The sequence below is a fragment of the Oceanobacillus sp. J11TS1 genome (genome assembly GCF_018333215.1).
Classification (GTDB): domain Bacteria; phylum Bacillota; class Bacilli; order Bacillales; family Amphibacillaceae; genus Oceanobacillus.
In genome coordinates this window covers 173014-230684 of the sequence record NZ_BORO01000002.1, presented here as the reverse complement: position 1 = coordinate 230684, position 57671 = coordinate 173014, and the positions used below count along the sequence as shown (strand labels likewise).

The window sequence follows — 57671 nt, the reverse complement described above, 5'->3', positions numbered from 1 at the left end:
GCACTTGCTGATCATATTTTTATTATTGACCATGGTAAAGAAATCATTGCTGGAACACCGAAAAGCTTGAAAGAAAAAATTGATAAAAATACTGTTTTACTTAACTTTCAGAATCAAGATGCAGCTGGAAAGGCTGTAAATGCTCTTCAAGAAGTTTATAAGTTGAAACAAGATAAAACAGATATTGAAGTTCAGCTAGAAGACAGAAAAGAATTTTTCACTTTAATGAATCACATCAATTTCTTAAATGATAAAATCAACAGTTTTGAAATGAATGAACCAACGTTAAATGATGTTTTTCTACATTTCACTGGATGTGAATTAAGAAACTAGGAGGGATATATCATGTTTCAAGCTATCAAAGGAATGATGACAAAAGACTTAAAAATATCTTTTAGAAATCCTTCTATGCTTATTTTAAGTATTATTGTTCCTATTGTTTTTATCTTTCTCTATTCCCTTATTTCGCAATTGTCTACCACCAATCCAGTTGCGGTTGCACAACATTCAGATGATACTGCTAGCAAGGAACTTACAACAATAATGAAAAATATGGAAATTGAAGATGGACCTTATTACGAAATAAGAACTTATGACCCAGAAGAAGCTTTTCAAATGTACAAAAATGGAGAAGTTCCTGCTCTCGTTGAAATACCTGAGAATTTTGATCAGCAATTAGAACAAGGTGAAGACACAAAGGTGAAGTTATTTGTTAACAATATGAATTCGGATGGAACAAAAAACTTCCGACTTCGGCTTTCTCATGCATTATATCAATTTCAGGAAAACAGAGATAGTGCAAGTAATATTAGTATAACTGAAGAAGCTTCAACGTTTAAAAATGATATTTCAATGAAGTTTTATGTATCTATCGGTTTATTAATGTTTGCAGTGGTTTATTCTGGAATGGTTAATACAGGGACTTTAATAACAAGAGAATGGGAGGAGCGAACAAGTAAAGAGATTTCCTTGTCTCCAAACGGATTTGCTCCGTTATTAGTGGCAAAAGCTCTTACAGCTTTACTTCTTACAACAGTTACGACGATTTTCGTAATGATTTTAATGGCGTTTACCCTAAACTTTCCAATTGCCGATGTATCTTTGGCTATTATCGGCTGGCTCTTAATTCTATTTCTAATAGGGGCTTCTTTAGGAGCTTTTACCGCAGTAACAATTAAAAAATCTTTACCGGTTATCACTTTATCTGCTGTGCTTGGTATTTCACTTTACTTATTAAGTGGAAATGAATCTTCCATTCGTGGTTTTGCTCACGGTGGCCCTATCGAATTTATTTGGAGAATCGCTAGTTATCTGCCTATGTCTTATATTACAGATACCATGAGGGTTATTTTTGTGACTGGAAAAAATAATCTACTAACGCACACAGCTAATCCTTTGACAACTGCCACAAGCTTTTATATAAGTGTCATTACAATTCCCACAACAATTCTGATATTTAGTTGGGCTTCAATTGTTAAATTAAAAAACAATATGTTTACATCTGGAGGACAGTAAACGAAAAAAAAATATAGGAAGGAGAAATCAATGTGAAATGGAAAACAGGATATCATGCAGTTGCTGCTGTTAACAAAAGAAATATCAAATTATTGTTACGTCAAAAACAATTTCTTATCGCACCTTTCGTAATGCCTATTGTTGTGATGATTTTAACAGCGCTTATCATGGGTGCAGGTGGAGATGACTGGCCTGTTGGACTGGTAAATGAATCCAATAGTGAAGAGGCACAGGAATTTATATACCATTTAGAAACAGCTCATTCTAATATCACACCTTATTTTTCAATTATGGAGATGGATCACGAAGAAGCTAGTGATGCTGTTAAAGACGGAAGATTGCAGATGCTTATTCGTATCCCTGATAACTTTCATCAATCGCAGAACGTTTATACAGAAACTTTTAATATTAATACAGATATGATGAAAAATGTTCGTTTGCGTTTGGAACACACAGTTTTAAACCAACTCGTAAATAATAATGAACTCATTGCAGCACCTGAACTCATCACAGAGAAAAAAGAAGATGTTTGGCGAGAGTCCTTTATTGCAGGCAGCAGTGTCTTACTTGCACTAATGTTCACTGCTACTATCACAGCAGCAAATTTATTCGCATTTGATATAGAAAATCGAACCCAGAAAGAAATATCTCTTACTCCGTTGAATAATATCTTTGGAGGAATAGGAACCATTTTGACTTCCATTTTGATGGCGTTTGCCGCTTCCATTTCTACCATGATTGTAGGGATGCTTGTATTTCGATTGGAACCACAAAATCTATTGACGATTTATATTGGTATCATACCAGCTTTAATTGCTTGTTCTATCTTTGGCATCATTATTGCTCATTTATTAAAGAGGTATCGGGTTATCCAACCAATTATTATTGTGACATTCATGGCAACCTTCTTTGGTGCTGGAGGGTATAACAGCGTTGCCGGTTTACCACCGATTGCTAGAGCTTTTTCTGAAGTTTGGGGTTTCTCCTATATTTTTGAATGGTTCAATCCCATTCTTCACAATTTTAGCAACGGATTAAACATTAGCCAATACATTATTTTAATTACAGTTGCTTGCATTTTTATTGTATTACTTCCAATCGTCTACAAAAGAGAATTATTCGTAAAAAATAGTGCAGGACAATAATAAATCATAGTTAGTCAGTTACATGATTTAAGTCATTCGCAGAGGTTAATGCCTTCACAAAAATTACTGAGACTCAGTTGGTTTTATTCCATCTTATAAGCATGATAAATTATCATACATTTACCTGAACGAAATTATTTAATGCAAGCATTATAGCATCTGATTAATATCAAGTTTATAGATACTCCCAATGATGTGTTCACCAGTGTTTTTTACTGTAATTGATATCATAAAATCATTTTCAATAACTTTAGATCTAAATAACCAATTAGTTTAATTAATAGCTTTAAAAAGCGCCTCATTTCTAGTCCAAATACGATAAAATGCTTGCAGTTTGGCATTCTGGCCATGTTGGTTATTAACCTGTTGTTGATCCCTTTTATTGAAAATTTCATACATTGTATCTAACCTGCTGATATATACTAAAAGCAGGGATAAATCTGCTTAAAATCAATATTTATCCCTGCTTTATTTCACCTGATACTACTTAACCTATCATTCCAACAAACTTCACTCATGTCTTTCCTTCAGCTTTTTTGACAAGTGTAAAGAAAACGATAAAACCAATGAACGTCGTTGTAAATAAAATCAATCCCATCGGTACTGCGGATGCCTCATTAATGCCTGCGAGCGGTGAAAAAATAGAACCAAGTAGTAATGGAAGCATGCCTAAAACAGCACTCGCACTTCCTGCACGATGATCCTGTTTAGCCATTCCTAATGTAAAAGTGCTAGTCAAGATCATACCCATTGTGATCATATAAATAAAAATAAAGGTGACAATCAGTGCTAAAGGTCCTTCAATAATGGTCATGACAAGCAATAGCGTCGTAGCTGTGAGTGCAGTCACAACAGCAATTTGAAGCAGCGTTTTTTCTGCAATAATTCCACTGAAGCGTCCGATAATAAAACTCCCTGTAATAATTGCCAGTCCATTAATACCAAATAACACACTAAATACCTGCGGAGATACACCATAGATATCCTGATATATAAATGGAGTCCCGGACACATAGGCAAAGCTGCCGCCATGAATAAAACCGACGACTAAGGCATAGCCGATAAAGGAACGATCTTTCAGCAAGCTACCCATTGTTTTTATCGAGGCCCCAGCTGAACTTGGGATACGCTTATGTGGTGGTAAGGTCTCTTTAAGTTTCGTAGCTACAATGGTAACCATAAGCAGGCCGACGATACTTAAAAAGAAAAAAATACTCTTCCAGCTGGTTGACTCAAACGACAGAATAAACCCGCCAATCATCGGGGCAATCATAGGAGCGATAGCATTAATTACCATTAACAATGAAAAAAACTTCGTAAGCGCTTGTCCACTGAATACATCCCGTACAACTGCACGCGAGAGAACAACTCCTGCTGAGGCAGTTAACCCCTGTAAAAACCGCATTGCAATTAATATAACAATATTAGGAGCTAAAGCACACAAAATGGAGGCCAAGGCAAATAAGAAAGTAGCAATTAATAACGGCTTCCTTCTTCCGTGAGCATCACTGAGAGGACCGGCAAACAATTGCCCTATTGCAAGACCTAGTAAACAGGCTGTTAAACTAGCCTGTACAAGTGTGGCACTTGTGCCTAAATCATGAGCAATTTCAGGAAAGCTGGGCAAATACATGTCAATATTAAGCGGTCCCAAAAAAGCAAGCAGTCCGAGCAGCAATGCTAATCCCAACCGAGTTGCTCCTGTTGGGTTATGTTGTATTGTTCCTTCTCTTTCTAAATTCAAACATTATCACTCCTGACAGCATTATTGGATATAGTCAACAGAGAAAATTTTAAGTTTTCCCTGCATGCCTGTCAAATTTTTCATATACAGTTTATTAATCGGTTAAATTATCTGGACAGCGAAAACCAAACGTCATTCCTTCATCCAAAAGACAAACTCTCCGTATTCATGCTAAAACTCTGTTTAAACAGAGTTCCCTTCTATTAATCCCTTAACCAATATAACATACTTGTATAATCCTGGAGCTGTTGATGAAACACATTTATAGAAGAAAAATAACAATCTAAAAAACCAACGTTCTATGGGATGAACATTGGCTTTCATTAGCTAGCTGCTATTTGTTTTTTAAGAAAATGTTATTTAAATTGACTGTTTGTGCATCAACAGTCTTAAAAGTATACACTAGTTAGTTTAGAAATATAATAACATATCAGTTCGGTAAACCATTCTGTCCATGATAATTGTAAGGTAAATTGGCGATAATAACGCATATGATCTAGCTAACTTTTGAAGTGGTTCATTTAAGATAATATGCCCTTTCAATGAAGAGAATGTTACCAGTGTGATCACTAGGGAAATATAGTCCCCCTAAGCTCCTTACACAGTTTCAATTTAATCACTCCAATCCCCTATATGGTTCTATATTCACTGCCCGAATAGAGGGAAATACCGCACTAAACAGTCCGACAACAACGGGAATACCCACATTAATCAAAACTAACCATAGCCATTGGCCGAATGATAAGCTATCTCCATACAGGTACGATAAAATACCAATAGATAGAAAAATACCAACGATTCCAGAAATTAAACCGAGTATTGCTCCTTCTAGCAAGACCATCATATAAATTCTGGGATTTCCCCAGCCAAGTGCTTTAAAAAGGGCAATTTCCCTTGTTCTTTCAAGTACATTTTGCCAAATAAGTTCTGCAGTTGTCATAATAGCAATAATAAGTGAAAGAATAATAGCATAATAATGCATCGAGCCAATTTCTAATGCTACATATTCACCAAGCCAGCTCGTATACATAACGCCATTAAGCTGGAAAGAGACAAATAGAAAGAGAATTAACAATGCTGTCGGCAGACTGATTGCCAGCACAGATACGAGATTACGCGTCCACCTGCTGATTAAGTTATTTCGCGCAAGGCTTACCACGCCATTAGTCCGTCCAAAGCGTGCCCCTTTTGCGCTTACTTCACCCTGCTTCATTACTTGATGCGGGCTTATATTGTGGACTAAATAGCTTGGATAAAGTGCTCCTACAAAGTATATCAATAAAATGAAACAAATAATCAAACAGATACGCCAAATAGATAGAGATTCCGGGTTTTCCTGTCGAAGAATAAGTAGAACAATGAATGTGAGGAAACTTACAAATCCCCCAATCAGCATAGATTCAGTTAGCAGCAAATGACGGAGCTTGCTGTTTCTCCATCCTACCGCTTTTAAAACAGCAAATTCTTTTTTTCTCGATAAAAAAGCAATAAGATTTGTTGTAAAAACATACATAATTGCGACCGCCATCAAGCAGATAATAATCCCAGAATAGCCTAAGACCGCTTCATCATAAATGGCAATAGACTCACCAGTTTTAATCCATGGCTGTTCAACCCAGCCAAGACTATCTAAGTCATCGACCGATGGAATCTTAATTAATACAGGCTGCGGGGAAGATCCTAAGGTAATATCTGCTTCCAATCCAGTTTCACTTCTTATTTCCTGAGCAACAGCCTCAAGCTTTGACTGACTTTCCGGACCAGGGCTATTGACACCGGAAACTTTAATTCGTACTGCCGAAATTGCCTCTTCTCCCATTATTTTTCTTGCTGCTTCCATGGTTGTGAGCATCGTTGGTGATTGCATCAAATATCCAAAAGGATTTGACGTTGCAGTTACTTGTTTCGGCGGATTTACCGGGCTGTTGGAAGCATCCAACATATGTTTCGCAGTCGGTGTCCGGTAAGTTTCCATCGGCAGCTCTGTAACAGGATCACTGGATATAGATAGCTGCCGGGGGTCATAGTAATCTAAAAAATCAGGGGTTAATCTAGGTGCTCTGCTCAAGGACGGGTCATCATAAAAGGCTAATTCTCTGTATTTTGTGTAATAAGTATAATCAGATATATCTCCATTCTTTTCTCCAGGAATATTCACTGTTTGATTAGCAGGAGGAACGATTTCATAGGCAATGTTCCATCGTTCTGGAAACGGAGATGGAACCGCCTTATAAGTTAATGGGCTGGGTTTCTCATAAAGTATCAAGTCCCTGTACGCTCCAAGTGAAGATTGCTCCAGCAAATTTTCATGAAGCTCTTCGGACGTAGCTTTCACAGTTTCCACTGGCTCTGTCTCAAATGTATCCAGATAATCCTCTTTTCCGTTTTGCTCAAGCTCCGTTAAGAATTCTTTTATATCTTCTTCTGATTCCAAATCAGTTTCTAAATCTAACTTCTCAAGTATTGCCTCCTGATAATTATTAACGAAAGAAAAATTACTCATGATGACAGGCGCAGTTACTCTCTTATAATTAAAATCCAGTCCCAGTTCTTCTAACTCCTCATCTCCTTGACTGGTTTCATTGATTGAATGCACCTTGTCTGAATCAGAAAAATATCTGCTTCCATCCACAGCTTCATCCAATCCAACGAGCTGTGCTTCTTCAGCAGGGTCGATACCCGCAACTAAAAAAGTAAAAGATCCATGTAATTCAAGGTTCTCTTCTGTGCTTGCAAACAAACCATAACGTGAAATTATATCCATATCTTCATGGTTTAGTCCAATATCAAAGCCATAATAGGCAGTATAACCATCTGAATAGTCTCGAACTCCGTCATTTTCCACATAATTTGTTGTTATCTTATAAATACCGCTTTCCGGAAAATGAACCTCACCAAATATCTCTATTATTGATGAAAAACCAAGTATACTAATTGGTGCTGCAATCTCCACATCATCTATTTCTTTAATTTTATCTAGGTCATCAAATGATATGCCACCCTGAAGACCGCTTAAATAGTTAGGATCTATCAATCCATCTTTTTCCGTCTCACTTTTGGTGCCACTTGGACGAACGACAATATCATATGAAGCATTCCACTTCTTCTCTAATGAATTTACAATTGTTCCTTTACTTGACTCTGACAAACCAATTAGAATACTCAATCCACTACTAATTAATAAGGCACCAATAACTAACAGGGCAAATTTTCCTGTATCCCTCTTCCAGTGGCTGACAATCCACTTAATCATTTGTCTGAACCAGATTGTTATTTATTCTTGTATCAGCTATTATTTGCCCATCCTTCATTTCAATAATACGGTCAGCCTGCCTGCTTAGGGCTATGTCATGTGTAACGAGCAAGATACCACAAGCTGTTTGTTGTTTTATTTCCATTAATAACGCGATAATTTTTTCACTAGTTTCGGTATCTAAATTCCCTGTAGGCTCATCTGCTAATATCCAATCTGGTTCAGCAATCAGGGCTCTTGCAATTGCCACACGCTGTTGCTGACCCCCTGATAACTGGGAAGGTAAAGCATGAAGCTTGTCACTGAGACCAACTAATTCAAGTAGTTCTTTCGCTTTTGTATTTTTATTGTAGCTAGTCTTACGATGAAATAAAGGAGCCAATACATTCTCAATCGCTGTTAACGCCGGCAGCAAATGAAATTGTTGAAAGATAAATCCAATGTGTATATTTCGAAGTTCGGATAATTGATTAGCTCGAATCTCACTGATATTTTTTTCATCATAATAAACCGTCCCTTTTGTCGGCTTTTCAAGTGTACCAACGATACTTAATAGCGTGGATTTACCAGATCCCGATGAACCAACGATACTTGTGAGATTGTTTTTATGAAGCCGAATTGATATGTCATTTAACGCTACTGTCTTTACGTTTTGTTTTCCGTAGGTTTTCGTTATTCCGTTTAATTGAATCTGTTTATACAATAGACTCTCCCCACTTTCAATATAGATATTGGGTATTAAGCTATCTTAAGTAAGACACAAATCAAATTCCGATAAAAATTAGTTAAATATATCTATAAACACATAAGTTAAACCAGACAATCGAAAACCAAAACCAATGCTATTAACCGATAAAAGGACTGAATATACCCATTATTATAACATTAATAATTTAATCTTCTGCATATTTCAATAATAAAAGTTTAGAACTTTTATATTGCTGTTAATTGAAACAAGAAACACGCACCGATTAGGGGACACGATTACTCGGCTTATTATAACCGTTGCTATATTTATACTTTACTTTTTAAATTTTTAAAACTTCAAGTGTATAAACAAAAAGCCTAATTCCTTCACCTCTTAAAGAAATTAGACCTTTCATATTCAAAACAATTCTTATTCTTTTTCTCTTGCTTTCTCTGTATCTCTAATATTTTTCTGTACTGTTACTGCTGAAAATAAACTGAGTACAAATGCCATTCCATAAAATCCTTTTTCACTTAAAATGATACTTCCTGCATTGTATAAACCAATTCCAATTAAGGAAATAGATATAATAAGCGCAACCCAGCTAATCCCATAATAAATATTAGTTACGGGAACTCCCTCATCTCTATCTCTTACAACTTTTTGCAACGATACCGCGGAATAAAGCCCGAATATTAATACAGCAAAATAATATCCTTTTTCGTTCAGTTCCATTGAAGCGTTGAACAGACCGATAAGATAAGCCGAGACACCAATTAATAAAGCAGCCCATGAAGCACCTTTAAAAGCTGCAGTAGGCTCACCCTCTTTTCTCTCGATTTTTATTTTGAGTTCATTATCTTCTTCTCTTTCTTGTACCAAATTGGGTTCATTCATTTGCTATCCCTCCTCAACTAAAAATAAAATTACAATAATCTTGTAAAGCTTTTACTGTATTCATTATACGTAATTTTCTTTGAAAGAGAAGAAAATTTTAGAAAGATAGTCACATCGACTTATAGAAAAATGTGAGATTGGTAGAACGTTTCTGTAAGAGGATGTCCATTTGCACTTTTCATACTGTCTTATTTAAAAGATGAGGCTTGGCTTTATTTTCATTTAAAAAAATAATAAAGAGGCCGAGACAAAAGTGTTTTTTATCCAGCAAATTCCAAACACCATTTGTGCGAATTCCCGCTTCGGACGATACACTTTCTTTGTATCCCAACCTCTTTATCCTTTATATTTTAACTCTTCCGTATGATAAGAGATACTAGCTAGCGCATATAATGCCGCTGTTTCCGTACGCAAAATACGCTTTCCGAGCCTTATTGCCTCGAAACCATATTCTTTCAGATGATTTGCTTCTTCCACAGAAATACCGCCCTCAGGACCTATAACAAGAAGAATACGCTCCTTATCAGATAAGTTTTCCAGCACCGAAGCAAAAGAAGAAGCATTTTTTTCCGATCCTTTAGCCTCTTCTTCATATGCAAAAAGCTTTACTGTATAAGATTCGCTTTCTTCAAGTAATGCTTTTAACGGCATAACGTCAGATAGCTCTGGAATCCGGTTACGATGGCTTTGCTCACTGGCTTCTTTGATAATTTTTCGAAATCGTTTTGCTTTTTTATAAAACTTCTGCTCATCCCACTTTGCAACGGATCGTTCTGCAGCAAATGGAATAAATTTTGCCGCACCCAGCTCTGTTCCTTTTTGAAGAATCCATTCAAACTTATCCCCTTTAGGGATTCCTTGTGCAATACTAACCTCTACCGGCAGTTCGACAGATTCATCTAACCAGCTTTTAATGGATACTTGCACTTCTGTTTCATTCATCGCTTCAATTTTACAAAGCGCAGAGTTCCCAGCATCGGTATTGCAAATAATCTCATCACCTGGCTTATTCCGCATTACTCTGCTAATATGGTGAACATCTTCCCCAACGATTCGGATTGATTGACCTTCTACCTGTTCTTTTGAAATAAAATAGCGCTGCATGCTTACATCACCTGCTTCTATTCCGGTTTTTGCGCAACAATGGAAATCCAATCTTCCATTTCGCTAATGGAGATAATATCAAACCCAGCTTCTACTAACCGTTCACGGACTAACTGCTTCTTATTCTGGATAATTCCTGAAGTGATAAAATAACCGCCTGGTCGTAAATTGCTATAAGCATCTTGTACAAAACGAACAATAATTTCAGCGAGTATATTAGAAACAATAACGTCAGCATGCCCTTCTACACCATCGAGTAAATTATTCTGTTTAACAGTTACCTTATCATGAAGGTCGTTTAATTTCACATTCGTTGTTGTACTTTTAACAGCTACGTCGTCCAAATCAAATGCTTGTACCGATTCTGCTCCTAATTTCACAGAAGCAATGCTTAGTACACCTGACCCGCAGCCCACATCAATAACTTTATCACCTGGTTGCACGTAAGTTTCTAAGCCCTGTACACTTAATACTGTCGTAGGGTGAGTACCTGTTCCAAAAGCCATCCCCGGATCAAGCTCGATAATTAACTCGTCCGTTGATACCGGCTGATAATCTTCCCAAGTTGGTGTAATTGTAATTCGGTTGGATATTTTGACTGGCTTATAATACTTCTTCCAAGCACTGGCCCACTCTTCTTCATGAACTTCACTAAGGGTAACCTGATTTTTCCCCAAATCAATATCATAAAGAAGTAATTGGTTTATCGCCTGCTTAATTTCGTTTACAGTTTCCCCTAAAAAGCTGTTCATTGGCAGATACGCCTTTACTCGAACACCTTCCTCAGGATAATTTGCCGGGTCTAATTCAATTATTTCTCCAAAACCTTCTCCTTCAAAACGCTCTAAATCTAATGGATCTTCAATAACTAATCCGCTCGCGCCTGTTTCATGCAAAATATTTGAAATAGGTTCTACTGCTTCATTTGTTGTAAGAATGGTAATCTCTGACCATTTCATATTGAACACCGCCATCCTTTTGATTATCTATGTAAAAAGAGATACCCCCAGCCTGATTATCTGAGATTAGATTCAACATTACAAGCTGGAGGGTTACTCTGATTATTCTCCTTTAAACGCCTTACGAAAACGCTGGAAAATGTTATCCTCTTGTTCATCTGTAGATTCATTTCCACCTAGTTCATTAAATTCACGTAACAGATTTTTTTGTTTGTCTGTTAAATTGGTTGGTGTCATCACTTTTATTTTAATATGCTGATCTCCATAACCTCTTCCGTGAACATTTGGAACACCTTTTCCTTTTAAGCGGAAAGTCTTCCCGGTTTGTGTACCCGCAGGAATTCTTAATTTAACCTTCCCGTGAACTGTAGGAACTTCAATTTCATCTCCTAAGGCAGCTTGCGCAAAGGTAAGTGGCAATTCACAGAAAATATGGTCACCTTCACGAACAAAGAAATCATGCTTGCGAACACGAACAACGACAAATAAATCACCTGCTGGGCCGCCATTTTTTCCAGGCTCTCCCTTACCAGAGACACGAATTTGTTGTCCTTCATCGATTCCAGCAGGAATTTTGATGTGAATTTTTTTCTTTTTATGGACTGTTCCTGCACCGCCACACGTATTACATTTTTCCGGAATATTTTTCCCGGTTCCGTTACAGTAATGACAAACGCGACGGTTTACCACACGGCCAAATGGTGTATTTTGTTCTTGATTTAATTGACCTGATCCATGACAATGCGAACATGTTTCTACTTTTGTTCCAGGCTTCGCACCTGAACCATTACATGTATCACATTTTTCTTCTTTTGGAACTTCAATATCTGTTTCTTTTCCAAAAATTGCTTCCTCAAAGTCAAGTATCAGCGTGTATTGTAAATCGTCCCCTTGTTGTGGCGCATTTGGATCACGAGTTCGACCGCCACCGCCAAAAAACATATCGAAAATATCACTGAATCCGCCAAAGTCTTGAGCGCCACCGCCGCCAAAGCCTCCAAAGCCCTGACTTTGGGCGCCTGCATGGCCAAATTGATCATATTGTGCGCGTTTTTGGTCGTCACTTAATACTTCATAGGCTTCTTTTACTTCTTTAAATTTATCCGCTGCATCTTCCGCTTTATTCACATCTGGATGGTATTTACGGGCCAGCTTCCGGTAACTCTTCTTTATTTCATCTTTCGAGGCGCCCTTCTCAACACCTAAAACATCATAATAATCACGTTTTGCCAAATTACTCACTCCCGACACTCTGATTGCATAAGTTTAATCATATCATCATTCATTTGTCTGTGGCAACAATGAATATCAGCTTCGAACCAAAAGGGTTGTAAGCCTATATTACTCTTACACAATAAATATTCTGTAAAAAAGTCAAAGCCAAGAGAATCCTGACTTTGACTTTTATTCAGTAACTATTTATTTTTATTTATTTTCTTTATCGTCATCATCGACTTCTGTATAATCAGCATCAACAACGTCATCGCCTTGTTGTCCACCAGCGTTTTCTCCGCCTTGATTTGCTTGAGCTTCTTGTTGTACTTGCTCATAAAGCTTTGCTGAAAGCTGTTGAACTTTTTCTTCCAAAGCATCTTTTTTCGCTTTGATTTGTTCTTGGTCATTAGACTCTAAAGCTTCTTTTAATTCATCTCTCGCAGCTTCTGCTTGTTTTTTATCTTCTTCAGAAACTTTATCGCCTAAATCTTTTAATGTTTTATCTGTAGTAAATACAAGCTGATCTGCCTGGTTGCGAAGTTCTACTTCTTCACGGCGTGCTTTATCCGCTTCAGCGTTTTCTTCTGCTTCTTTTACCATGCGATCTACTTCTTCATCAGATAAACCAGAAGAAGATTTGATTGTAATCGATTGTTCTTTATTTGTTCCTAAATCTTTTGCTCTAACATTAACAATACCGTTCGCATCGATATCAAAGGATACTTCGATTTGAGGCATTCCACGTGGTGCTGGCGGAATATCAGTTAATTGGAAACGGCCAAGCGTTTTGTTATCTGCTGCCATCTCACGTTCCCCTTGTAGCACGTGAATATCTACCGCTGTTTGGTTATCCGCTGCTGTAGAGAACACTTGTGATGCACTTGTTGGGATTGTTGTATTACGTTCAATTAATTTAGTAAATACAGCACCCATTGTTTCAATACCTAATGAAAGTGGTGTTACGTCTAGTAATAATACGTCTTTAACGTCACCTTGTAAAACACCGCCTTGAATAGCTGCACCAAGTGCTACTACTTCATCTGGGTTAACTCCTTTAGAAGGTTCTTGACCTAATTCTTTTTTAATCGCTTCTTGTACAGCTGGAATACGTGTAGAACCACCAACTAAGATAACTTTATTAATATCGCTCTTAGATAATCCAGCATCAGAAAGTGCACGGCGAGTTGGTTTCATCGTACGTTCTACTAAGTCAGATGATAACTCATCAAATTTCGCACGAGATAGAGTCATTTCTAAGTGCAATGGTCCAGCTTCACCAGCTGTAATAAATGGTAATGAAATTTGTGTCTGTGCTACACCAGATAAATCTTTCTTCGCTTTTTCTGCTGCATCTTTCAAACGTTGTACAGCCATTTTATCTTTTGAAAGATCAATGCCGTTTTCTTTTTTGAATTCTTCTACCATATGCTTAATGATTACTTCATCAAAGTCGTCTCCGCCAAGACGGTTATCCCCAGCTGTTGCAACTACTTCAAATGTACCATCTCCGATATCTAGGATAGAAACGTCAAATGTACCACCGCCAAGGTCATATACAAGAATGGTTTGATCTTGATCATCTTTATCAATACCATAAGCAAGTGCAGCTGCTGTTGGCTCGTTAATAATACGTTCTACTTCAAGTCCAGCAATTTTACCAGCATCTTTCGTAGCTTGACGTTCCGCATCATTAAAGTAAGCTGGAACAGTAATTACTGCTTTCTCTACTTTTTCACCAATATAATCTTCAGCGTAAGATTTAATGTGTTGTAGAATGATTGCTGAAATTTCTTGTGGTGTGTATTCTTTGTCATCAATTGTTACTTTATAGTCTGTACCAATATGACGTTTAATCGATTGAATTGTATCTGGGTTTGTAATTGCTTGACGTTTTGCAACTTCCCCAACTTGTCTTTCCCCATTTTTAAAAGAAACGACAGAAGGAGTAGTACGGTTACCTTCCGGGTTAGGGATAACGACTGCTTCGCCGCCCTCCATAACAGATACACATGAGTTTGTTGTTCCTAAGTCTATTCCAATAATTTTACTCATTTCTTCATTTCCTCCTTAAATACTTCCATAACATTTCAAGATTATTTGTTGACTTTTACCATTGCAGGTCGAATTACTCGATCCTTTAAGAGATAGCCTTTTTGCAGCTCTTCAACAACTTTGTTTGATTCCATGGTATCATCTTCAATCTGCATTACTGCATGATGTACATTGGGGTCAAAGTCTGCCCCTTCTGTTTCAATAACAGAAACACCTTGTGAAGTGAATACATCTTGTAATTGACGATATACCATGTTAATCCCCTCAAGGATACTTTTGCTTTCTTCGGATACTTCTACTTGCAAGGCACGTTCAAAATTATCCATAACCGGAAGCAGCTCTTGAACCATATCTTGTGCTTTGTATTTGCGGTCTGCTTCACGCTCTTTTAATGTACGTCTTTTGTAGTTATCAAACTCTGCCTGCAAACGAAGCATACGATTTGTGAGCTCTTCTTTTTCATTTTTCAATTCTTCTACTTGAGCTTCTAATTCGTTACTCTCATCCTCAGAATCCGTATCTGTATCAGAATCTGTATGAACATCGTCTTGAACGTCTTCCATTGTCTCTTCTACAATTTCTTGTTCTTCTTGTTGTACTTCATCTTTTTTTTCATTCTCTGACATCTACTCGGGCACCTCTTTTCTAAATTCCAATTAAAAACTATACCATAGAAGATATAGATAAGAAACTAATATCAATTCGTTTCCTTATGATTTGTCACGATACCATTTATCCATCGCACCAGTCATTTCTTTCGAGATGCTTTGCATTAAGGATAGGACTTTTTTGTACTCCATTCTGGTGGGACCAATTAATGCAATGGTTCCCAGTTGACCACCGCCGATATGATAAGAAGCAGTAATCAAACTTAAATCTTTAATCTCATCCACTTCATTTTCGTGTCCAATGGATACTTTAATACCTTGATTCGTGTTTTTCAAGAGATCCACAATTTCATCTTCCCGTTCCATCAAGGAATAAAATGAGCGGATTCGATCTACATCGTTAAACTCAGGCTGCATCAATATATTTGCTTTCCCGCCAAAATAAAGTTTCACTGCATGCTCGTGTGTAAAAAGCGCTCGAATCCAATTAAGTGAAGAATCTAGTCCATTCATATATTTCACCATCAAGGACGTTACTTCATTTTGGATTACCTCAGGCAGTTTAAAAAGCGGTACGCCGTGAAGCCGGTCATTTAAAATATTTACAAGCTTTTCTAAATCAGATGATGAAATTCCTTTTGGCAATGTAAAAGAACGATGCTCTACATGTCCAGTGTTTGTTACTAAAATGGCTACTGCTGATTGATTGGATAATGCTAAAACTTGAATCTGCTTTACTGTCGCTTCAAACATTTCTGGTCCGAGAATGATTGACGTATAATTTGTTAATTGTGAAAGAGCTTCTGCCGCCGTTTGCACAATCTGTTCAAATTCAAATATCCCGTTATTTGTTAAACTTTCTATAATTCCTAGTCCATGGTGATTTCTTTCCGGACCAATCAAATGATCAACATAATAACGGTACCCTTTTTCTGAAGGTACACGACCAGAAGAGGTATGCGTTTTTTCTAAAAAACCTAATTCTTCCAAGTCCGCCATTTCATTCCGAATGGTTGCGGCACTGTAAGGCAAATTATCTTTTTTCGATAGCGCCCTAGACCCAATCGGCTTAGCAGAATCTATAAAATCATCAATAATGACCTGCAATATGATAAGCTGCCTATCTGTTAACATGATGATCACCTCTGTTAGCACTCTCTTGTTTTGAGTGCTAAATCTATTATAAAATTATCAAATTCATTTTCTTTTGTCAAACGGTTTGACTTTTTGATTTGATCATTTTAGGTTTGCGTAGACAAGGGAACTGCACATCCATATGCTAGTAAGAACGAGCAAATTCCAGTTTTTCCGGGAAGTTCTCCATTAATAAAAACTGCTCGAACACCCGGTCTCCAAGAAGCATTCCTCTATTCGTTAGAGCGTAGTTTCCGTTATTATACGTTAATAACTTATCCTGTATTAATTGATTCAATTCATTTTTATATAGTTTACCTAAAGATAGACCATACCGTCTCCTAAAGACTTCTTCATGAATACCTTCTGCCTTTCGAAGCTGTAAAAACATTTCTTCCTCAATTCTATCCTGCAAGGTTATTTTTTCAAGATATTCGACTGCTGATCCAGTGCGGGTGATTTCTTTCATATATGTCCCTAATGGTTTGTAATTTGCTGTACGCTTTCCAGGTAAATAACCGTGTGCTCCAGCTCCAAATCCAAAGTAGTACTCATTATTCCAGTAAGTTAAATTGTGCTTACTCTCATATCCAGGCTTCGCAAAATTACTTATTTCATATTGCAGAACACCTTGTTTTCTCATATTTTCTTGAAGCAGCTGGTACATCTCTACCTCATCGTCCTCTGGCGGCTGATGCAGGACACCTTTTCTTCGTTTATGATAGAACACAGTCTTTGGTTCAATTTGCAGCGCATACGTGGAGTAATGCGGAAGTTGAAACTGTAACGCCGCTTTTAACGTTTTTTCAAAATGAGCCACCGTTTGATTAGGAAGAGCGTAAATTAAATCTAGACTAATATTGGTGAATTTTGCCTCTGTCAGAATATCAACTGTTGAGTATACATCTTTCACCCGATGCATGCGGCCAATTTTTTCAAGCATTTCGTCATCCATTACCTGAACACCGAAAGAAACCCGATTTACTCCATAATACTTCAGGAGCTCCGCTTTTTCTTTGTCAATATCTCCCGGATTAATTTCAATAGTAAACTCCTCACAAGCTGTTAAATCAAACTTTTCATTCAAAAACTGAAAAAGCTTCTGAAGCTGGCTCATGGACAAAGCTGTCGGTGTGCCTCCGCCCATATAAATCGTCCGGAAGGCATTTCTTTTTCCGGGAATAGCTGTATCAATTTCCTTTATTAAAGCATCTATAAACGCATCTGCCTTTGTTTCCATGTAATAATATTTTACAAAATTACAGTAATGGCAGATTTGCTTGCAAAAAGGAATATGGATATATACGGATTGAACTTGCATATTTAGACTTCCTTCCTTTATTTAAAAACGAAAACAGATAAGATAGCTCTTTTTTGTTTCCCCACGGTCTTGACCCTGTATGTTATTTATTGTTATTGCAATTATTTTATAATACGTTAAGCTCACTCACCATGAAAATAGAATGAGGCTGGGACAAAAGCGTTTTTTATCCAGCAATTTCCGAACATAATCAGCGCGACTACCCGCTTCAGAAATATACTCCGCTTTCCGTGGGCTTGTCTTCAGCCTCCTTTAAAGAAGACTTGCTGACTGGCAAGCCGACAGGCGCAGACAGAAGCATAGTCGCGCTTATGCCTGTGGTAGAAAAAGAAGTTCGCTTTTTCTGCGGGGTCTTCACACTGGGACTGGGACTGCGGTTACTCGTCCCATCGAAGAGCTTTTGCGATTACTCGCCCCACCGAAGACCATTGCGCTTTCCCACAGGAGTCTACGTATATTTCCTACGCTCTATTTGCATATTGTTCGACTTCTAGAGGATATACTTTTCTTTTGTCCCAACCTGCTAACAGAAAATCCCGCTCCCGGTTTTCATACACGGCAGCGGGATTTATTGTTAGCAGGCTATTAAAATGAACGCTATGAGATAAAAATGCAAAAAAATTCTTCCTGCAGTCGTTACTGCTTTTATCCCATCATATCAACTTTTAATCCTCATCCATCTTCAAGACAGCCATAAACGCTTCTTGCGGAACTTCTACGGAACCAACCATTTTCATGCGTTTTTTACCTTCTTTTTGTTTTTCAAGCAGCTTTCGCTTTCGAGTAATGTCTCCACCATAAAGTTTTGCAGTAACATCTTTACGAACTGCCTTAATATTTGAACGCGCCACAATTTTGTTGCCAACTGCTGCTTGAACTGGGACTTCAAATTGTTGTCTTGGAATTAATTTTTTAAGCTTCTCAACAATTTGCTTTCCACGTTCATAAGCAAAGTCACGGTGAACAACAAACGACAGCGCATCGATTGTATCGCCGTTCAATAATATATCCATTTTCACCAGATTTGAAGGCTGGTAACCAATTAATTCATAATCAAAGGACGCGTACCCTTTTGTCTGTGATTTTAACTGGTCAAAGAAATCATAGACAATTTCGGATAGCGGAATATGATAAATTACATTGACGCGAATATCATCTAAATATTGCATATCTACAAAATTACCACGTTTCTTTTGGGCAATTTCCATTACTGCTCCCACGTAATCATTCGGAACCATAATCGTAGCTTCTACATAAGGTTCACGGACCTCATCGATAACTTGCGGGTCTGGCATTTCTGAAGGGTTATCAACTGAAATGACTTCCCCATTTGTCTGTTCTACTTCAAAAATAACACTTGGAGCTGTTGTAATTAAGCTGATCCCAAATTCTCTTTCAATACGTTCTTGAATAATTTCCATATGAAGCAATCCTAAGAACCCGCAACGGAACCCGAAACCAAGCGCTTGGGAAGTCTCCGCTTCATATTGTAACGAAGAATCGTTTAGCTCGAGACGCTCTAATGCTTCTCTTAAATCATTATAGTCATTCGAATCTACTGGATAAAGTCCGCAGAATACCATTGGGTTTAAGCGACGATAACCAGGTAATGCTTCATCAGCCGGATTATTAGCTAACGTAATGGTATCGCCCACACGTGAATCTGCAACATTTTTAATCGAAGCTGTTAAATAACCAACATCACCAACGGTTAATTCTTTTTTGGCAAGCTGCTTCGGCGTAAATACGCCAACTTCATTTACTTCAAATTCTTTCCCCGTAGCCATCATTTTTATTTTATCGCCTACTTTAACAGAGCCTTCCTTCACACAAATATAAGCAATAACCCCACGATAAGAATCGTACAGCGAATCAAATATCAATGCTTTTAATGGCGCTTCTGCTTTCCCTGAAGGCTCTGGAACAACTTCTGCGACGCGTTCAAGAATTTCTTCAATACCTATGTTTGCTTTCGCAGAAGCTAAGATTGCGTCGTCTCCATCAATTCCTAGTACATCTTCTAATTCTTTTTTTACTTTTTCTGTATCTGCACTAGGTAAATCTATTTTATTAATTACAGGGATAATTTCTAAATCATTTTCCATTGCTAAATAAACATTCGCCAATGTCTGGGCTTCAATTCCCTGTGCTGCATCGACAACCAGAATAGCTCCTTCACAAGCAGCTAAACTTCTTGATACCTCATAGGTGAAATCGACATGGCCAGGTGTATCAATCAAATGGAAAATAAATTCTTCTCCAGCTTTATTGGTATACTTTAACTGTACCGCATTTAATTTAATCGTTATGCCGCGTTCACGTTCCAGGTCCATTCCGTCCAACAGCTGGTCTTTCATTTCACGTTTTGTTACTGTTTCTGTATTTTCAAGAATTCGATCTGCTAAAGTTGACTTTCCATGGTCAATATGAGCAATGATCGAAAAATTTCTGACGTTTCTTTTTTTATTCGTCATTTCACGCACACTCCTAAGTTTTCCTATCCAACCTAAATTTCTTACCATATCAAAAAGGCGTCAATTACTAGCATTGATTATAGCAATTGACGCCCTGAGATTCAATGATTAACTTATAAGTCATGATGCGATCGATTAGAAAAACAGCTGCCCAATCCCATACATTATCGAGACGATTACTTCAAATAACTGCTTAACGACCCCCTCCATTGTAGCAGCCATACGATTGGTTAAGGAGTAATTTCCTTCTTCAAGGACATCTGTTTCCGCAATAACTACCTGCTCTTCTTGTTCACTTTTTTCTTCCTCTTCCGCTTCCATTACCTCCACTGCAGGAACCTCTGAGGTAGCAGCCTGTTCAGAAATCCCGTTCTTCTGCATTCCGAATACAAGTCCAGACAGAAAGAAGATAACGAGCAATAATAGGATAATAATATTCCGCATCGAATCTCTCCCTAATTAGATTGTACTGCTTCGGCATCCCAATAATAGGAACTGAATACTTCTGCTAAGGCATCCGCGGAGCGATAGAGTTCTTCCATCGTATTGTCTACTCCGCCAAACTCAATAAGTAATGCACTATCTGCTAAATCCTGATTATAAACCCCATTATTTCCGCCGGATCCATCTTTTTGAAATACTCCTCGACTCATTCCTGGGTAAGCTTCTTCAATCAATCCATGTAATTCCGTTGCTACCTTCAGATTCTGTTCATAGTTTGGATGCCCCGTACCAATAACAAATAAAATTTGTGCATAATCTTCCCCTTCAATTGTTTTTGTTGTCTTATCTCTCCGCAATGCATCTCGATGAAGATCAAACATATACTGGATTTCCTTATTTCCCGCTACTGCCTCGGCTACAACATCACGGGAGACTTCATAGGATTGATGATATTCCATTTCCCGTTCATTAAGCAGCTGCCCAAAATCCGTATTATCTACCTGCGTTCCAATGCCTTTTCTTTCAAGCGCCTCCGATAAACGGTCGCTGACCTTTGTGATATTAATTTCTCCGTGCATCGCAGCATTAGGATCCGATTCATTTGGCAAGTGAGGTAAAAAGGACTCCCGATTGTGTGTATTATAAATAAAAACCACATTCCTATCTCCCGTTGTTTTTTCATTCTCGATTTCTTCCGTTTCCTCTGTTTCTTCCTCTTCTGTTAGTACCGCTTCCCTTTCCCTTAGAACTTCTTCTAGAGGTGGATTAGACTCAATTGGAAAGTGGGTGAAATCATTATCACTTGCCATTAATAATTTATTATCAAATATCGCAAATCCCGGAATTTCATTACCAAGAAGACTTCTGGGGTCTGTCGGTTTCACATTGGATGTTAGCTGTAGTAATACACTTGATAGTTTCGGCATTTCTATTCCTTCTTCCGGGAAACTTTGCCGATAAGCCCTGTTTTCCATTGTGATCAGATGATAAAAAATTGTACTATCCATTTCTTTTGTCCAATTTCTAAGGACATCGGATGAAATTCGATAGGCGGGCTGTACAGCCGTTAATAAACTGATTACTAAAAAGACACTAATAAAAAATAAAATGTAAAGTCCGCTTCGTCGAGAAAAGGTTTGTACAATTTTACTCCAGCTATTTTTTTTCATAAAAATACACGATGCCACCTTTCTCTAACAACTCTATAGTTCAATCTATGAGTAAGCTAGAGAAAGTAGAACCGTGTAAACGGAAAAAATAGAATCACTAGTTTAAAGCTCACAACCTCTGCTAGAGGCTACCGCTACCTGGAATAACTTGAAAAATTATCAATCGTTACTGTCTCATGTAAAGCTGCATTCAATCCATTCGCTATAACCTCAGCCATATCCACCATAAATCCATCAACCTCTTTTGGCGTAACCATTAAATTATGACCAATCGGTGTTAATACTTCCGCGATTAACTGCCTTTTCTCTTCTTCAGATAAGCCGCCTATAATACCAAATAAAGATTCACGCTGTGCTTTATCTGGCATGTCTTCATCTGTTAACTCTCTACTCCCAAAGTTCATGCCTGCAGGGGTTAAAGACTTAGATGGAGCATCTCTTTCATTCCACTCTCTTCCAAAATGTTTTAATAAGTAATCTATCGTATCACTGGTTATCGTCACTGCATCCACCACAGTTGGAACACCAATTGCTATAACAGGAATCCCTAATGTTTGTTTACTTATTTCTTTTCGCTTATTGCCGACTCCTGAACCAGGGTGGATACCCGTATCTGATATCTGGATGGTTTCATTGACTCTGCTAATCGACCTAGATGCTAATGCATCGATGGCAATAACGATGTCTGGCTGATATTTCTCCACAATACCAAAGATAATATCGCTGGTTTCGATACCAGTTACCCCCATTACTCCTGGTGCAATAGCTGCTACTTCCCGATATCCATCTGCCACCGATTCAGGCTGCAGCCGAAATAAATGACTGGTTACAAGTATTTTCTCTACTGCCATTGGTCCTAAGGCATCCGGAGTTACATTCCAATTTCCTAATCCAACAACAAGGCAAGATGATTTATCTGGCAGCCCTTGTTTTTTGATTAAATGCTCCAATTCTTTTGCTAAAATTTTTGAAGCTTGGTGTTGTTTATTTGTATCCTGTTTTTTTACGCCATCTGCATAAATGGTGACATAATTTCCAGGCTTCTTACCGATTTGCTCAGCACCAGTTTCATCAATCGTTACATAAGATATTTTTACATCTTTTATATTACTTTCTTTAAAAGTAACACCAGCAATTTCCTTATTTTCTTTACTGTCTTTACTCTCTGTATACATGTCTCTTGCTTCGACTGCTAAGTCGGTTCGCACTTGGAAATTTTTCTCATTATTGTTCATAACCTCATCCACCTCTTCACATACGGACTTGTTTCATTATCCCCTGTATTTTTACATTCTTAGCATGCACTTGTTAAATTATTTCATACCATTTTGTTGAATAAGTAACAATTCTATTGAAAAGATGTGGTAGCTTTGGTAAAATACATCTTGTCGTACTGAGAAAATAGACACTGATTAAAGCATATTAAAAGCGCGCGTTCAAAAAGACTGCTTTTTGAACAACCTTTAAAACATGTTTTTTGAAATCATATACTTTTTAGGAGGTGAATAGAATGGCAAATATTAAATCTGCAGTCAAACGTGTAGAAGTTAACGAAAAGAAACGAGTTGCGAACAGCTCTCAACTTTCCGCAATGCGTACAGAAATTAAACGAGTTGAACAGCTTGTTGAAGCTAATGAAATGGATACTGCAAAAGCAGCATTCCAAACTGCAAGCAAACATATTGATAAAGCGGCACAACGAGGAATTATCCATCAAAATGCTGCTAACCGTCAAAAATCACGTTTAGCTAAAAAAATCAACGCATAATTAAAAAAGGTGAAGTAAATACGGAGTTTACCGTAATACTTCACCTTTTCTTTTTTCCAACACCAATGCATTTTTCCATCACTCTTTCATTGATGGGCGCATATTTCTCCCACGCGCTGCTTGTTTCCTCGAACAGCTCCTAAACCATGATCTATACTAAATCCATTAACAATAATTCAAATGCCAGTCCTTTTTCCATAAGCCCCCGTTTCATCTTAGCGTCAGTCTCAGCAAGCTTGCAAATAATAGAAGATAAACGTTCTTCCGATAATCTCGCTTCCCTTGCCATCGCTACTTTAATAACATAAGGATGGGCACCAATACTTTTTTGGATTTGAAATTGAGAATATCCTTTCTTTTTTAATTGTTTCACCCTTAAAATCATACGGAATTGGTACGCGAGTAAGCCAATCATAGCGATAGGGTCCTCATTCATTTTCTCCAAATCCCGATAAATTCCAATCGCTTCTTGAATACTTCCTTTCATCACTGCATCAACAAGGGCTATGGAAGTGGTTGTTGGTGTATGTGATACTAGCTGACCTGCAATTTCTTTTGTAACAACGCCATTTTCCCCTACAAAGAGAGCAAGCTTCTCTATTTCACTCTGCAGGAGCTGAATATTATTAGACACTTCCGCTTCCAATATTTCCATGGCCTCTCGATCAATATGTATTTCATATGACTTCATCAGGCTCTGAATCCAACTTTTTGCATCTTTTTCTTTGACAGATTGACAATCAATCGTATGTGTTAGTTTTTTTAATTGTTTCGTTATTTTTTTACGCTCATCTAATTTTTCATATGGCGCAGTAATAAGCAATATCGTATATTCAGGCGGGTTTTGTAAATACTCCTGTAAGTAGGTTAAATTATGTTCAAAAGGGGATTTATCCGGCTTCGTTTTAACAAAGGAAGCATTATTTGCAAATATTAATTTACGCTCACCAAAAAAAGGGAACGTTTCAGCATCTGCTAAAACCTCTTGTATGGACGTCTCTTCCAAATCATAAAGGGATAAATTCGTCTTATCCCCTTCTAATACAGTTTTTATTAATTTATTCTTTAATTGTTCTAAAAAAAACGATTCTGTTCCAAAAGCAAAGTAAACTGGTTGAATTTGATTACTTTTTATCTTTGTGATTTGATCCATCATGAATATTACGCTTCCCATCTAATTAAAATTCCATTTGGAGCAGTGTATATCTCTCCACAAATAAATAATCTCTCTCTTCTTATCCTATAAGGAAGCCTGTTGAAACGCAACTAAAAAATAAAGGGAAGAATAGCAAGTCTATTTGCATCCTCCCTTATCAAGCATCTATATTAAACGTCTTAAAATAAGCTCTAGAAACAAATTTTAAGAACGATATTTGCCCATTCATAGCTTATGCTCCTAAGGGAAAAGTATAGATGTAAACTGTTGCTAAAAATGGTTAATAAGACATTAATCATGAAAAGCCGAAATAATGTGGATTTTTTTATGTCTATGATTTATACTATAGTTGTGAATATAGGAGGGGTATATCTTGAACGAATTCGAAAAAGATCCGCAGTATAAAGGAAGCGATGTAGTAGACTCCATTAAAGGATTTACCTTTTCATTTCTCTTTTTCTTTATTATTTTTGCGATTGGTGTAACCATCAGCGTAATTGGTCAATAACAAAAGAGATAAAAGGGTCAAAAAGGAAGGGATTTCATCTCTTCTTTTTTTGTTGGCTCAGAAATGAAATGACTAGAATGAACCTCCTTATGGATAAGATAACTATTTTAAAAAATAACGGTATCCAGCTCCAAGCGCCAAACTTTAGAGCTAAGCTGACGCTGCTATCTCCATTTATCCTATGGTAAAAAAGTTGAAAAGGTTCCTCCCTCTTCCGTGTAAAAAAATTGAATCGCCCCCTGGTTATCTGTTCGATAAACACGAACTTGATTACTTTCGAGGACTTCCAGAACTTCTTCATTTGGATGATTGTAGTGATTATTCCTTCCAACAGAGATAAGGGCTGCCTGTGGTCGAATGGCTTCTATAAATGCTTCACTCGTCGATGTTTTACTGCCATGGTGTGCAGCCTTTAATATATCAACAGAAAGGACTGGATAATGTTCTAGTAATTTTTCTTCAACTGGCTTACTAATATCTCCAGTAAATAACCATTTCATGCCAAGATTTGCATAGAGCACGATAGAATTGTCATTTGAATCTCCTGCATCACCATCTGGCGCTAAAACTTGAAAAGAGATAGCATCATTAAAATTTAGCAAATGGCCTGCTTCTACCTGTGTTATTTCTATAGAAGGCTGCAGCTCTTGAAATTCTTTTAATAATTCCTTCTCAAAGTAAGGACTTACAATTAACTCTTTTACTTTAACCTCCTCTAAGATATAGAACACACTTCCAAAATGATCTACGTCATCATGTGTAATGATAATAGCATCTAACTCCTTTATCCCACGCTGATGAAAATAAGCACGAATAATATTTTTATACACTCCCCTCGTCGGTTCCATATTTTCAAACTGAAATGCAGATCCTGCATCAATCATAGCTACAGCTTCTCTTTTTGGCGCTTCGATTAGAATCGCGTCTCCTTGCCCCATGTCGAACATCGTTACAATTCCTTCTTCCTGAAAATAAGGTTTACTTGCAGTTATTAAAATGGGCAGGATGAAAATAATTCCGATGATTAGTGCCTGTTTTTGTTGTTTCTGTTCTAACAGCTTCATAAACAAGAAAAAAGAAACGAAATATACAACTACACCGAATACCGGCAATTGATCTAAATAAATTGGCGGAAATAAGTGATCGTCCATGGTTGCAATAAAAAATAAAACCTTTTCATGCACAAAAGCAAAACCCAAGTCTAAAAGCTCTAAAAATTTTCCTGGTAATACATAGATAATTACAAAAACATACATTAGCGGAATCACAAAAAATGTAAAGTAAGGAATAACTACTAAATTCATTAGAATAGAAAGGGGATGAAAGATGTTGAAATAATAAATTTGCAGAGGAAGGATAGCCATTTGTGCAACAAAGCTCACTTGAAACACATTCCATATCGGAGACTTAGTTTCACTAATCCATTGCTGAGACAGAAGAATTGCAAAAGTTACTGCAAATGAAAATTGAAATCCAACATTGTAAATAATATAAGGGTCCCAAAGAATAAACACCATAAAAATAATGGAAAATAAATCAGTATACGGAAGTTTGAATCGAAACTTTTGCAGAATGAGCAGTACTGCCATCATGGAGGCAGCCCGAAGAACTGGAGGATTAGCTCCAGCCAAAATAGCGTAAGCAGGCAGAAAAATAATTAAGAATACATGCGCTTTCTCTTTTGTAATGATGTTTCCTTTCACAAGTATAAAGTACAAAAATACAATAATTAATGTCACATGCGTTCCAGAAATAGCGATAATATGTGATAAACCAAAACGCTGAAATAACTCTGTCACAGATTCCTCCATTTCAGTCGAATCCCCAAAAACAATTGCATTAACCCAAGGCGCGCTATAAACGCTCCATGTATCTTCTATGTTTTCGAGTAACTTTGTTCTTAACTTATATAACATAGGAAGCACGCCGTTTTCTGGAGTACAGTGGATATGATTAAAGTCTTCTAAAACAGTTTGCTGGGTAATTTCTTTTTGCAGTAAAAAGTGACGGAAATCAAATTGGGCAGGATTTGTGCTCGAGGGAGGTATTTCCATACTTTGATGAAGCGTACATTGAGAGCCGTGATATAATTTGTGGTGTATCGGGATACTACGAACATTTTCGTCTTTTTCTGGAAAGTAAGTAACTAATAATTTTGAAGAACTATGATGCGGATTTATGGTGAATTGTATTTGTTTCGAACTAAGCTTTACTTCCCCTTCGATTTCCCCTGTAATCTCAGCTTCTAGAGAACTTTCCTCAAAGGTCGTATGGGGAATTACGGGGATAATATAAGTGAAAACACTCAAGCTGATGACCGTAATAATCCATACATTCGTATCAAGATTTCTTTGAAACTTAAGCCAAATCATCCATAGCAAGAAAAGAATGAATAGCCATTTTATATCCAGTAAATGATATAAAATGGCTATTACCGCAGCTGCAGCCGGGAAATGCCAATACCCTCTCAACGCCATTTCCCTTCATTTAAAAAAAGGCATTCCGCATTTGCTTTAATTTTATCACGTTCAGCAAGGCTTAAGTCTTTTCTATCCAATTTCTCTACCAAATCTTGTACGAAAGCATCCTTTTCTGCAAAGTTCGTATCAACCTTCACATCAATTAGCGGTACTTTTTGTGTTTTTACACCTGCTTCTTCAAATAATTGAACAGCGTAAGGGTGATTATGGTAGTCTTCTGCATAGAATACGTTTTTAATACCGCTTTGAATAAGTTGTTTTGTACATTGCAGGCAAGGAAAATGTGTCACATAAATATCTGCACCATCAGTTGGCACACCAAATTTTGCACATTGAAGCAGCGCATTGGCTTCTGCGTGGACTGTTCGGACACAATGGCCATCAATGACATAGCATCCCTCATCAATACAGTGCACATCACCAGAGACGCTCCCATTGTAACCGCCAGCAATAATGCGCTTATCTCGGACAATCGTAGCACCAACCATTAAACGTGTACATGTACTCCTTAACGCTAACAAATGACTTTGAGCCATAAAATATTGATCCCAAGTAATTCTCTCCATAATTACTCCCTCCTTCTCTATCTTTCTAAAAATAAGTTTATCTACGGGACTTGAATATGTTCTACGAGATTCTCCAGCGTCTTTTCCCCAATGCCAGAAATCTCTAATAAGTCCTCCGCCTGTTGAAACACCCCATGGTTATCGCGATGTTCAATGATTGCTTCTGCTTTTGCAGGGCCTATTCCTGGTAGTTGGACAAGTTCTTCACTTGTAGCAGTATTTATTTTTATTTTATGATCGTTTGCTTGCGCCTCCAAAGAACTATCCGACGCATTGTCAGCTTCTTGTCCTACAGCAGGAATCAAGACAACCATTTCATCTTGTACAATTTGTGCTAAATTTACCTGGAGCAAATCTGCATTTTCTGTAAACCCGCCCGCTCGTTCAACGATATCTTGGATACGATCACCTTTTTCCATCTCATAAACACCCGGCTGCATTACTTCTCCTTTTATATCTACAACCGCTGCTTGTTGATTTTCTTTTGGGCTTTCTTCCCCTAAAGATGTCGTTTCGGTGGATTCCATGGAGTCGGAGGTTGCTAATGATGCGGATATTGGACTTGAGGATTCTTGCTTGCTCATTAATACAAAAAACACAATAGCGACAGCAATCACAATAAAGATTGGAATATTTTTCTTTAATCGGTACAAGGTATTACCTCCTTCTTTGTCAAAATACGATTCATATAGTATTTCGGCAAAGAAGGATAATCTCCTCTTTTTAAAAAAGCAGGGTAAAAATTGATTTTACAACTTATTTTTCAGCTAAAAAGAAAATTCTTTCTGAGGTGCTGTTCCAATTATTTGCTTCCAATGAAAAATCAGCATAAATTTTCACTTTTTCAAAACCGATTTTTTTTAAAATATTTTTATATACTTCTACTGGAAATGTCCGCTGATGATGTTTTTCTTGAAAGCGTGCAAAAAGATCGCCTTCTTCTTGATGGAAAAAGGTTAGCTGATGATACATTTCTCCAACCGCATCTCCAGGTTCACACTCCCAAATATAAGCCGCTTCGTCTGTTACATCCGAGAAAGTTTGACCAATATAAATATCTTCCACCGTATGAAGAGAATGAACATCAAAGAAAAATACTCCATCTGCTTCTAACAGACGATATACATTTTCAAATGTCCGTTCAACACTTTCCAGATCTGTGATATAGTTCATCACGTCACAGCAGCTGATTGCCATATCGTAGTGCTGGTTGCTATGCTTTAACGCGGTGATATCTGCTTCCATCCATTTTATTGTGTTCAATGAATCTAATTCCTGTTGTGCTTTTTCCAGCATATCACTAGACAAATCTACCCCAGTCATTTTATAGCCCGCTGCTGCAAGTTTTCGAGTAATAATACCTGTTCCACAACCTAAATCAATGATCGATTGAACAGGTCTCGTTGCCTGAGCTATCATTTGTTGAATCATTACAATCCAATCATCATATGGAACATTATCCATAAATTGATCGTATACCTCGGCCATTTTATGATATGCCATTTTAGATTAACCTTCTTGTATAATATTTAGTGCAACGCGATCTGCGTCGCCCCATAATTTTTCTAAATTATAATAGTATCTTTCATCCTTGTGGAAGATATGACAAACGATATCACCAATATCTACAAGAACCCAGCGAGCCTCTTCAAAGCCTTCCATTCGCTTAACGTCTTTGCCCTTTTCTTCAGCGGTTTCTTTTATTGCACGTGCAATTGCTTGTACTTGTCGTTCATTACTCCCGTGACAGATTACAAAATAATCAGCCACTAAAGATACTTCATTCATATCTAACGCTATAATATTTTCTGCTCGTTTATCGTCACAGGCTTCTGCAACTACTTGAATTAACTCTTTAGTATTCATTTCTATTTCCTCCAAAAACTTGTTGGTTTAAATCATTATAAGCATGAAAGCTGGCAGGGTACACGGTACGATTCTTCTCCATCAAAAATAGGATTGTGTTTCTTGCAGCCTGATAACATGCTCTTGTTAAATCTGTCTTAGCTGTATTCCTTACTTCATCTACTCCAGGGAAAGCTCTGCCTGGCTCTATATAGTCAGCAAGAAAAATAATTTTATCCAGTTTTGTCATATTCGCTCTTCCTGTTGTATGGAAGAAAATAGCATCTTTAATTTCTTGGTCCGTTACCGCATATTTTTCTTCAATGCGAATCGACGCAACGGGTCCATGCCATAATTCATGATGGTAAGAAAGTAACAAATCTGGTAACACACTATTTGATTGAATTTCTTTTTTCATTTCATCTAAAGAATCATACTTGCAATAATCATGGAATAAAGCAGCAATCCTTACTTTTTCTGTAGATTCATGAAAAGTCTCGGCCAGTTTCATTGCTGTATCTGTTACTCTTAATGTATGTTCATATCTTGCTTCAGTTAGCCTTTCTTGTAAATCGCTCTTAACTTTCTCTATATCCATAAATCCGATTCTCCTTAATATAATTCATCACCGCGCTCGGAAGCAAATAACGAACAAACTCGCCATCTCCCAATCGATTTCTTATAAAAGTAGAGGAAATATCTAATGGATGTATTTCTAAACAATCAATAGGATATGTGGTTTGTAATTCGGATCCTGGCCTTGATACACCTATGAACCGCACCATTTTCACTAACTCATCTACTCGATACCATTTTGGTAAATACTCCACCATATCACTTCCTATAATAAAAGAAAAGGCGTCTTCATGATATTTCGCTGTTAGCTCCTTCACCGTATCATAGGTGTAAGATTTCCCTTCCCTTTCAAGTTCTAAAGCATTTATATGAAAATGAGGATTACCTTGTATTGCTAATCGAAGCATTTCTAAGCGATGAGCAGCATCTAGAACGGCCGTTTCTTTATGTGGCGGGGTCCGTGTAGGAACAAACCAAATTTCATCTAATTGCTTTCGAATACGTACTTCCTCAGCAATCCATAAATGCCCTATATGGGGCGGGTTAAATGTCCCGCCTAAAATGCCAATCTTCTTCAAAGAATCACCTTCTGTGTCTTTTTGAACATCTTTATGGTAATTTTATTTCTTTATGATCTGCAGATTCCTTATATAAAATAATGGTATTCCCAATAACTTGTACCACTTCCGATTCGGTACCAGATGAAATTTGTTCTGCAACGGCGTGCTTGTCTTCCACACAATTCTGCAGAATACTGACCTTAATTAATTCTCTTCTTTCTAAAGCCTCACTAATTTGTTTTACCATATTATCATTGACACCATCTTTACCGACTTGAAAAATGGGTTTAATGGAGTGAGCTTCACTTCGTAAAAATTGCTTTTGCTTGTTTGTTAACATGTTATTTGTCTCCTTTTATTCGTGTTCTTAATTCTTCGTCCATTCCTTCAATGTTCACCTTTTTATTTGACCAAATTTCAAATGCCTTTTGCGCTTGATACAACAGCATGGTATGACCATAATGAACATGGCCGCCTTTTTCTTGTGCTTGTTTTAAAAACTGTGTAACAAGCGGCTGATAGACAATATCACTGACGATTGTTCCCTCTTTTAAGTCCGTTAAATCGATGATTTGTTTTGCTTCATTCATTCCTACAGAAGTTGTCTGAATAATGACATCATATCTATCAATATTTCGCTCAGCTTCTTTTAGTGTAATGACACTTGCGCTGGTCCCTTCAACAATATCTTCCCCTTTTGCTTTTGTTCGATTAGCAAGGGTTAGATCTTTATAATCTTCATGAAACAGAGCATGGAAAATTCCTCGTGCCGCTCCACCTGCACCAAGTATTAAAATTTGAACATTTGTATCTTTCATTCGCTCCGGAAACTTATCACGCAATGCCTGTACATAACCTATACCATCTGTATTGTATCCAACCCACTCTTCCCCTTCTAGAGAAACCGTATTGACTGCTCCTATTTGTTCTGCAGTAATATCAAGCCGGTCAAGAAATGGAATAATTGTTTGCTTATAAGGAACAGTTACGTTAAATCCATTCACTTTCGCTTCTCTGAGTTTCTTCATTTCCTCTTCAAAAGTTAATACATCCGCTATTTCATGTAAGGTATAAGACCCATCAGTTCCTGTTCTGTCTAGAAATGAATTTTGAATCCACGGTGACAAAGAATGCTTAATAGGATACCCAATTAATTTTAATTCTAAAGTCAAAGGAATGCCTCCTAACTATTGATAGATAACATATATCATCCTTGCTAATTTTATCTGCTTATTGACCAGAGATAAATGATTTTCTGGTTGTAACGGAAACACCTTTCGGGCTATGTGCAGTAACGGTAGCTCCTTCTCCCTGAATGCTAATCCATCCTAACCCAGGAAAGACGATGTCTATTTTCCCTTTTTCTATTTTAAAACTGTGTGCGACGAGGGAAGGATAATTTTCCAATTGATCGCTAAATGGTGGAGATAACAGTTCTCCCGCATGTTTCTTATATAACTCATCAGCATTCTCCAACTTCGTCCGATGGATTGTTAAATCATTAGAGAAATAACAAATAAATGATTGTTTATCCCCTTTTATAAAGTCTAATCTTACCAAGCCACCTACGTATAATGTTTGCTGCTGGTTTAATTGGTAAACTCTGGCTTTAATTTCTTTTTTTGGTGTAATCATTTTTAGTTCTTTTTCAGAAACATAATGAGCCATCTGCTGTTTATTAACAATTCCTGGTGTGTCTACAAGAAATGTATCTTCATCTAATGGTATTTCAATAAAACCCAATGTTGTTCCAGGAAAATAAGAGGTCGTAATTGCATTCTCTTCTCCCGTTGTCTCTTTAATTAAACGATTAATAAAAGTTGATTTTCCAACATTTGTGACACCAACGATAAATACATCTCTATTCCCTCGATGCACTTCTATTTTCTGCTTTAGCTCCTCTATCCCTTTTCCTTTTACAGAAGATATTAATACAACATCCTGAATCTTAATCCCAAGCTGACTCGCTTCATGACGAAGCCACTGTTTCAATTTATTTTCGTTCGTCGATTTTGGCAATAAATCAAGTTTATTCCCTACCAAGATAATCGGATTATCGCCCGTAATTCTAGGTAAATTATTTAATAACGTCCCATTCACATCGAAAACATCAATGATATGAACAATTAAACCATTTCTATCCCGAATCGAACTGACCATTTTTAAAAAGTCAGCATCTGTTAACGAAACATCCTGAATCTCGTTATAATGCTTTAAGCGAAAACATCGTTTACATAATATAATTTCTTTATCTAGCGCACTAACTGGCGCATAACCTGGTTCATTAGGATGCTCAGTTTGGATAATACTCCCGCATCCTTGACAAATATGTTGTTCCAAGCTTATTCCTCCCTGTTCATTTTAGCTTTTCTTTCCAGCCTTTTTAAAATCCTTCTTTCAATCATACGATTAATCTTCGTTATTTTACCATCGGTCTGCACCACGGGAACAACTAAAACCGTATAGAATCCAGCCATATTTCCGCCTAAAACATCAGTTAATAATTGATCTCCAACCACTAGGATTTCTTCTTTCTTTAATCCCATTTGCTTTGCAACGGTTTTAAAGGCTCTGCTTAAAGGCTTTTTTGCACTAAATACAAACGGCGTTCCCAATGGCTCTGAAAAAACCTTTACACGTTCTTGATTATTATTCGATATAATCGTTACTTTTATATCATTCTCTTCCATTGTTTTAAACCAGCTAATGACATCAGGCGTCGCGTCCTTCACATCCCAAGCAACCAAGGTATTATCTAAGTCCGTTATAATACCTTTAATTCCTTTCTCTTTTAACATTTCTGGCTTCAAATCAAAAATTTGATCTATTTGCTTATTCGGCAAGAATTTCGAAAACATATACACACCTCAAGATTTCCCAATTAATTAACTTATTCTCTCGTAACGACTTACTCTAGCATCTTCTATCTTTCCGATTAAAAGAGGAAGCTGCTCGTGGAAAGACAAGTCAAGCAACTTTATGCTACACCACATTATACCTAATCCTACTGCAACTGACTAGCGTTTCAAAGAATTATTGTCATTGTAAAGGCGTCAACCCCAACAACAGCGATTCTTCCATTTTTCTTCTTGCTATGAGCCAGCTATGCAAGTATACGGAAAAAATGCATTCCAACTTTAAAAATCGTTCGACAAATTCCGATTTTATTCGTGTTTGTGGATAACTTTATCAACATAAGAATGCGTCAGTAACAAATCTAATTGAGGTTACTCACTCTCTTATACACAACTTATCTACAACTATATGTAGATAAGTTAGCGCTTGTTAACACAAGATATACATGTTAAATTAATATTAAGTTAAGTTATTGCCTACGAATGAGGAGGTTGCATTGTGGAAACATTATCGGACGAGCTGTTACTTGAATCGTATTATACTGCTATATCGTTAAATCTTAGTCCTGATTTTCTTTCTTTGTTTGAGGAAGAAATCCATAAAAGATCTCTAACTCATAAAATCAAAGAATCTGTATAATTTTGTCTTCTACAAATCTTCAATTTTAAAATTGAAGTTTTTTTTTGTGTTTTTTCCCCTGTTTCTTCCTATTTAAATAAAAAGTTTAAACCTTTGGCAAGCACATTCTTTTTGTATGCATCCTTCTTCTGAATAAGTTATAATCTAATGTAGCACTCATTTTAGTGAGTGAAATATCGTAAAGAAATGGAGAACAAACCAAAAAAGCATGGTATTCCCCCTTCATTATCATACCGAATAACCCTTATTAACACTAAAAATGATGGCGAATGCTTTTAACTGAAGGAATATTTAAAGTATTTTAATATTACCTCCTTGTTAAAAAGAATTCGTAATTACTGTCAAAGGAGGAATTAATGTTGACGTTATTACATTGGGCTGCCTTATCACCATTTATTGCAGCCGTACTTATTCCATTCTTGTATAAGTATTTAAAAAGAATACATACCGGCTGGTTTGTTTTAATTCTGCCTCTGGTACTATTCGTTTATTTCCTATCATTCATCCCTAGAACTTCATCCGGAGAAGTGATTTTAAATAATCTGAACTGGGTACCTTCGCTGGGTATAAACTTTGATATATACCTTGATGGTTTAAGCTTGCTTTTTGCATTATTGATTACTGGGATTGGGGCATTAGTAGTTCTTTACTCCATCTACTATTTGTCTAAACGAAAAGAGAAGCTAAACAATTTCTATGTTTATTTACTAATGTTTATGGGTGCTATGCTAGGGGTTATCCTATCAGATAACTTAATCGTTATCTATGTTTTCTGGGAAGTGACAAGTATTGCTTCTTCCTTATTAATCAGTTATTGGTATACGAGAGAGAAATCTATTTATGGCGCTCAAAAATCAATGTTTATCACTGTTTTTGGCGGATTGTCCATGCTCGGTGGTTTTTCTTTACTTTACGTTATTGCAGGCACATTCAGTATCAGGGAACTAATTGCAAATGCTGATATGATCATGGCTAGCAGTTTATTTATCCCAGCTATGATACTTGTCTTATTAGGAGCATTTACCAAATCTGCTCAGTTTCCGTTCCACATCTGGCTTCCTGACGCAATGGAAGCTCCAACACCTGTCAGTGCTTATCTTCACTCTGCCACGATGGTTAAAGCCGGAATTTACCTTGTTGCCAGATTAACAGGCGTTTTTGGCGGTGTACCAGAATGGTTCTGGATTATAACCACAGTAGGTTTAGTAACACTGATATGGGGGTCTGTCTCTGCTGTACGCCAAAAAGACTTAAAAGGAATACTGGCCTACTCTACTGTCAGTCAATTGGGTATGATCATGAGTCTTCTTGGAACAGGTTCAGCTGCTTTCTATTTTCAAAATGGAGACAATGCTTTATACATGACTGCCATCTTAGCAGCAGTATTTCATTTAATTAACCATGCTACTTTTAAGGGAAGCCTCTTTATGGCTGCAGGAATCATTGACCATGAAACAGGAACAAGAGACATTCGAAAATTAGGCGGCTTAATGACTGTTATGCCTATAACAGCAACGATTTCTCTTATTGGTCTTGCTTCGATGGCAGGTCTTCCGCCATTTAACGGATTTTTAAGTAAGGAACTATTTCTTACCGGGATGCTTAACGTAACAGAATACGGCATTTTCAATTTGGAAACACTTGGCATTATCATTCCAGTTATCGCTTGGATTGCCAGCGTATTTACCTTTTTATACTGTATTCTCATGTTCACCAGGACATTTATGGGAGACCTTAATCTCAGCAAGTTAAAAGTTAAACATGTTCATGAAGCGCCGGTTGGTATGCTGATTAGCCCTATTATACTAGCTGCCCTTGTTATTGTTTTCGGGCTTTTCCCTAATCTGTTAGCATACTCCATTATTGAGCCTGCTATGGCTGCCATCGCTCCGGGTATCATATCACCTGGTGAGGTATTTGATGTGCATATTTCCCATTGGCATGGTTTTACACCGGAACTATTTATGACAATTGGTATTATCATTTTAGGTGTACTTCTGTTTATAACGTTTAAAAAATGGGAGAACTCCGCATTTTACCGCGGGGAAAGAGATATATTCAACAGTGTGTATGACTCTGGATATAACGGTTTAATTGCGGGTTCAAAATGGATAACACGCATCCAGATGACGGGAAGATTAAGAGATTATTTTATCTATATGAGTATATTTATTATTTTTATCCTAGCTTATACGATGTACCATTATAATCTGCCGGCAATTCAATCACTTGATTTATCACCGGTTCCAATTTATATGTGGCTTATCCTTTTGGTATTTGTCGGTTCCGTCGTGATAATACCATTTATAAACAATCGGATAGCATTGATCATCGCAACAAGTGTCAGCGGGTTTATCGTAGCTCTTCTATTTGTTCTATTCAGAGCACCTGATTTAGCATTGACGCAGCTGCTTATAGAATCCGTCTCCGTTATCCTATTTATGCTGGTCTTTTATCATTTGCCTAAATTGAAAAAGGTGAAGACACCGCCAAAAATGAAAATTGTAAAATTAATTGTCTCCATCGGTTTCGGGTTGATGATTACACTTGGCTCTTTGTCAGCATTTTCAATGGGACAAGATACCGATTTTAGCTCTATCTCTGAATACTATACAGAGAACTCAAAAGAAGAAGCGGGCGGATATAATATTGTAAATGTTATTTTAGTGGACTTTCGTGGGATGGATACGATGTTGGAAATACTTGTAGTTTCCATGGCTGTACTAACCGTTGTCAGCTTAATTAAATTACGATTTAAAGGAAGTGAGGATATATGATGCAAAAACCTAATAACATGATGCTTCAGACATTAGCAAGGTTGATAATTGTTATTGTCCTCTCCTTCTCTATCTATTTATTACTGGCAGGTCATAACGGTCCTGGAGGAGGTTTTATTGGCGGTCTTATGACTGCAAGTGGCATTCTCATTCTGTATCTTTCATTCAATTTCAAGACGATTCAAGCAGTCATCCGGTTTGATTATGTAAAAGTTATCGGGATCGGATTATTGTTTGCCAGTCTGACAGGTGTTGCATCCATGCTTTTCGGATTTCCTTTTTTGAAGCATTTCTTTGACTATTTTACCATTCCAATTTTGGGAGAAGTAGAATTGACTACCGCTATGCTGTTCGATTTGGGAGTTTATTTTGTCGTTCTGGCCAGCGCACTTAAAATTATTCTGACGATTGCGGAGGATGATAAATAATGGAACTAATAATGGCAATAGTAATAGGAATCATTTTTAGCGTAACCATTTATTTGTTTATGTCTAAAAATCTGCTCCGCGTTGTCGCAGCAACATTATTACTTTCACACGGTGTACACCTATTATTATTAACTATGTCCGGATTACAACGCGGTGCTTCACCTATTTTAAGTTTTGATGCCGAAGCATACACCGATCCGCTGCCACAAGCTTTAGTGTTGACAGCGATTGTGATTAGTTTTGGTGTGACTGCTATCTTGTTAGTGATGGCTTATCGTACCTATAAAGTGCATAAAACAGATGATTTAGAAAATTTGAGGGGTTCTGCTGATGAGTAATGTAATTATTCTGCCGATTGTTGTACCTTTTATAATCGGCGCTATACTTATACTTCTATATAAAAGACACACGATCCAGCGTGTAATAAGCGGAATCACAATGCTTGCTCTGCTTGCTCTTTCCGTTTTCCTAGCAATATATGTGTATCAACACGGAACGATTGTATTGGAAGTTGGTGGGTGGGAAGCACCATTTGGGATTGTCATTGTTGCGGATTTACTCTCCACTTTGATGGTGCTCTTATCTACTTTGGTTGGTACGGTTTGTATGTTTTTTGCATTTCAGACTGTTGCCCAGGATAGGGAAAAACAGTTTTTCTATCCGCTTTATCTTTTCTTAATGATTGGCGTAAATGGTTCCTTTTTAACGGGTGATTTATTTAATCTCTTTGTGTTTTTTGAAGTCATGCTGATTTCTTCCTATGGACTGATTGTCCATGGAGGAACCGCTTATCAATTAAGAGAGTCTTTTAAATATGTGATTATCAACATTTTTGCTTCCGCCCTTTTCATTGTTGCAATTGCTTGGATTTATTCCATTACTGGAACAATGAATATGGCTCACATTGCCGAGCGTGTTGCAGAGCTTGACCAAAAAGGTGCGTTAAATATTGTAGCGATTATGCTGTTTATCGTTTTTGCCTCCAAGGGTGCTTTGTTCCCTCTTTATTTCTGGCTTCCAAAATCTTATTATGGGCCTCCTGCGGCAATCGCAGCATTATTCGGTGGACTTTTAACGAAGGTAGGAATCTATGCAATTATCCGTACCTTTACGTTAATTTTTAATCACGATATCGCCTTTATGCATAAAGGGGTTATTGTTACGATTGCCGGTATTACAATGATAATTGGTATTCTTGGAGCGTTAGCACAATCGGATTTCAAACGAATTCTTTCTTATCTAATTATAAGTCAGGTCAGTTTTATGGTAATGGGCTTAGGAATTTTCACTCCGCTTGCCATTGCCGGAGCGGTATACTATATCACGCATCATATGATTGTAGAGCCTGCATTATTCTTATTTGCTGGTGCTGTTCAAAAGATTACTGGAACGACTGATTTAAAGAAAATGGGAGGACTCCTTGGTACTCACCCTTGGCTTACTTGGATGTTCTTTATCACAGCAATTTCTTTGGCGGGTATTCCGCCGCTGAGCGGGTTCTTTAGTAAATTTTCACTTATATTAGCAGGTTTTCAGGAACAGCAGTATGTGATTTCCGCAGTGGCCTTGCTGGTAGGTTTACTTACATTAATTACTATGATGAAAATTTTCAGCCATACCTTTTGGGGCAAACAAAAACATAGTGCAGAACAGGCAAAAATTTCAGTAGGGAAACTTTTACTGCCTATCTTGCCTTTGGTTGCACTGACCATTATTTTAGGTTTTGGAGCTGAACCTATTTTCAATTATTCCATGGAAGTTGCAAAAGATATTTTGAATCCTACAAACTATATTGAATCTGTGCTGAAGGAGTAGTTGCTATGCCTTTTCAAATATTAATTAATGTTTTTCTCGCGGTACTCTGGATGTTTTTACAAAACGAGTATACAGTCGTAAGTTTTATTTCCGGATACGTTATAGGCGTCTTAATCTTGTTTATCATACGCCGGTTCCTTAAGTTTGATTTTTATTTAAACAGAGTCTGGGCTATTGTTAAATTAATATATCTATTTACGGTTGAATTAATTAAAGCAAACATTGATGTCGTTAAAGTAGTATTAAAACCAAAACAAGATCACCAGCCAGGAATTATTGCTGTTAGAACTCGTTTAGAATCAGACTTTGAGATTTCTCTACTGGCAGCATTGATTACTCTAACCCCTGGAACAGTTTCAATGGATTTCTCGGCAGACAACAAGACCATTTACGTGCATGCTATTGATGTTCCAGATAAAGAAGAAATGATTAAAGGGATTCAGAACTCTTTTGAAAAAGCAATTATGGAGGTGACGAAATAATGTTTGATACAGTTTTAATTGTGGCATTAAGTGCACTCTCCATAGCACTTTTACTGTTGTTTATCCGTGTGGTTAAGGGCCCCTCTACGCAGGACAGAATTCTGGCTTTAGATGCTATTGGTGTTCTGCTTGTCGGCTTTATAGGGATAATAATGATTTTACAGGATACATCCGTATTCTCTGACATTGTTCTCGTACTGACTATTTTAGGGTTTGTCGGGACCTTGAGCCTCTCGAAATTCCTAGAAAGAGGTGTTGTCATTGAACACGATGATTGATACAATTGTAGCTATTTTTGTGATTCTTGGTGTATTCTTTGCAGTAGTCAGCGCAATTGGCATTGTAAGATTAAAAGATGTCTATAGCCGAGCCCATGCTTCTGGTAAGAGTGCAACCTTGGGTGTTGTTTTTATTATGCTTGCAGTGTTTATTCACTTTTTATCGCAAGGCGTTATGAATGCCAAAATTTTATTGGCTATTTTATTCTTATTCTTGACGGCTCCAGTAGCTAGCTTAATGATTACAAGGTCTGCCTATCGTAATGGTGTAAGACTTGAAAAAAACACAATAACCGATGACTTAAAAGAAATGTATGAACAAGATAGTAAACAATCGAAATAAAATAATTAAAAGCTCAGATTGATTCTTGGTAACCAAGAAAATCTGAGCTTTTTGTTTGAAAATATGATACAGCGAAATTGCAAATTACTTCTTAAATAAAATTTATTTTCCTTTAAGCCACCGTATTATTTCTGGACAGACACATTTTGCCTCTTCCGTACATAAGAATAGGCTATAGGCAATTACCTAGAAGATTTAGATACGCTGACTCTTGGAGGTGATGGGATTTGTCCATGATACTATCTGCACTTGGAATATTTATTAAAGAAGCTTTATTTTTTGTCTCTTATGTAAAGAATCAATCTTTTCCCCAGCCACTATCCCCAAAGGAAGAAGCAAAATACATCCAATTGATGCAGGAAGGAGATGAAGAAGCCAGAAATAAATTAATTGAACATAATCTCCGTCTCGTAGCTCACTTAGTTAAAAAATTTGAAAACACCGGGGAAGATATGGAAGATCTAATCTCTATTGGAACCATTGGTTTAATTAAAGGCGTCGAAAGCTTTTCTACTGGAAAAGGAACAAAATTAGCAACGTACGCTGCACGCTGTGTAGAGAATGAAATATTGATGCACTTAAGGGCCTTAAAAAAGGTGAAGAAAGATGTTTCATTACATGACCCAATCGGCCAGGATAAAGAAGGAAATGAAATCAGCTTAATCGATATATTGGAAGCAGAGAATGAAAATGTTATTGAGTATATTCAATTAAATATGGAGATTTCCAAGATTGAACAGTACTTCTCCATCTTGGACAGCCGGGAACGTGAAGTCATTGTGTATCGTTATGGTTTAAACGATCAGGAGGAAATGACACAGCGGGAAATAGCAAAGAAATTAAATATCTCCAGAAGCTATGTATCCCGTATTGAAAAACGGGCATTGATGAAAGTATTTCATGAGTACTATCGGAATGAGCATCCATCACTTTAAATATTGGGATTGATTATAAAATAACTCAAGTACCTCTTCGAATGCTTCAAGTAAAGGTTTTTCACTTGAAGCATTTTTTGCATACTTTATATCATTTTTCCAATACGCCGTTTCTTTTTATATGGATATTAAGACTAAATAATTTTTGAGAGATGATGAAATTGCGGTGTCGTAAAAGGTCACGTCTCCCCATAACACCGTTCTTTTTTGATGTGTAAATAAAAGTCCCCTGTTCAAAAAAGCAACAAAAAAGTTATTTAACCTTTTGGGAGTTCAGCAGTGAAATACATTAGAAAATGTGTCTCTAGTTGACATTTTTAAGTGCTAATAAACTTAGCCATACTATCATCAAAATGCAATTGAGCTCGTTTATAAAGCTTAATCTACATCCTACTCTGAAACAGTCGTATAATATTGTTTTTTTTATTACCAGTATTTTATAGGTACTCTTAATTTACTATAAGTAAGTTTAATAATATCAATGAAGCCATTAATACGAGCATATTCCTAAAGGGTTACCATTATTGTCTTTAAACTCAAAAAAATGGACTCCGTCTTCAAATTTAATTTCCGTATAATGTTCAGTATTATTTTTTATAATATCAAATATACCTTCTATGTTTTTAGAATAAAAATACAATATTGCATGGTTTAATTTATTTGTTGTAATGTTTTCTGTTTGGATTAATGTAAGGGGCGTTTCACCAATTTTTAATACAAGATAGTAATCTTCTTTAAAATCAATTTCAAGATTAAAAATTTGTTTATACCAGTCTAATGAATTTTCCAAATTACTCACCTGAATGAATACTGTATCAATCTTTTTAACCAATGGATTCATTAAAAACACTCCATTCTAATTTTTAAATCTATATAATTTCAAAAAAGCCTTGTTATTAAGTTAAAGAGGGTAATTATAAGGGAAAAATATAACATTATTATTGTATTAAATATAGCAATATGTTATACAAAAAGGGTAAATGTAAGCAGATATAGTGCCCATTTACCCTTTTCTCTTTTTCCTTACTCTCTATTCTTTTTCAATTTCTACATTTTTAGTTGGAGAAAATGTGGAGATTGCATGTTTGAAGATAAGTTGTTGTTTGCCATCTGTTTCGATAAGCACGGTAAAGTTATCAAATGCTTTTATGATTCCTCTCAATTGAAAACCATTTGTTAAAAAAACCGTTACAAATATATGGTTTTTTCGTAATTGATTTAAATATTGATCTTGAATATTTACGGGTTGAGCCATAATGAGTTCCTCCTCTTTTCTATCTATACATCTTTATTCGCTTTCTCGTTGCAAAAATCCTGCTAAATCATTTAAAATTAATTGCATTTGTTGAAATGCTTCTTTCTCCGTCAAACAATACCAATTCACGTCTAATTTATTACGAAACCAAGTCAACTGCCTTTTCGCATACTTTCTTGAATTCTGCTTAACAGCATCAATCGCATCCGTTTTAGATAAGCGATTTTCTAAATAGGCAACAATCTCCTTGTAACCTATCGCATGCATCGACTGACTATCCTTGTAACCTTCCGCAATAAGCGACTGGACTTCTTGGATTAATCCCTGTTCGATCATTTGGTCTACTCGACGGTTAATCCGGTCGTATAGCGCTGCCCGCTCCATATCTAATCCAATAATAAACGGATCATAAGGTGATTCTGCCTGCTGTTCTTTTTGATATTCTGTCATGGTTAATCCGGTTAGCTCATACACTTCTATCGCCCGTACAAGACGACGGTGATTATTCGGGTGGACTTTTTTAGCTTGTTCAGGATCAATCTGCTTTAAGCGTTTATATAGATTTTCAGGTCCCTCTGATTCAATTTGTTGAAATAATTGCTCCGTCAGTTCTCTATCACGTCGCTGCTCGGAAAAATGATAATCGAATAAAACAGATTGGATATACAATCCGCTTCCTCCAACGATAATGGGCAATTTCCCTCTCTGATGAATTGCTTCAATATGTGACTTTACATGCTGTTGGAAATCCGCAACCGAGAAGGGCTCATCTGGATGGATAATATCAATCATATGATGGGGAATGCCCCCTGTTTCTTCTGGTGTGACTTTTGCCGTTCCTATATCCATCCCAATGTACACCTGTGTTGAATCACCACTGATAATTTCTCCATTAAACTTTTTTGCAGCTGCAATTCCTAATGCTGTTTTGCCGACTGCAGTTGGTCCTACTATGGAAATTACTTTTTTCTTCATTAAAATCTTCCTCAACATCAACATTTTTTATGATTCACTCTACATAATACGTTTAAACATCTTTTCTAATTCATACGTGGAAAAATGAACAATAATTGGTCTTCCATGCGGGCATGTAAAAGGATCCGTCGTATTACGTAAATCTTCAAGTAACTGAAACATTTCATCCGTCGTTAGATAATGATTTGCCTTGATTGATCTCTTACAAGACATCAATATAGCGGCTTCTTCACGTATTTTTTCTACATTAATCGTTGAATCTTGAATAAACTGGTCCACCATTTCACGAATGATTTCTTCTTCAAAACCTGTCGGGAACCAAGTCGGATGTGAACGTATTACATAGGTCTGATTGCCAAAAGGCTCAAAAAATAATCCAACTTTTTCTAACGATTCCTTTGCCTCTTCTATAAAGATAGCTTCTTTTTTAGAAAAGTCAAATGTCATCGGTATTAAAAGCTCCTGTGATTCATTAATTGGTTTGCCGAGTTTTCTTTTAAAGAATTCATATTTGACACGTTCCTGCGCTGCATGCTGATCCACCATGTATAACCCATTTTCATTTTGTGCCATAATATAGGTTCCTTGTAATTGGCCAATTGGATGCATCATTGGTACACGTGGCTGTTCTTGTTGTTGAACAGATTCTATTCTAGATTCTTCCGTTATTGTTTCTTCCACATGTGAGATTGCCTCTTCTTCATCAAGGTCTGCACCCGGGCGATTATCTTGTTTATGAACCAAAGAAGTTGGATTCGATTCTTGATAATGATTGCTTTCTCGGATAACAGGCGCTGGCCTCACATATTCTTCGGGTTTTTCTTCGGTTTCTTTTTCCTTATAAATATTGCTAGGCTGCGTTTCAAATTGAAAACTGCGCTGTTCCGATTTTTCTTTAGCAGCTGGTTTTTTCGTCACTTCTGGTATTAGTGTGATTTTACGAAAATGGGACTGAATCATATCTTTAACAGCTGTATATAACTCTTTTTCTTTACTAAAACGAACTTCCAGCTTGGCCGGATGCACATTCACATCCACAAGAATGGAATCCATCTCAATAGAAAGGACAACAATTGGTGAACGACCTATTGGTAATAACGTATGATAACCTTCTATAATAGCTTTGTTTAAAGCGACATTGCGAACGAATCTGCCGTTGATAATCGTCGACATATAGTTTCTTGAGGCTCTCGTTACTTCAGGCTTCGCAATATAACCAGTAATGGAGAAGTCTAATGTGCTGTACTCAACCGGTGACATTTGCTTAGCAACACTCATTCCATAAACTTGAGAAATGACTTGCAGCATATCGTTATTTCCAGAAGTTTTCAATAATCCTTTTCCATTATGCGTCGCTTCTATCCTAACTTCCGGGTGGGCTAGTGCCATCCGATTTAAAACATCTGTTATATGTCCAAGTTCCGTATGCAAGCTCTTCATATATTTTAAACGTGCTGGCGTATTGAAAAATAAGTCCCGGACAACAATTTCAGTACCTTGGCGGGCGTCACTTTTACCTCTTTTAATAATTTCTCCGCCTTCTAACTCAAGTGATACACCTGCTTTATCTCCTTCAGAGCTTTGAATGGAGAGTCTGCTTACTGAAGCAATACTTGCTAATGCCTCTCCACGAAAACCAAGTGTTTTAACATGAAATAAATCCGTTTCTGTACTGATTTTACTGGTCGCGTGGGGAAGAAAAGCTTTTTCCACATCATCCGCTGCAATGCCAGAACCATTATCTACAATGCGGATTTCGGTTAACCCGGCTTCTTGAATATCAATCCGTATCCAGCTAGAGCCCGCGTCAATACTATTTTCAAGAATTTCTTTTACAACGGATGCTGGGCGTTCTACTACTTCACCTGCTGCTATTTTATTTGCTAAACTATCTGGCATTTGAATTATCGGCATGTTATCACCTTCCTATTCCGTGTTGCTTTCTCGCAGTTTCACTTTAGCTGTTTTTGCAGGCGATATAGCTCATTCATAGCCTCTAATGGATTCATTTCCAATATATTTAAGCTTTTTAGCTCGTCTATGGCTGCACTTTCTTTATTATTTAATTTCGCAGAATCCGTTTCTTTCTTACCCTCTTCCACAAAGAAGGATAATTGGTCTGATTGGGATTCTTCCAATGCAGGCAACGGTTCTGGTCCTTTTTCTGGCTCTTTATTATTCTCTTTTGTGTCGCTGCTCTCCAACCCTTCTAGAATAACGGATGCACGGCTTATTAATTCATCTGGCAAATCAGCAAGCTTAGCTACATGAATTCCATAGCTTTGATCTGCTGCACCTTCTTTAATCTGATGAAGAAAGACAACATTCCCCTCATGTTCTTCTGCACGGACATGGATATTTTTTAAATGTATCAATGAGGACTCTAACGCTGTCAATTCATGGTAATGCGTTGAAAAAAGTGTTTTCGCACCAATGTGGTCATGGATATATTCTACTATTGCCTGAGCTAAAGCCATCCCATCATACGTGCTCGTTCCACGGCCAATTTCATCTAATAATATTAAACTATTTTCTGTGGCATGTTGAATGGCATGTCGAGCTTCAAGCATCTCTACCATAAATGTACTTTGTCCAGAAACTAAATCATCTGCTGCGCCAATTCTGGTAAAAATTTGATCAAAGATAGGCAGTATCCCCGATTCAGCTGGAATAAAGCAACCTGTTTGCCCCATAATCGCAATAAGTGCTGCTTGGCGCATATACGTACTCTTCCCAGACATATTGGGCCCGGTAATAAGAAGCATCTGATTATCCTGATCTAACTGCACATCATTAGGTACATACGTCCCGTTTTTCATAACTTGCTCCACAACTGGATGCCGGCCTCCTTCTACAGAGAAAACCCCCTTTTGAAAGCTAGGACGCTTATAATTATTTTCTTCACTAATTGTGGCAAAGCCTTGTAATACATCAATCTCGCTTATAATTTGTGCTAGTTGCTGAATGATTGGAATATCTTGCTTTATACGTTCTCTGATTTGAATAAATAAGTCATATTCCAATTCGACACTTTTCTCTTCCGCCTCTAATATAAGGGTTTCTTTTTCTTTTAATTCTGGCGTAATAAATCGCTCTGCATTAGCAAGTGTTTGTTTACGATCATATCGATCATCACTTAACAAATGCAGGTTTGCTTTTGTAACTTCAATGTAATAACCAAATACACGGTTATATCCGATTTTAAGCGACTTAATGCCAGTTAATTCCCGTTCTTTTTGCTCTAAGGATGCAATCCATTGCTTTCCATTCTTGGAAGCGTCTCGATATTTATCTAATTCTTCATGATAGCCTTCTTTAATCAGCGCCCCTTCCTTGATAGAAAGCGGGGGCTCCTCTGCTAAACTTTTTTCTAAAAGATCTACGATATAATCGGGGTAAATTAATGAATTTGCTAAATCCGTTACTTCCGGAACGTCAAGCTGTTCAAGTGTTTCTTTTATCGCAGGTATCCTCTGTAAGGACTGTTTTAATTGTATTAAATCGCGGGCATTCACATTACCAAATGCAATTCTCCCAGATAAGCGCTCTAAGTCATATACTGATTTTAAACTTTCTCGTAAACTTTCTCTTTCCATAAAAGCATTTAGGAAAGTTTGGACGACCTCTAGGCGGCGATTAATTTTGGTTTGGTTTAGTAAAGGACGCTCCAACCATTTTTTTAGCATTCTTGCTCCCATGGCTGTGACAGTTTTATCCAGGACCCATAACAAGCTGCCGTGTTTTGATTTTTTCATAATGGATTCAGTCAGCTCTAAATTACGCTTTGAGTACATATCTAAGCTCATATATTGCTTTAATTCGATCACTTCTGCCGGCTGCAGGTGATCTAATGAGCGCTTTTGAGTGCTTTGAATATAATTTAATAGCCTGCTAAATGCCTTCATCAATCGTTCTTCATTTAAGTTCTCACTTAAATCACGAAATTCTGCATTGAAATTTACTTCATCCTGATAAGATAATGTAACCTGTAATCGCTCGCGAAGCTGCGTTTGCATTTCTTCAGGCAGATTCGAGGAAATCACGATTTCTTTTACTGGCTGATGATAAAATTCATGTATCACACTGTCCCAGCCGTCTTCTAGCAAAGCAAGGCGGTTCTCCCCCGTGGATAAATCATTATAAGCAATTACAAATGACCCATCCTCAAAATGGGACAAACTGCCAATATAATTATTTTCTCCCTCAACGAGCATGTTACTCTCCATAACTGTTCCAGGTGTAATCATTTGAACTACTTCTCGTTTTACAACACCTTTAGCTGTTTTGGGATCCTCAACTTGTTCACAGATTGCTACTTTGTACCCTTTATCAATTAATATTTTGATATAGTTTTCTGCAGAATGGTAAGGCACTCCGCACATTGGGATTGGTTCATTTCCACCTGCACGCTTTGTTAAAGTGATTTCTAACTCCCCGGCAGCCTTCGTTGCATCTTCATAAAATAATTCGTAAAAGTCGCCGAGTCTGTAAAATAAAAAAGCATCCTTATATTGGGATTTTATCTCTATGTATTGTTGCATCATTGGTGTTAATTTGGCCATGAAAAGTTTCCTCCAGCTTACTAAAATTATCTATATAACTTTTTTATATTTTTATTCTGGTTTTTCATCAAAACCCATGTTTGACAAACTAAGCTTAAATTGATAAAGGCGACCGCTGTGGAAAAACACTACGCTTTCCGTGGGCTTGTCCTCAGCCTCCTTTAAAGAAGACTTGCTGACTGTCAAGCCGGCAGGCGCAGACAGAAGCATAGTCGCACTTATGCCTGTGGTAGAAAAAAGAAGACCACTTTTTCTGCGGGGTCTTCACACTGGGACTGCGATTACTCGCCCCACCGAAGATCACTGCGCATTCCCACAGGAGTCTCCGTATTTTTCCTCTGGGACTGCGATTACTCGTCCCATCGAAAACCGTCGCTAGTTAGTTTTCACTATCGTATTTATTCATATATTTCAACCATTGATTTTGGTGTTAACCCTTTATTCTTACTCATCTCTTTTAAGATGGATGGAATTACATTATAGCATATTCTATGGCATCCTTGTCCTGTTGTGTTTCAAAAAGAAAACGAGAGTAATAGCTACCCTCGCATACATTTAATCCTTTCGATGATGATGAATAAAGTCCGGACGAATATCCTCTGCTTCATCATCTGTCATTTCATAATCCCAGATTACATCGTCTTCTTCCTCGTCGCTCTTCCAATTCGGTTTTACTTTCACAAATATCTTTGTTTCTCCTATAATTTGAACTACAAATTCACGCTCAATTTCAACGGACACATTTCCGCCTTTGTCTGAAATCACACACTCTAAACAATTAGGTTGTTGAAGTACTTTCGCGATAATATCGTATTCGTCGTTAATACAATTTTCATCCTTCACAGATAAAGGAACTAAATCAGTATATTCCACCCTCTCTGTAACAACCTCTGTTTTTGTGTTGTCATTGTAAGAATACCATACGTTAATATCATAACTGCCACTTATAATTACAGTATCCTCAGACTTCTTCTTTGCGTGGTACAAATGGTTAATCACCCAGCATCCAAGAATACTAGTTGGACGGTGGCTCGGCTTTATGGTATGCGTATCTTTGGTGAATTTTCTGCCTTTACCGCAAACTGCTTTCGTAATGATTTCTCTATATTCTTTATTAAGAAAAGTCATGATACAATTTACCTCCTCTTTTTTCATAGTCATTTTATGCAAGGCAAATACCTAAAGTGCATAACTATTGCTAAGAAAAAAGAAAAGCACATGGTAAGAACAGATTGTAAGGATTTTTTTTAATGATTTATTAAAAATGGGATGCTTCATCAATGACAAATCGGGTGAAAATTTGATATAAGCGACCGTTATGGAAAAAAGCTAGCTCTATTCATAACCATATTTATTCATTACATTCAACGTTTGATTTCGTGGTAATCCAAAAATAGGCTATGTCCTTAAATAGAACAAGAAATCGAATATGTTCTCTCTATTGCGTTTTTAATTGTAATTATAGCAAAAAGCCAGACAAATCATTGCCCGGCTTTAATATAGTGATCAAATGTAAATTTTATTTGGTCACAGCTTCTAATGTGCGCAGCTAGAACTATTTTTAGTTTTTGAACCTGTTTCTCCTTTTAGCACATCGCCGCCTGTAGATTCAATAATATCATTTGTCACTTTGCGTGAGATTGTTTTGGAAACAAGCTGTAACACATCATTCACCACAATCTGTGTTTCTTTAAACTCTTGAACAATAGGAATTTCATCAATTTCATTTTGTAGACGATCAAGTTCCTGCTCTATACGATGCAATGCTTCTTTTTTATCATACGCTTGGAAGTTAACTGCTTGTTTCTGCAAGGTTTTTATTTTTTGAATCAAATTTTGAACCTTTTTATTTTCATTTAATTTTGCTTCTACTTGCTTAAATCGCTCAATTTCTTCTGTATTGCCGAGCATGCTCGCTAATTTTCTAGCTTCATCGAGTACTTCTTTTCGTGTATACATTGCCATCTTATTCCACCTCCACTCTATTCTTAACCATGACACCATTCAATGACCATGTCTTCGTTTCCGTGATTTCTACGTCAACAATTTGGCCAATTACAGATTTTGGTCCTTTGAAGTTTACCAATTTATTTCGTTCTGTATATCCAGCAAGGACATCGGGATCTTTCTTGCTTTCCCCTTCAACAAGTACCTTCACAACTTTACCTTGATAAGTCTTCATAGACTCTGCTGCTTGCTTATTGACTAGTTCATTTAAACGGTATAAGCGTTGTTTTTTCACTTCTTCCGGGACATCATCTTTCTTTCTTGCAGCTGGTGTACCTTCACGCGGTGAATAGATAAAGGTATAAGCTGCTTCAAAGCCAACTTCTTCCACTAATGTCATTGTTTCTTCAAACTGCTCTTCCGTTTCATTTGGGAAGCCGACAATAATGTCCGTTGTCAATGTTGCATGAGGCATCGCTTCACGGATTTTCCGAACTAATTCTAAATAATCTTCTCGTGTATATTTGCGATTCATTTTCTTCAGTATTTCACTGCTGCCAGACTGTACTGGTAAATGTATATGGTCGAGCAAGTTGCCGCCTTGTGCTAAAACCTCAATCAAACGATCATCAAAATCGCGAGGATGAGATGTCGTAAATCGAACACGCGGAATATCAATTTTATGAATATCATTCATTAAATCTCCTAAACCGTATTCGATATCTTCAAAGTCTTTACCATATGCATTCACGTTTTGACCAAGGAGCGTCACTTCTTTATAACCTTGTGCTACAAGATGACGGATTTCCTGAATAATATCTTGAGGACGACGGCTGCGCTCCTTTCCTCGTGTCATTGGTACAATACAGTACGTGCAGAACTTATCGCATCCATACATAATATTAACCCATGCCTTGATTTTTCCTTTACGAGCTTTGGGAAGGTTCTCAATAATGTCGCCCTCTTTAGACCACACTTCTACAATCATTTCTTTGCCAAACATTGCTTCCTTCACTAGGTGCGGAAGACGGTGAATGTTGTGTGTTCCAAAAATTAAATCGATATGTTGGTGTTTTTTCAAAATCCGGTCTACTACAGATTCTTCTTGTGACATACAACCACAGACACCAATAATAAGATCCGGCTTTTCCAGTTTTAATGGTTTTAAATGGCCAATTTCCCCAAACACTTTATTTTCTGCATTTTCACGAATGGCGCACGTATTAAGCAGAATAATATCCGCTTCTTCTGTAACAGATGTAGATTCATAGCCCATCTCGGATAAAATACCAGCCATCACCTCTGTATCATGCTCATTCATTTGACAGCCGTAAGTACGTATCAGAAATTTTTTGCCTTCTCCAATTCGTTGCATATCCTCCGGGATAGAGAAATCATAATGAAACTGAATATCTTCCTTGCGACGCTTTCTCGCTTTCTTTATATCTGGAGATTGCGGCTCGTACTCCGCATGAAAATATTTAGCAATTAATTCTTCACTAGATGTATTTTTAATTCGTTCAATATTTGCTTCTTCGCTACGAATCTGGGCCTGTTGTTTACGCTGCTCTTCATTCATCAGGCGAATCCCCTTTCTTTCGTTGATTCATATGTATTGATGCACTATCTTACAGTATAAAGCCTACATAAAAATAGTACAATACTCAAGGCTGGAAACATCAAAAAAATCCCTTTTTTCCATAGTTGAAAAAAGGGATTTTTTCTGGTTGATGAAGAAATAATTGCTAAATTTCCAGTTAATTTGAGAACAGGCGTGCTTCTATCCAGTCCGAGCAGATTGTTCAAAAGTTTCTTACCGTTTTGAACAAGCACTCAAAGAAACCTTTATCTCGGTTCAATAATCAACTTAATTGCTGTACGTTCCTCATTATCAATTAAAATATCTGTAAATGCCGGTATACAGATTAAATCGACCCCACTGGGTGCTACAAACCCCCGAGCTATAGCAACTGCTTTGACGGATTGATTTAGTGCTCCTGCACCAATCGCTTGAATTTCAGCAGTACCTCGTTCCCTAAGTACATTTGCCAAAGCTCCTGCAACTGAGTTTGGATTTGATTTTGCTGAAACTTTTAAAACTTCCATCCCTAGTACCTCCTCATGTGCTATTTATACTTTTATTGCTACTATTTCTCCTGGAGATGTATACCTTGTTCGACTGTGTACTAGCAAATATTATGCAAAGAAGGGGTGATCGTCATTAATGAGTATCCTTTCAATTTTTACTGCTTTACCAGTCGAATCGTCCGTACTAATAAATACTCCATTTAATTGTGTTCTTCCCTTTTTTTCAATTTCAAAACGTACTGGAAGGGAAGTTTGAAATCTTTTAATAACGGATTCCTTCTCTACACCTAATATTGCATCATACGGTCCTGTCATCCCCACATCTGATATATATGCAGTTCCTTTTGGTAATATTCGCTCGTCTGCAGTTTGTGTATGTGTGTGCGTACCAACAACGGCCGTTACTCTTCCATCTAAATACCATCCAATTGCTTGTTTTTCACTCGTTGCTTCCCCGTGAAAGTCTACAAAAATAGTATTTGTTCTTTTTTTGGCCTCTTCAACTAATTGATCTGCTTTTTCGAATGGATCATCGATTGGTGGAAGGAATGTTCTTCCTTGCAAATTAATCACCGCAATTTCTTTTCCATTAATGTTCGTATAAACAATACCTTTTCCTGGATTATTCTCTGGAAAATTTGCTGGACGAATCATAGCTGGTGCTTGGTCAATAAACTCAAAAATTTCTTTTTTATCCCATGTATGATTCCCCATGGTAATTATTTGGGCTCCCGCCTGCAGGAATTGCTTATAAATCTTTTCTGTAATTCCTTTTCCCGCCGCTGCATTCTCTCCATTTATAATCGTTATACTTGGCTTATATTTTTCTTTTAACCTTGGTAGGTACTCACTGACCATACCTCTTCCAGGAGAACCGACAACGTCACCAATAAATAATATTTTCATTTTTTATTCCAACCTTTCTTTGCTGCTACCATACAAACGACATACTATAATTCTTAGCTGTTGATCCGCTAGTTGGTATCATTTCCTTATTTATTCCCTAATATCAAACGTTGATTTGTTTAGAAAATCATCATTAAAAAAGCAAAGGCGACAAATGCCGCCCTTGCTTTATTTCGCATATTCAACTGCTCTTGTTTCCCGAATAACCGTAATCTTAATATGTCCGGGGTAGTCTAGTTCCCCTTCGATACGTTTTCTAATATCACGTGCAATTCTTGCTGATTCTATGTCATCAATATCATCAGGACGTACCATGATACGAATTTCACGACCGGCTTGGATAGCAAATGACTTCTCTACGCCTTCGAAAGACTCAGAAATCTCTTCTAATTTTTCTAAACGCTTGATGTAATTTTCAAGTGTTTCACTACGAGCTCCTGGTCTGGCAGCAGATAGAGCATCTGCAGCTGCAACTAATACAGCTATAATAGATGTTGGTTCTTCATCTCCGTGGTGCGAAGCAATTGAATTAATAACAACTTCATGTTCTTTGTACTTCACTGCTAGTTCTTTTCCAATTTCAACGTGACTACCTTCTACTTCATGATCTATTGCCTTACCGATATCATGTAATAATCCAGCTCTTTTGGCTAGATTTACATCTTCACCTAGTTCAGCTGCTAGCAGTCCGGACAAGTAAGCAACTTCCATTGAGTGCTTCAAGACATTTTGACCGTAGCTTGTACGATATTTCAAACGACCAAGAATCTTCACAAGATCTGGGTGTAATCCATGGACTCCAACTTCAAATGTTGTTTCTTCACCCACTTCACGTATATATTCATCGACATCCCGTCTCGATTTTTCAACCATCTCTTCAATACGCGCCGGATGAATTCTGCCATCCTGTACAAGTCTTTCCAATGCCATTCGTGCGATTTCGCGTCTGATCGGATCAAAACCAGAAAGAATAACTGCTTCAGGTGTATCATCAATAATTAAATCAATACCTGTCAATGTTTCCAATGTACGAATATTTCTTCCTTCTCTTCCGATAATACGACCTTTCATCTCATCGTTTGGCAAGTTAACAACTGAGACCGTTGTTTCAGCAACGTGATCAGCTGCGCATCTTTGAAGTGCAAGTGATAAGATGCTTTTCGCTTTCTTATCTGCTTCTTCATTCGCACGATTTTCAGCTTCTTTAATCATAACGGCTGATTCATGTTGTACTTCTTTTTCAATGCGCTCTAAAATAACTTGTCTCGCTTGCTCGGTTGTATATCCTGAAATGCGCTCAAGCTCAGCTTGCTGCTCGTCTTTCATAGCTTCCACTTTGCTTTTCATTTCTTCAATTTGTTGTTGTTGTCCCGCTAGAGATTGTTCTTTCTGTTCAAGCAGAACCTCACGTTTGTCTAATGTTTCACTTTTTCTGTCCAGATTTTCTTCTTTTTGCATCAGACGATTTTCTTGCTTCTGAGCTTCCATACGGCGCTCACGAATCTCATCTTCGGCTTGGCTCCGAAGCTTATGATTCTCATCTTTTGCTTCTAGAAGCGCCTCTTTCTTAGCAGTATCTGCATTCCTGCGTGCTTCGTCCATAATTTGTTTCGCTAATGTTTCCGCACTAGAAATCTTAGCTTCTGCAATAGATTTACGTACTAGATAACCAACAACAAATACGACGATTAGAGCAAGCAAAATGGAGATGATAATAACCACAGTGTTCATAACTTCACCTCCTATTGCCTATAAAATTGTAAATTGCGTATTTGTCGGCATATCACATTTCTCAAATGCATAAAAAATAAAGGTAATTTCATAATACAAATTATAAAATTATACACTATTAATATTAATTCTCACCAGCCTGAATGTCAAGGAACTCCCGATATAAATTATAATATATCGATTTCAAATAATTTTTGCCTAGGAGACAGGGATGTACTTGTCAAGAAGGTGTCCTATCCTGAAAAATATTTCAACATTTTCCGTGCTTCACTCAAATTCTTGGTTATGAATATAATACCAATTCTTTGAAAAATTAGTAGAATAACATATGATGTTACAACGAAGCAAAGCCCGTCTTCTTTTATTTTTTGTTTATGAATATGCAAAAAGCCATAGTACTGTGTACTATAGCTTTAAAATGAGCAAGTCCTCTTAAATATCTAAGCTTTCCTGCGGTTCTGCTGCTGAATCCTCTACACTTTGTTCTGGATCTTTATCTAGCTCATAATAACTGCGGATTGCTTGACTAATTTCTTCATACATCGCTTTATTTTCCTTTAGAAATTGTTTCGCATTTTCTCTGCCTTGGCCTAAACGTTCCCCATTATAGGAATACCAAGCACCGCTTTTTTGGACAATATCCAAGTCTGAGCCAATATCCAAAACTTCTCCTTCTTTAGAGACACCTTGACCGTACATAATATCTACTTCAGCTTGTTTAAATGGCGGCGCTACTTTGTTTTTTACAACCTTGATACGCGCTTTATTTCCTACCGCCTCATTACCAACTTTAAGTGTTTCTGCCCGACGTACTTCTAGTCGTACAGAAGAATAGAATTTTAACGCACGGCCGCCAGGAGTAGTTTCTGGATTACCAAACATAACGCCTACTTTTTCACGAATTTGGTTAATAAAAATCGCTGTCGTCTTCGATTTATTAATCGCACCAGAAAGTTTACGAAGCGCTTGAGACATTAATCTAGCTTGTAACCCAACATGGGAATCTCCCATTTCACCTTCAATTTCAGCCTTTGGTACAAGTGCCGCTACAGAGTCTACAACAATAATATCTACCGCACCGCTTCGCACAAGCGCTTCAGCAATCTCCAAAGCTTGTTCGCCAGTATCTGGCTGTGATAGCAGAAGTTCATCAATGTTAACACCTAGTGCTTTTGCATAGACTGGATCAAGGGCATGCTCTGCATCAATAAAAGCTGCCTGTCCGCCTTGTTTTTGAGCTTCTGCAATAGCGTGAAGTGCAACGGTCGTTTTACCGGAAGATTCTGGACCATATATTTCTACTACTCTTCCTTTTGGATATCCTCCAATTCCAAGAGCTACATCTAAAGCTAATGAACCACTTGGAATAGTAGAAATCTTAGGTATATCATGTTCTCCCATTTTCATAATGGATCCTTTACCAAACTGTTTCTCTATTTGTCTTAAAGCCATATCTAAAGCTTGTTGTTTATCACTCACCGAAACTACCTCCTTTATCTATCTTTATACATCATACAATGATTTTTTATATTTAACAAGCAAAAAGACGAATAAATGTTCTTGTATTTTAAAGGCAAATTTTTCTTCAATATTATTATTCACTTGTGAAATTTCATAAAAAATCTATATTTTGACCTTTCCGACATTCGTAAAATAGCTGTTCACCAAAACCTATGATTGACAAATTAGATGTCATGTTGATATAGCTGCTAGTCGTTGCTACCATATAATTATTCGTTTCATACGATAGATTTTGATGTTTCCATTTTACTTTAAGTATTGATATAATAATTCAAAACCTTTTAAAGCTGCTTTTTCACGAATAATATTGCGGGTTCCAGATAAAAGGATGGAACTTGATGTAACAATTTGTCCCTTGTCTATAATGGCAATATAAACTTGTCCAACCGGTTTTCCCTCTTGTGTGTCAGGACCTGCAACGCCAGTAAAGGAAATAGCCATGGATGTATTTAATTTTAAGGCAGCTTGTTTAGCCATTTCTTCTGCACATTCTCTACTTACCACGCCATATTGAGCAATCCATTCTGGAGATAAATCCAATAAAGATTCTTTCACAGATGTTTGATACGTAATTAGACTGCCTGCAAAGACTTTAGAAGCTCCGGCAGTTGCTACAAGTTTACTAGAAAATAATCCGCCAGTTAAACTTTCTGCTGCTCCAATTGTTTTCTCCTTCTCAGCTAATAGCTCCATAACTTTACTCTCAATTGTCTGATCGTCTTCCCCAAAACAGTACTCGCCAATGCGGCCTAAAATTTCTTGTTTCTTATCTGCTACTAATTTTTGTGCATCTTCTTTCGAGGAAGCTCTTGCAGTAACGCGAATAATCACACCTTGGTCTTGAGCAAGAGGAGCAATGGTTGGATTTGTTTGCTTGTGAATCATATCCTTTAAGGCATGCTCCAAATCTGATTCGCCAATACCAATAAATTTCAAGATAGTGGATTGAATT

At 37.1% G+C, this 57671-nt stretch carries 55 protein-coding genes (2 of these 55 only partly in view); 14 read left to right on the top strand and 41 right to left on the bottom strand.

Annotated elements, in window-relative coordinates:
- The 3 genes in view from KI343_RS03320 to KI343_RS03310 are tightly spaced (at most 32 nt apart) and all read left to right on the top strand, a layout consistent with a single transcriptional unit that may run on beyond the window.
- Nucleotides 1-333, top strand: the end of a protein-coding gene (locus KI343_RS03320; RefSeq protein ID WP_212925015.1) for an ABC transporter ATP-binding protein. The gene continues 609 nt to the left of window position 1, outside the view; the window shows 333 of its 942 coding nt (coding positions 610-942); its start codon lies off the left edge, out of view; its stop codon occupies nucleotides 331-333.
- A gap of 12 nt (nucleotides 334-345) precedes the next feature.
- The gene (locus KI343_RS03315; RefSeq protein WP_212925014.1) at nucleotides 346-1515 is read left to right on the top strand and encodes an ABC transporter permease; all 1170 of its coding nucleotides are present in this window, start codon (nucleotides 346-348) and stop codon (nucleotides 1513-1515) included.
- Between the two features lie 32 nt (nucleotides 1516-1547).
- The gene (locus KI343_RS03310; RefSeq protein ID WP_212925013.1) at nucleotides 1548-2660 is read left to right on the top strand and encodes an ABC transporter permease; all 1113 of its coding nucleotides are present in this window, start codon (nucleotides 1548-1550) and stop codon (nucleotides 2658-2660) included.
- Between the two features lie 273 nt (nucleotides 2661-2933).
- Here the strand turns inward: KI343_RS03310 and KI343_RS20510 are convergent, their stop codons facing one another.
- From KI343_RS20510 to gpr, 16 genes are all read right to left on the bottom strand, one after another.
- Nucleotides 2934-3059 carry a 4'-phosphopantetheinyl transferase superfamily protein gene (locus KI343_RS20510; RefSeq protein WP_212925012.1) on the bottom strand — a complete coding sequence of 42 codons (126 nt, stop codon included), beginning with the start codon at nucleotides 3057-3059 and terminating at the stop codon, nucleotides 2934-2936.
- Nucleotides 3060-3174: 115 nt separating this feature from the next.
- A complete protein-coding gene (locus KI343_RS03300) occupies nucleotides 3175-4380 on the bottom strand; it encodes a Bcr/CflA family efflux MFS transporter (protein ID WP_212925043.1) in 1206 nt (401 codons plus the stop codon).
- Nucleotides 4381-5020: 640 nt separating this feature from the next.
- Entirely contained in the window at nucleotides 5021-7657 is a 2637-nt protein-coding gene (locus KI343_RS03295) for an ABC transporter permease (RefSeq protein ID WP_212925011.1), read from the bottom strand.
- Nucleotides 7650-8360 (bottom strand): ABC transporter ATP-binding protein, encoded by a 711-nt coding sequence (locus KI343_RS03290; protein WP_212925010.1) that lies wholly within the window; start codon nucleotides 8358-8360, stop codon nucleotides 7650-7652. Before KI343_RS03290 ends, KI343_RS03295 begins: the two co-directional genes overlap by 8 nt.
- 414 nt (nucleotides 8361-8774) lie before the next feature.
- Nucleotides 8775-9242 (bottom strand): inner membrane protein YiaA, encoded by a 468-nt coding sequence (gene yiaA / locus KI343_RS03285; protein WP_212925009.1) that lies wholly within the window; start codon nucleotides 9240-9242, stop codon nucleotides 8775-8777.
- A 336-nt stretch (nucleotides 9243-9578) separates the two neighbouring features.
- Entirely contained in the window at nucleotides 9579-10346 is a 768-nt protein-coding gene (locus tag KI343_RS03280; RefSeq protein ID WP_212925008.1) for a 16S rRNA (uracil(1498)-N(3))-methyltransferase, read from the bottom strand.
- A gap of 17 nt (nucleotides 10347-10363) precedes the next feature.
- The gene (prmA, locus tag KI343_RS03275; protein ID WP_212925007.1) at nucleotides 10364-11305 is read right to left on the bottom strand and encodes a 50S ribosomal protein L11 methyltransferase; all 942 of its coding nucleotides are present in this window, start codon (nucleotides 11303-11305) and stop codon (nucleotides 10364-10366) included.
- A gap of 102 nt (nucleotides 11306-11407) precedes the next feature.
- On the bottom strand, nucleotides 11408-12538 hold the full coding sequence (dnaJ, locus tag KI343_RS03270) for a molecular chaperone DnaJ (protein ID WP_212925006.1): 1131 nt from the start codon (nucleotides 12536-12538) through the stop codon (nucleotides 11408-11410).
- A 192-nt stretch (nucleotides 12539-12730) separates the two neighbouring features.
- Nucleotides 12731-14572, bottom strand: a complete 1842-nt coding sequence (dnaK, locus tag KI343_RS03265; protein ID WP_212925005.1) for a molecular chaperone DnaK — start codon at nucleotides 14570-14572, stop codon at nucleotides 12731-12733.
- Nucleotides 14573-14613: 41 nt separating this feature from the next.
- Nucleotides 14614-15198, bottom strand: coding sequence for a nucleotide exchange factor GrpE (gene grpE, locus KI343_RS03260; RefSeq protein WP_212925004.1), 585 nt, complete (start codon nucleotides 15196-15198; stop codon nucleotides 14614-14616).
- 84 nt (nucleotides 15199-15282) lie between these two features.
- On the bottom strand, nucleotides 15283-16314 hold the full coding sequence (hrcA, locus tag KI343_RS03255; protein ID WP_212925003.1) for a heat-inducible transcriptional repressor HrcA: 1032 nt from the start codon (nucleotides 16312-16314) through the stop codon (nucleotides 15283-15285).
- A 145-nt stretch (nucleotides 16315-16459) separates the two neighbouring features.
- The gene (hemW, locus tag KI343_RS03250; RefSeq protein WP_212925002.1) at nucleotides 16460-17635 is read right to left on the bottom strand and encodes a radical SAM family heme chaperone HemW; all 1176 of its coding nucleotides are present in this window, start codon (nucleotides 17633-17635) and stop codon (nucleotides 16460-16462) included.
- A 665-nt stretch (nucleotides 17636-18300) separates the two neighbouring features.
- A complete protein-coding gene (gene lepA / locus KI343_RS03245) occupies nucleotides 18301-20109 on the bottom strand; it encodes a translation elongation factor 4 (RefSeq protein WP_212925001.1) in 1809 nt (602 codons plus the stop codon).
- A gap of 135 nt (nucleotides 20110-20244) precedes the next feature.
- The gene (locus tag KI343_RS03240; protein ID WP_212925000.1) at nucleotides 20245-20553 is read right to left on the bottom strand and encodes a hypothetical protein; all 309 of its coding nucleotides are present in this window, start codon (nucleotides 20551-20553) and stop codon (nucleotides 20245-20247) included.
- 11 nt (nucleotides 20554-20564) lie between these two features.
- On the bottom strand, nucleotides 20565-21722 hold the full coding sequence (gene spoIIP, locus KI343_RS03235) for a stage II sporulation protein P (protein ID WP_212924999.1): 1158 nt from the start codon (nucleotides 21720-21722) through the stop codon (nucleotides 20565-20567).
- 134 nt (nucleotides 21723-21856) lie between these two features.
- Nucleotides 21857-22957: a GPR endopeptidase gene (gene gpr / locus KI343_RS03230; RefSeq protein WP_212924998.1), complete on the bottom strand. Its 1101-nt coding sequence runs from the start codon at nucleotides 22955-22957 to the stop codon at nucleotides 21857-21859.
- 275 nt (nucleotides 22958-23232) lie between these two features.
- Between gpr and rpsT the strand changes: the two genes are divergently transcribed.
- Nucleotides 23233-23490, top strand: coding sequence for a 30S ribosomal protein S20 (gene rpsT / locus KI343_RS03225; protein ID WP_212924997.1), 258 nt, complete (start codon nucleotides 23233-23235; stop codon nucleotides 23488-23490).
- 151 nt (nucleotides 23491-23641) lie between these two features.
- On the opposite strand, the gene holA is transcribed toward rpsT, so the two are convergent.
- Nucleotides 23642-24646, bottom strand: coding sequence for a DNA polymerase III subunit delta (holA, locus tag KI343_RS03220; protein WP_244856685.1), 1005 nt, complete (start codon nucleotides 24644-24646; stop codon nucleotides 23642-23644).
- 373 nt (nucleotides 24647-25019) lie between these two features.
- Between holA and KI343_RS03215 the strand changes: the two genes are divergently transcribed.
- Entirely contained in the window at nucleotides 25020-25154 is a 135-nt protein-coding gene (locus KI343_RS03215) for a YqzM family protein (RefSeq protein WP_212924996.1), read from the top strand.
- Between the two features lie 179 nt (nucleotides 25155-25333).
- On the opposite strand, the gene KI343_RS03210 is transcribed toward KI343_RS03215, so the two are convergent.
- The 11 genes from KI343_RS03210 to KI343_RS03160 all read right to left on the bottom strand — a co-directional run bounded on the left by KI343_RS03210 (nucleotide 25334) and on the right by KI343_RS03160 (nucleotide 34039).
- Nucleotides 25334-27625 (bottom strand): DNA internalization-related competence protein ComEC/Rec2, encoded by a 2292-nt coding sequence (locus tag KI343_RS03210; protein WP_212924995.1) that lies wholly within the window; start codon nucleotides 27623-27625, stop codon nucleotides 25334-25336.
- Nucleotides 27622-28200, bottom strand: a complete 579-nt coding sequence (locus KI343_RS03205) for a ComE operon protein 2 (RefSeq protein ID WP_212924994.1) — start codon at nucleotides 28198-28200, stop codon at nucleotides 27622-27624. The genes KI343_RS03210 and KI343_RS03205 overlap by 4 nt, the downstream gene beginning before the upstream one ends.
- Before the next feature lie 41 nt (nucleotides 28201-28241).
- Nucleotides 28242-28853, bottom strand: coding sequence for a helix-hairpin-helix domain-containing protein (locus tag KI343_RS03200; protein WP_212924993.1), 612 nt, complete (start codon nucleotides 28851-28853; stop codon nucleotides 28242-28244).
- Between the two features lie 103 nt (nucleotides 28854-28956).
- On the bottom strand, nucleotides 28957-29703 hold the full coding sequence (locus KI343_RS03195) for a class I SAM-dependent DNA methyltransferase (protein WP_212924992.1): 747 nt from the start codon (nucleotides 29701-29703) through the stop codon (nucleotides 28957-28959).
- A gap of 6 nt (nucleotides 29704-29709) precedes the next feature.
- Nucleotides 29710-30066 carry a ribosome silencing factor gene (gene rsfS, locus KI343_RS03190; protein ID WP_212924991.1) on the bottom strand — a complete coding sequence of 119 codons (357 nt, stop codon included), beginning with the start codon at nucleotides 30064-30066 and terminating at the stop codon, nucleotides 29710-29712.
- On the bottom strand, nucleotides 30056-30643 hold the full coding sequence (gene yqeK / locus KI343_RS03185) for a bis(5'-nucleosyl)-tetraphosphatase (symmetrical) YqeK (protein WP_212924990.1): 588 nt from the start codon (nucleotides 30641-30643) through the stop codon (nucleotides 30056-30058). Before yqeK ends, rsfS begins: the two co-directional genes overlap by 11 nt.
- A complete protein-coding gene (locus KI343_RS03180; RefSeq protein WP_212924989.1) occupies nucleotides 30624-31199 on the bottom strand; it encodes a nicotinate-nucleotide adenylyltransferase in 576 nt (191 codons plus the stop codon). Before KI343_RS03180 ends, yqeK begins: the two co-directional genes overlap by 20 nt.
- Before the next feature lie 31 nt (nucleotides 31200-31230).
- Entirely contained in the window at nucleotides 31231-31521 is a 291-nt protein-coding gene (gene yhbY, locus KI343_RS03175) for a ribosome assembly RNA-binding protein YhbY (RefSeq protein ID WP_212924988.1), read from the bottom strand.
- A 1-nt stretch (nucleotide 31522) separates the two neighbouring features.
- Nucleotides 31523-32353 carry a shikimate dehydrogenase gene (gene aroE / locus KI343_RS03170; RefSeq protein ID WP_212924987.1) on the bottom strand — a complete coding sequence of 277 codons (831 nt, stop codon included), beginning with the start codon at nucleotides 32351-32353 and terminating at the stop codon, nucleotides 31523-31525.
- A 58-nt stretch (nucleotides 32354-32411) separates the two neighbouring features.
- Entirely contained in the window at nucleotides 32412-33521 is a 1110-nt protein-coding gene (gene yqeH / locus KI343_RS03165) for a ribosome biogenesis GTPase YqeH (RefSeq protein ID WP_212924986.1), read from the bottom strand.
- A 2-nt stretch (nucleotides 33522-33523) separates the two neighbouring features.
- A complete protein-coding gene (locus KI343_RS03160; RefSeq protein WP_212924985.1) occupies nucleotides 33524-34039 on the bottom strand; it encodes a YqeG family HAD IIIA-type phosphatase in 516 nt (171 codons plus the stop codon).
- Nucleotides 34040-34535: 496 nt separating this feature from the next.
- Here KI343_RS03160 and KI343_RS03155 point away from each other — a divergent pair, with 496 nt between their 5' ends.
- The 9 genes from KI343_RS03155 (at nucleotide 34536) to sigK (ending at nucleotide 41734) form a co-directional block, all read left to right on the top strand.
- Nucleotides 34536-34676: a sporulation histidine kinase inhibitor Sda gene (locus KI343_RS03155; protein ID WP_212924984.1), complete on the top strand. Its 141-nt coding sequence runs from the start codon at nucleotides 34536-34538 to the stop codon at nucleotides 34674-34676.
- A gap of 359 nt (nucleotides 34677-35035) precedes the next feature.
- Entirely contained in the window at nucleotides 35036-37453 is a 2418-nt protein-coding gene (locus tag KI343_RS03150) for a Na+/H+ antiporter subunit A (RefSeq protein ID WP_212925041.1), read from the top strand.
- Entirely contained in the window at nucleotides 37453-37881 is a 429-nt protein-coding gene (locus KI343_RS03145; RefSeq protein WP_374705407.1) for a Na(+)/H(+) antiporter subunit B, read from the top strand. Before KI343_RS03150 ends, KI343_RS03145 begins: the two co-directional genes overlap by 1 nt.
- Nucleotides 37881-38219 (top strand): Na(+)/H(+) antiporter subunit C, encoded by a 339-nt coding sequence (locus tag KI343_RS03140; RefSeq protein WP_212924982.1) that lies wholly within the window; start codon nucleotides 37881-37883, stop codon nucleotides 38217-38219. The genes KI343_RS03145 and KI343_RS03140 overlap by 1 nt, the downstream gene beginning before the upstream one ends.
- Nucleotides 38212-39696, top strand: a complete 1485-nt coding sequence (locus KI343_RS03135) for a Na+/H+ antiporter subunit D (RefSeq protein WP_212924981.1) — start codon at nucleotides 38212-38214, stop codon at nucleotides 39694-39696. Before KI343_RS03140 ends, KI343_RS03135 begins: the two co-directional genes overlap by 8 nt.
- Nucleotides 39697-39701: 5 nt before the next feature.
- A complete protein-coding gene (locus KI343_RS03130) occupies nucleotides 39702-40178 on the top strand; it encodes a Na+/H+ antiporter subunit E (RefSeq protein ID WP_212924980.1) in 477 nt (158 codons plus the stop codon).
- A complete protein-coding gene (locus tag KI343_RS03125; RefSeq protein WP_212924979.1) occupies nucleotides 40178-40456 on the top strand; it encodes a Na(+)/H(+) antiporter subunit F1 in 279 nt (92 codons plus the stop codon). Before KI343_RS03130 ends, KI343_RS03125 begins: the two co-directional genes overlap by 1 nt.
- The gene (gene mnhG / locus KI343_RS03120; RefSeq protein WP_212925040.1) at nucleotides 40449-40799 is read left to right on the top strand and encodes a monovalent cation/H(+) antiporter subunit G; all 351 of its coding nucleotides are present in this window, start codon (nucleotides 40449-40451) and stop codon (nucleotides 40797-40799) included. The genes KI343_RS03125 and mnhG overlap by 8 nt, the downstream gene beginning before the upstream one ends.
- A gap of 227 nt (nucleotides 40800-41026) precedes the next feature.
- A complete protein-coding gene (gene sigK, locus KI343_RS03115; RefSeq protein WP_212924978.1) occupies nucleotides 41027-41734 on the top strand; it encodes an RNA polymerase sporulation sigma factor SigK in 708 nt (235 codons plus the stop codon).
- A 490-nt stretch (nucleotides 41735-42224) separates the two neighbouring features.
- On the opposite strand, the gene KI343_RS03110 is transcribed toward sigK, so the two are convergent.
- From KI343_RS03110 to KI343_RS03050, 13 genes are all read right to left on the bottom strand, one after another.
- A complete protein-coding gene (locus KI343_RS03110) occupies nucleotides 42225-42575 on the bottom strand; it encodes a VOC family protein (protein WP_212924977.1) in 351 nt (116 codons plus the stop codon).
- 189 nt (nucleotides 42576-42764) lie between these two features.
- Nucleotides 42765-42989: an RNA chaperone Hfq gene (gene hfq, locus KI343_RS03105; protein WP_212924976.1), complete on the bottom strand. Its 225-nt coding sequence runs from the start codon at nucleotides 42987-42989 to the stop codon at nucleotides 42765-42767.
- 33 nt (nucleotides 42990-43022) lie between these two features.
- Nucleotides 43023-43964: a tRNA (adenosine(37)-N6)-dimethylallyltransferase MiaA gene (miaA, locus tag KI343_RS03100; protein ID WP_212924975.1), complete on the bottom strand. Its 942-nt coding sequence runs from the start codon at nucleotides 43962-43964 to the stop codon at nucleotides 43023-43025.
- A gap of 39 nt (nucleotides 43965-44003) precedes the next feature.
- Nucleotides 44004-45878: a DNA mismatch repair endonuclease MutL gene (gene mutL / locus KI343_RS03095; protein WP_212924974.1), complete on the bottom strand. Its 1875-nt coding sequence runs from the start codon at nucleotides 45876-45878 to the stop codon at nucleotides 44004-44006.
- 38 nt (nucleotides 45879-45916) lie between these two features.
- Complete coding sequence (gene mutS / locus KI343_RS03090) at nucleotides 45917-48526, bottom strand: DNA mismatch repair protein MutS (protein WP_212924973.1); 2610 nt, start codon at nucleotides 48524-48526, stop codon at nucleotides 45917-45919.
- Between the two features lie 555 nt (nucleotides 48527-49081).
- Nucleotides 49082-49654, bottom strand: a complete 573-nt coding sequence (locus tag KI343_RS03085) for an outer spore coat protein CotE (RefSeq protein WP_212924972.1) — start codon at nucleotides 49652-49654, stop codon at nucleotides 49082-49084.
- Nucleotides 49655-50062: 408 nt separating this feature from the next.
- Nucleotides 50063-50491 carry a YlbF/YmcA family competence regulator gene (locus tag KI343_RS03080; RefSeq protein WP_212924971.1) on the bottom strand — a complete coding sequence of 143 codons (429 nt, stop codon included), beginning with the start codon at nucleotides 50489-50491 and terminating at the stop codon, nucleotides 50063-50065.
- 1 nt (nucleotide 50492) lies between these two features.
- Nucleotides 50493-52052 (bottom strand): tRNA (N6-isopentenyl adenosine(37)-C2)-methylthiotransferase MiaB, encoded by a 1560-nt coding sequence (gene miaB / locus KI343_RS03075; RefSeq protein ID WP_212924970.1) that lies wholly within the window; start codon nucleotides 52050-52052, stop codon nucleotides 50493-50495.
- Between the two features lie 266 nt (nucleotides 52053-52318).
- Complete coding sequence (locus tag KI343_RS03070) at nucleotides 52319-52579, bottom strand: stage V sporulation protein S (RefSeq protein WP_042534912.1); 261 nt, start codon at nucleotides 52577-52579, stop codon at nucleotides 52319-52321.
- A 90-nt stretch (nucleotides 52580-52669) separates the two neighbouring features.
- Nucleotides 52670-53467 carry a TIGR00282 family metallophosphoesterase gene (locus KI343_RS03065; RefSeq protein ID WP_212924969.1) on the bottom strand — a complete coding sequence of 266 codons (798 nt, stop codon included), beginning with the start codon at nucleotides 53465-53467 and terminating at the stop codon, nucleotides 52670-52672.
- A 168-nt stretch (nucleotides 53468-53635) separates the two neighbouring features.
- Nucleotides 53636-55198, bottom strand: a complete 1563-nt coding sequence (rny, locus tag KI343_RS03060; protein ID WP_212924968.1) for a ribonuclease Y — start codon at nucleotides 55196-55198, stop codon at nucleotides 53636-53638.
- 432 nt (nucleotides 55199-55630) lie between these two features.
- On the bottom strand, nucleotides 55631-56677 hold the full coding sequence (recA, locus tag KI343_RS03055; RefSeq protein WP_212924967.1) for a recombinase RecA: 1047 nt from the start codon (nucleotides 56675-56677) through the stop codon (nucleotides 55631-55633).
- Nucleotides 56678-56965: 288 nt separating this feature from the next.
- Nucleotides 56966-57671, bottom strand: partial view of a competence/damage-inducible protein A gene (locus KI343_RS03050; protein WP_212924966.1) — the 3' portion only. 542 nt of this gene lie beyond the right edge of the window; the window shows 706 of its 1248 coding nt (coding positions 543-1248); the start codon falls outside the window, past its right edge — the gene reads right to left on this strand; the stop codon is at nucleotides 56966-56968.

Excerpts from the sequence above, each read along its gene's own strand:
- KI343_RS03315 (WP_212925014.1), top strand. The coding sequence starts at position 346 with ATGTTTCAAGCTATCAAAGGAATGATGACAAAAGACTTAAAAATATCT.
- KI343_RS20510 (WP_212925012.1), bottom strand. The coding sequence starts at position 3,059 with ATGTATGAAATTTTCAATAAAAGGGATCAACAACAGGTTAATAACCAA.
- KI343_RS03295 (WP_212925011.1), bottom strand. The coding sequence starts at position 7,657 with ATGATTAAGTGGATTGTCAGCCACTGGAAGAGGGATACAGGAAAATTT.
- yiaA (WP_212925009.1), bottom strand. The coding sequence starts at position 9,242 with ATGAATGAACCCAATTTGGTACAAGAAAGAGAAGAAGATAATGAACTC.
- KI343_RS03280 (WP_212925008.1), bottom strand. The coding sequence starts at position 10,346 with ATGCAGCGCTATTTTATTTCAAAAGAACAGGTAGAAGGTCAATCAATC.
- prmA (WP_212925007.1), bottom strand. The coding sequence starts at position 11,305 with ATGAAATGGTCAGAGATTACCATTCTTACAACAAATGAAGCAGTAGAA.
- dnaK (WP_212925005.1), bottom strand. The coding sequence starts at position 14,572 with ATGAGTAAAATTATTGGAATAGACTTAGGAACAACAAACTCATGTGTA.
- grpE (WP_212925004.1), bottom strand. The coding sequence starts at position 15,198 with ATGTCAGAGAATGAAAAAAAAGATGAAGTACAACAAGAAGAACAAGAA.
- hrcA (WP_212925003.1), bottom strand. The coding sequence starts at position 16,314 with ATGTTAACAGATAGGCAGCTTATCATATTGCAGGTCATTATTGATGAT.
- hemW (WP_212925002.1), bottom strand. The coding sequence starts at position 17,635 with ATGCAAGTTCAATCCGTATATATCCATATTCCTTTTTGCAAGCAAATC.
- lepA (WP_212925001.1), bottom strand. The coding sequence starts at position 20,109 with ATGACGAATAAAAAAAGAAACGTCAGAAATTTTTCGATCATTGCTCAT.
- KI343_RS03240 (WP_212925000.1), bottom strand. The coding sequence starts at position 20,553 with ATGCGGAATATTATTATCCTATTATTGCTCGTTATCTTCTTTCTGTCT.
- spoIIP (WP_212924999.1), bottom strand. The coding sequence starts at position 21,722 with ATGAAAAAAAATAGCTGGAGTAAAATTGTACAAACCTTTTCTCGACGA.
- gpr (WP_212924998.1), bottom strand. The coding sequence starts at position 22,957 with ATGAACAATAATGAGAAAAATTTCCAAGTGCGAACCGACTTAGCAGTC.
- rpsT (WP_212924997.1), top strand. The coding sequence starts at position 23,233 with ATGGCAAATATTAAATCTGCAGTCAAACGTGTAGAAGTTAACGAAAAG.
- holA (WP_244856685.1), bottom strand. The coding sequence starts at position 24,646 with ATGATGGATCAAATCACAAAGATAAAAAGTAATCAAATTCAACCAGTT.
- KI343_RS03205 (WP_212924994.1), bottom strand. The coding sequence starts at position 28,200 with ATGGAGAGAATTACTTGGGATCAATATTTTATGGCTCAAAGTCATTTG.
- KI343_RS03195 (WP_212924992.1), bottom strand. The coding sequence starts at position 29,703 with ATGGCATATCATAAAATGGCCGAGGTATACGATCAATTTATGGATAAT.
- rsfS (WP_212924991.1), bottom strand. The coding sequence starts at position 30,066 with ATGAATACTAAAGAGTTAATTCAAGTAGTTGCAGAAGCCTGTGACGAT.
- yqeK (WP_212924990.1), bottom strand. The coding sequence starts at position 30,643 with ATGGATATAGAGAAAGTTAAGAGCGATTTACAAGAAAGGCTAACTGAA.
- yhbY (WP_212924988.1), bottom strand. The coding sequence starts at position 31,521 with ATGTTAACAAACAAGCAAAAGCAATTTTTACGAAGTGAAGCTCACTCC.
- KI343_RS03160 (WP_212924985.1), bottom strand. The coding sequence starts at position 34,039 with ATGTTTTCGAAATTCTTGCCGAATAAGCAAATAGATCAAATTTTTGAT.
- KI343_RS03145 (WP_374705407.1), top strand. The coding sequence starts at position 37,453 with ATGCAAAAACCTAATAACATGATGCTTCAGACATTAGCAAGGTTGATA.
- KI343_RS03140 (WP_212924982.1), top strand. The coding sequence starts at position 37,881 with ATGGAACTAATAATGGCAATAGTAATAGGAATCATTTTTAGCGTAACC.
- KI343_RS03135 (WP_212924981.1), top strand. The coding sequence starts at position 38,212 with ATGAGTAATGTAATTATTCTGCCGATTGTTGTACCTTTTATAATCGGC.
- KI343_RS03130 (WP_212924980.1), top strand. The coding sequence starts at position 39,702 with ATGCCTTTTCAAATATTAATTAATGTTTTTCTCGCGGTACTCTGGATG.
- KI343_RS03125 (WP_212924979.1), top strand. The coding sequence starts at position 40,178 with ATGTTTGATACAGTTTTAATTGTGGCATTAAGTGCACTCTCCATAGCA.
- mnhG (WP_212925040.1), top strand. The coding sequence starts at position 40,449 with ATGATTGATACAATTGTAGCTATTTTTGTGATTCTTGGTGTATTCTTT.
- KI343_RS03110 (WP_212924977.1), bottom strand. The coding sequence starts at position 42,575 with ATGAATCCATTGGTTAAAAAGATTGATACAGTATTCATTCAGGTGAGT.
- hfq (WP_212924976.1), bottom strand. The coding sequence starts at position 42,989 with ATGGCTCAACCCGTAAATATTCAAGATCAATATTTAAATCAATTACGA.
- miaA (WP_212924975.1), bottom strand. The coding sequence starts at position 43,964 with ATGAAGAAAAAAGTAATTTCCATAGTAGGACCAACTGCAGTCGGCAAA.
- mutL (WP_212924974.1), bottom strand. The coding sequence starts at position 45,878 with ATGCCGATAATTCAAATGCCAGATAGTTTAGCAAATAAAATAGCAGCA.
- mutS (WP_212924973.1), bottom strand. The coding sequence starts at position 48,526 with ATGGCCAAATTAACACCAATGATGCAACAATACATAGAGATAAAATCC.
- KI343_RS03085 (WP_212924972.1), bottom strand. The coding sequence starts at position 49,654 with ATGACTTTTCTTAATAAAGAATATAGAGAAATCATTACGAAAGCAGTT.
- KI343_RS03080 (WP_212924971.1), bottom strand. The coding sequence starts at position 50,491 with ATGGCAATGTATACACGAAAAGAAGTACTCGATGAAGCTAGAAAATTA.
- miaB (WP_212924970.1), bottom strand. The coding sequence starts at position 52,052 with ATGAATGAAGAGCAGCGTAAACAACAGGCCCAGATTCGTAGCGAAGAA.
- KI343_RS03070 (WP_042534912.1), bottom strand. The coding sequence starts at position 52,579 with ATGGAAGTTTTAAAAGTTTCAGCAAAATCAAATCCAAACTCAGTTGCA.
- KI343_RS03065 (WP_212924969.1), bottom strand. The coding sequence starts at position 53,467 with ATGAAAATATTATTTATTGGTGACGTTGTCGGTTCTCCTGGAAGAGGT.
- rny (WP_212924968.1), bottom strand. The coding sequence starts at position 55,198 with ATGAACACTGTGGTTATTATCATCTCCATTTTGCTTGCTCTAATCGTC.